The sequence below is a fragment of the Nonomuraea sp. JJY05 genome, assembly GCF_043496855.1.
In the GTDB taxonomy this organism is placed as follows: domain Bacteria; phylum Actinomycetota; class Actinomycetes; order Streptosporangiales; family Streptosporangiaceae; genus Nonomuraea.
Genome location: NZ_JBIEIS010000053.1, coordinates 1 through 56,065, shown reverse-complemented (window position 1 = coordinate 56,065; position 56,065 = coordinate 1). Strand labels below are relative to the sequence as shown.

Annotated in this window: 55 protein-coding genes and 1 pseudogene (2 of these 56 running past the window's edge); 34 read left to right on the top strand and 22 right to left on the bottom strand. The window is 70.1% G+C overall.

Translation table 11 applies throughout. From position 1 onward, the window contains the following. A protein-coding gene (locus tag ACFKCF_RS51750; RefSeq protein ID WP_394503504.1) for an MFS transporter crosses the window boundary here: on the top strand, positions 1-38 show its end. It extends 1,270 nt beyond the left edge of the window; only the last 38 of its 1,308 coding nucleotides appear in the window; its start codon lies off the left edge, out of view; it ends in the stop codon at positions 36-38. Here ACFKCF_RS51750 and ACFKCF_RS51745 read toward each other — a convergent pair. After that, positions 1-831 carry the 5' portion of a glutathione S-transferase family protein gene (locus ACFKCF_RS51745; protein WP_394503502.1) on the bottom strand. Its footprint begins 15 nt before the window's first position, so only the first 831 of its 846 coding nucleotides appear in the window; the start codon lies at positions 829-831; its stop codon lies beyond the left edge, outside the window. The two genes, ACFKCF_RS51750 and ACFKCF_RS51745, sit on opposite strands and share 53 nt — an antisense overlap. Positions 832-875: 44 nt before the next feature. On the opposite strand from ACFKCF_RS51745, the gene ACFKCF_RS51740 reads away from it, so the two are divergent. From ACFKCF_RS51740 to ACFKCF_RS51705, 8 genes are all read left to right on the top strand, one after another. Beyond that, positions 876-1,934 carry an MBL fold metallo-hydrolase gene (locus tag ACFKCF_RS51740; protein WP_394503500.1) on the top strand — a complete coding sequence of 353 codons (1,059 nt, stop codon included), beginning with the start codon at positions 876-878 and terminating at the stop codon, positions 1,932-1,934. 53 nt (positions 1,935-1,987) lie between these two features. After that, the gene (locus ACFKCF_RS51735; protein WP_394503498.1) at positions 1,988-2,860 is read left to right on the top strand and encodes an SDR family oxidoreductase; all 873 of its coding nucleotides are present in this window, start codon (positions 1,988-1,990) and stop codon (positions 2,858-2,860) included. Between the two features lie 237 nt (positions 2,861-3,097). Then, positions 3,098-4,255, top strand: coding sequence for an ROK family transcriptional regulator (locus ACFKCF_RS51730; RefSeq protein ID WP_394503496.1), 1,158 nt, complete (start codon positions 3,098-3,100; stop codon positions 4,253-4,255). A 13-nt stretch (positions 4,256-4,268) separates the two neighbouring features. Beyond that, positions 4,269-5,753, top strand: coding sequence for a sugar ABC transporter ATP-binding protein (locus ACFKCF_RS51725; protein ID WP_394503494.1), 1,485 nt, complete (start codon positions 4,269-4,271; stop codon positions 5,751-5,753). 83 nt (positions 5,754-5,836) lie between these two features. After that, on the top strand, positions 5,837-6,766 hold the full coding sequence (locus ACFKCF_RS51720) for an ABC transporter permease (RefSeq protein WP_394503492.1): 930 nt from the start codon (positions 5,837-5,839) through the stop codon (positions 6,764-6,766). Then, positions 6,763-7,809 carry an ABC transporter substrate-binding protein gene (locus tag ACFKCF_RS51715; RefSeq protein ID WP_394503490.1) on the top strand — a complete coding sequence of 349 codons (1,047 nt, stop codon included), beginning with the start codon at positions 6,763-6,765 and terminating at the stop codon, positions 7,807-7,809. Before ACFKCF_RS51720 ends, ACFKCF_RS51715 begins: the two co-directional genes overlap by 4 nt. A gap of 11 nt (positions 7,810-7,820) precedes the next feature. After that, the gene (locus ACFKCF_RS51710; RefSeq protein ID WP_394503488.1) at positions 7,821-8,978 is read left to right on the top strand and encodes a Gfo/Idh/MocA family protein; all 1,158 of its coding nucleotides are present in this window, start codon (positions 7,821-7,823) and stop codon (positions 8,976-8,978) included. A 3-nt stretch (positions 8,979-8,981) separates the two neighbouring features. Continuing rightward, complete coding sequence (locus ACFKCF_RS51705; RefSeq protein ID WP_394503486.1) at positions 8,982-9,983, top strand: sugar phosphate isomerase/epimerase family protein; 1,002 nt, start codon at positions 8,982-8,984, stop codon at positions 9,981-9,983. Between the two features lie 174 nt (positions 9,984-10,157). Here ACFKCF_RS51705 and ACFKCF_RS51700 read toward each other — a convergent pair whose 3' ends face one another. Then, complete coding sequence (locus tag ACFKCF_RS51700; protein WP_394503484.1) at positions 10,158-10,454, bottom strand: hypothetical protein; 297 nt, start codon at positions 10,452-10,454, stop codon at positions 10,158-10,160. Between the two features lie 149 nt (positions 10,455-10,603). On the opposite strand from ACFKCF_RS51700, the gene ACFKCF_RS51695 reads away from it, so the two are divergent. Together ACFKCF_RS51695 and ACFKCF_RS51690 are read left to right on the top strand one after the other, a co-directional pair. Further along, positions 10,604-11,863: a cytochrome P450 gene (locus ACFKCF_RS51695; protein WP_394503482.1), complete on the top strand. Its 1,260-nt coding sequence runs from the start codon at positions 10,604-10,606 to the stop codon at positions 11,861-11,863. A 50-nt stretch (positions 11,864-11,913) separates the two neighbouring features. Then, entirely contained in the window at positions 11,914-12,510 is a 597-nt protein-coding gene (locus tag ACFKCF_RS51690; RefSeq protein WP_394503481.1) for a TetR/AcrR family transcriptional regulator, read from the top strand. Positions 12,511-12,546: 36 nt separating this feature from the next. On the opposite strand, the gene ACFKCF_RS51685 is transcribed toward ACFKCF_RS51690, so the two are convergent. Genes ACFKCF_RS51685 through ACFKCF_RS51675 form a run of 3 tightly spaced genes read right to left on the bottom strand, consistent with a single transcriptional unit; the run spans position 12,547 to position 14,308 of the window. After that, entirely contained in the window at positions 12,547-13,635 is a 1,089-nt protein-coding gene (locus ACFKCF_RS51685) for a Zn-dependent alcohol dehydrogenase (protein ID WP_394503479.1), read from the bottom strand. 32 nt (positions 13,636-13,667) lie between these two features. After that, on the bottom strand, positions 13,668-13,859 hold the full coding sequence (locus tag ACFKCF_RS51680; protein WP_394503477.1) for a ferredoxin: 192 nt from the start codon (positions 13,857-13,859) through the stop codon (positions 13,668-13,670). Continuing rightward, entirely contained in the window at positions 13,856-14,308 is a 453-nt protein-coding gene (locus ACFKCF_RS51675) for a pyridoxamine 5'-phosphate oxidase family protein (RefSeq protein ID WP_394503475.1), read from the bottom strand. Before ACFKCF_RS51675 ends, ACFKCF_RS51680 begins: the two co-directional genes overlap by 4 nt. A gap of 85 nt (positions 14,309-14,393) precedes the next feature. Between ACFKCF_RS51675 and ACFKCF_RS51670 the strand changes: the two genes are divergently transcribed. Beyond that, the gene (locus ACFKCF_RS51670; RefSeq protein WP_394503544.1) at positions 14,394-15,023 is read left to right on the top strand and encodes a class I SAM-dependent methyltransferase; all 630 of its coding nucleotides are present in this window, start codon (positions 14,394-14,396) and stop codon (positions 15,021-15,023) included. Here the strand turns inward: ACFKCF_RS51670 and ACFKCF_RS51665 are convergent, their stop codons facing one another. The 4 genes from ACFKCF_RS51665 to ACFKCF_RS51650 form a co-directional block, all read right to left on the bottom strand. Beyond that, a complete protein-coding gene (locus ACFKCF_RS51665) occupies positions 15,024-16,019 on the bottom strand; it encodes a DUF1702 family protein (RefSeq protein WP_394503474.1) in 996 nt (331 codons plus the stop codon). A gap of 124 nt (positions 16,020-16,143) precedes the next feature. After that, complete coding sequence (locus ACFKCF_RS51660) at positions 16,144-17,199, bottom strand: prenyltransferase (protein ID WP_394503472.1); 1,056 nt, start codon at positions 17,197-17,199, stop codon at positions 16,144-16,146. After that, the gene (locus ACFKCF_RS51655) at positions 17,196-17,906 is read right to left on the bottom strand and encodes a methyltransferase domain-containing protein (RefSeq protein WP_350729374.1); all 711 of its coding nucleotides are present in this window, start codon (positions 17,904-17,906) and stop codon (positions 17,196-17,198) included. Before ACFKCF_RS51655 ends, ACFKCF_RS51660 begins: the two co-directional genes overlap by 4 nt. A 3-nt stretch (positions 17,907-17,909) precedes the next feature. Further along, complete coding sequence (locus ACFKCF_RS51650; RefSeq protein WP_394503471.1) at positions 17,910-19,169, bottom strand: glycosyltransferase family 4 protein; 1,260 nt, start codon at positions 19,167-19,169, stop codon at positions 17,910-17,912. Positions 19,170-19,424: 255 nt separating this feature from the next. Here ACFKCF_RS51650 and ACFKCF_RS51645 point away from each other — a divergent pair, with 255 nt between their 5' ends. Next, positions 19,425-20,447 (top strand): GDP-mannose 4,6-dehydratase, encoded by a 1,023-nt coding sequence (locus ACFKCF_RS51645; RefSeq protein ID WP_394503469.1) that lies wholly within the window; start codon positions 19,425-19,427, stop codon positions 20,445-20,447. A gap of 10 nt (positions 20,448-20,457) precedes the next feature. Here the strand turns inward: ACFKCF_RS51645 and ACFKCF_RS51640 are convergent, their stop codons facing one another. Beyond that, on the bottom strand, positions 20,458-21,291 hold the full coding sequence (locus ACFKCF_RS51640) for an AraC family transcriptional regulator (RefSeq protein WP_394503467.1): 834 nt from the start codon (positions 21,289-21,291) through the stop codon (positions 20,458-20,460). 61 nt (positions 21,292-21,352) lie between these two features. Between ACFKCF_RS51640 and ACFKCF_RS51635 the strand changes: the two genes are divergently transcribed. The 4 genes from ACFKCF_RS51635 (at position 21,353) to ACFKCF_RS51620 (ending at position 24,808) form a co-directional block, all read left to right on the top strand. After that, positions 21,353-21,991: a helix-turn-helix domain-containing protein gene (locus ACFKCF_RS51635; RefSeq protein ID WP_394503465.1), complete on the top strand. Its 639-nt coding sequence runs from the start codon at positions 21,353-21,355 to the stop codon at positions 21,989-21,991. 71 nt (positions 21,992-22,062) lie between these two features. After that, entirely contained in the window at positions 22,063-22,896 is an 834-nt protein-coding gene (locus tag ACFKCF_RS51630; RefSeq protein ID WP_394503464.1) for an SRPBCC domain-containing protein, read from the top strand. Positions 22,897-22,952: 56 nt separating this feature from the next. Continuing rightward, entirely contained in the window at positions 22,953-23,363 is a 411-nt protein-coding gene (locus tag ACFKCF_RS51625; protein WP_394503462.1) for a DUF2000 family protein, read from the top strand. A 617-nt stretch (positions 23,364-23,980) separates the two neighbouring features. Then, positions 23,981-24,808 carry a DUF559 domain-containing protein gene (locus tag ACFKCF_RS51620; RefSeq protein WP_394503460.1) on the top strand — a complete coding sequence of 276 codons (828 nt, stop codon included), beginning with the start codon at positions 23,981-23,983 and terminating at the stop codon, positions 24,806-24,808. A gap of 523 nt (positions 24,809-25,331) precedes the next feature. On the opposite strand, the gene ACFKCF_RS51615 is transcribed toward ACFKCF_RS51620, so the two are convergent. After that, positions 25,332-26,516, bottom strand: coding sequence for a cytochrome P450 (locus ACFKCF_RS51615; protein WP_394503458.1), 1,185 nt, complete (start codon positions 26,514-26,516; stop codon positions 25,332-25,334). A 1,353-nt stretch (positions 26,517-27,869) separates the two neighbouring features. Here ACFKCF_RS51615 and ACFKCF_RS51610 point away from each other — a divergent pair. The 7 genes from ACFKCF_RS51610 to ACFKCF_RS51580 all read left to right on the top strand — a co-directional run bounded on the left by ACFKCF_RS51610 (position 27,870) and on the right by ACFKCF_RS51580 (position 35,444). Continuing rightward, positions 27,870-28,715 carry a fumarylacetoacetate hydrolase family protein gene (locus ACFKCF_RS51610; protein WP_394503456.1) on the top strand — a complete coding sequence of 282 codons (846 nt, stop codon included), beginning with the start codon at positions 27,870-27,872 and terminating at the stop codon, positions 28,713-28,715. Then, complete coding sequence (locus tag ACFKCF_RS51605) at positions 28,712-30,010, top strand: L-fuconate dehydratase (protein ID WP_394503454.1); 1,299 nt, start codon at positions 28,712-28,714, stop codon at positions 30,008-30,010. Before ACFKCF_RS51610 ends, ACFKCF_RS51605 begins: the two co-directional genes overlap by 4 nt. Next, positions 30,007-30,741, top strand: a complete 735-nt coding sequence (locus tag ACFKCF_RS51600) for an SDR family NAD(P)-dependent oxidoreductase (RefSeq protein ID WP_394503452.1) — start codon at positions 30,007-30,009, stop codon at positions 30,739-30,741. The genes ACFKCF_RS51605 and ACFKCF_RS51600 overlap by 4 nt, the downstream gene beginning before the upstream one ends. A gap of 14 nt (positions 30,742-30,755) precedes the next feature. After that, complete coding sequence (locus tag ACFKCF_RS51595) at positions 30,756-31,781, top strand: sugar ABC transporter substrate-binding protein (RefSeq protein ID WP_394503451.1); 1,026 nt, start codon at positions 30,756-30,758, stop codon at positions 31,779-31,781. Then, entirely contained in the window at positions 31,781-33,262 is a 1,482-nt protein-coding gene (locus ACFKCF_RS51590) for a sugar ABC transporter ATP-binding protein (RefSeq protein ID WP_394503449.1), read from the top strand. The genes ACFKCF_RS51595 and ACFKCF_RS51590 overlap by 1 nt, the downstream gene beginning before the upstream one ends. Positions 33,263-33,267: 5 nt before the next feature. Next, a complete protein-coding gene (locus tag ACFKCF_RS51585; RefSeq protein WP_394503447.1) occupies positions 33,268-34,248 on the top strand; it encodes an ABC transporter permease in 981 nt (326 codons plus the stop codon). A gap of 245 nt (positions 34,249-34,493) precedes the next feature. Next, entirely contained in the window at positions 34,494-35,444 is a 951-nt protein-coding gene (locus tag ACFKCF_RS51580; RefSeq protein WP_394503445.1) for an aldo/keto reductase, read from the top strand. 103 nt (positions 35,445-35,547) lie between these two features. On the opposite strand, the gene ACFKCF_RS51575 is transcribed toward ACFKCF_RS51580, so the two are convergent. From ACFKCF_RS51575 to ACFKCF_RS51545, 7 genes are all read right to left on the bottom strand, one after another. Next, complete coding sequence (locus ACFKCF_RS51575) at positions 35,548-36,495, bottom strand: DNA polymerase ligase N-terminal domain-containing protein (protein ID WP_394503443.1); 948 nt, start codon at positions 36,493-36,495, stop codon at positions 35,548-35,550. Between the two features lie 466 nt (positions 36,496-36,961). Beyond that, on the bottom strand, positions 36,962-37,816 hold the full coding sequence (locus ACFKCF_RS51570; RefSeq protein ID WP_394503441.1) for a helix-turn-helix transcriptional regulator: 855 nt from the start codon (positions 37,814-37,816) through the stop codon (positions 36,962-36,964). Positions 37,817-37,979: 163 nt separating this feature from the next. Continuing rightward, positions 37,980-38,660, bottom strand: a complete 681-nt coding sequence (locus ACFKCF_RS51565; RefSeq protein WP_394503439.1) for a FadR/GntR family transcriptional regulator — start codon at positions 38,658-38,660, stop codon at positions 37,980-37,982. Between the two features lie 25 nt (positions 38,661-38,685). Further along, entirely contained in the window at positions 38,686-39,705 is a 1,020-nt protein-coding gene (locus ACFKCF_RS51560; protein WP_394503437.1) for an MBL fold metallo-hydrolase, read from the bottom strand. 25 nt (positions 39,706-39,730) lie between these two features. Next, positions 39,731-40,849: a steroid 3-ketoacyl-CoA thiolase gene (locus tag ACFKCF_RS51555; RefSeq protein WP_394503435.1), complete on the bottom strand. Its 1,119-nt coding sequence runs from the start codon at positions 40,847-40,849 to the stop codon at positions 39,731-39,733. Between the two features lie 42 nt (positions 40,850-40,891). Next, on the bottom strand, positions 40,892-41,881 hold the full coding sequence (locus ACFKCF_RS51550) for a sigma-70 family RNA polymerase sigma factor (RefSeq protein ID WP_394503433.1): 990 nt from the start codon (positions 41,879-41,881) through the stop codon (positions 40,892-40,894). Positions 41,882-41,972: 91 nt separating this feature from the next. Further along, positions 41,973-42,914, bottom strand: a complete 942-nt coding sequence (locus ACFKCF_RS51545) for an NADP-dependent oxidoreductase (protein ID WP_394503543.1) — start codon at positions 42,912-42,914, stop codon at positions 41,973-41,975. A gap of 78 nt (positions 42,915-42,992) precedes the next feature. Here ACFKCF_RS51545 and ACFKCF_RS51540 point away from each other — a divergent pair, with 78 nt between their 5' ends. Continuing rightward, positions 42,993-43,952 (top strand): GlxA family transcriptional regulator, encoded by a 960-nt coding sequence (locus tag ACFKCF_RS51540; RefSeq protein WP_394503431.1) that lies wholly within the window; start codon positions 42,993-42,995, stop codon positions 43,950-43,952. Between the two features lie 169 nt (positions 43,953-44,121). Here the strand turns inward: ACFKCF_RS51540 and ACFKCF_RS51535 are convergent, their stop codons facing one another. Beyond that, on the bottom strand, positions 44,122-44,718 hold the full coding sequence (locus ACFKCF_RS51535; protein ID WP_394503541.1) for a TetR family transcriptional regulator: 597 nt from the start codon (positions 44,716-44,718) through the stop codon (positions 44,122-44,124). A 234-nt stretch (positions 44,719-44,952) separates the two neighbouring features. On the opposite strand from ACFKCF_RS51535, the gene ACFKCF_RS51530 reads away from it, so the two are divergent. From ACFKCF_RS51530 to ACFKCF_RS51505, 6 genes are read left to right on the top strand one after another with little or no spacing between them, the layout of a single operon-like run. After that, positions 44,953-46,569, top strand: a complete 1,617-nt coding sequence (locus ACFKCF_RS51530) for an AMP-binding protein (RefSeq protein ID WP_394503429.1) — start codon at positions 44,953-44,955, stop codon at positions 46,567-46,569. Continuing rightward, on the top strand, positions 46,570-47,541 hold the full coding sequence (locus ACFKCF_RS51525) for an acyl-CoA dehydrogenase family protein (protein WP_394503427.1): 972 nt from the start codon (positions 46,570-46,572) through the stop codon (positions 47,539-47,541). It abuts the gene before it with no gap. Beyond that, the gene (locus ACFKCF_RS51520; RefSeq protein WP_394503425.1) at positions 47,541-48,695 is read left to right on the top strand and encodes an acyl-CoA dehydrogenase family protein; all 1,155 of its coding nucleotides are present in this window, start codon (positions 47,541-47,543) and stop codon (positions 48,693-48,695) included. Before ACFKCF_RS51525 ends, ACFKCF_RS51520 begins: the two co-directional genes overlap by 1 nt. Continuing rightward, on the top strand, positions 48,692-49,615 hold the full coding sequence (locus ACFKCF_RS51515) for a bifunctional MaoC family dehydratase N-terminal/OB-fold nucleic acid binding domain-containing protein (protein WP_394503423.1): 924 nt from the start codon (positions 48,692-48,694) through the stop codon (positions 49,613-49,615). Before ACFKCF_RS51520 ends, ACFKCF_RS51515 begins: the two co-directional genes overlap by 4 nt. Further along, complete coding sequence (locus ACFKCF_RS51510; RefSeq protein WP_394503421.1) at positions 49,615-50,019, top strand: MaoC family dehydratase; 405 nt, start codon at positions 49,615-49,617, stop codon at positions 50,017-50,019. Before ACFKCF_RS51515 ends, ACFKCF_RS51510 begins: the two co-directional genes overlap by 1 nt. Continuing rightward, the gene (locus tag ACFKCF_RS51505; protein WP_394503420.1) at positions 50,016-51,182 is read left to right on the top strand and encodes a lipid-transfer protein; all 1,167 of its coding nucleotides are present in this window, start codon (positions 50,016-50,018) and stop codon (positions 51,180-51,182) included. Before ACFKCF_RS51510 ends, ACFKCF_RS51505 begins: the two co-directional genes overlap by 4 nt. Before the next feature lie 390 nt (positions 51,183-51,572). On the opposite strand, the gene ACFKCF_RS51500 is transcribed toward ACFKCF_RS51505, so the two are convergent. After that, positions 51,573-52,583, bottom strand: a complete 1,011-nt coding sequence (locus ACFKCF_RS51500) for a tyrosine-type recombinase/integrase (protein ID WP_394503418.1) — start codon at positions 52,581-52,583, stop codon at positions 51,573-51,575. Between the two features lie 154 nt (positions 52,584-52,737). On the opposite strand from ACFKCF_RS51500, the gene ACFKCF_RS51495 reads away from it, so the two are divergent. From ACFKCF_RS51495 to ACFKCF_RS51485, 3 genes and pseudogenes are all read left to right on the top strand, one after another. Then, on the top strand, positions 52,738-53,334 hold the full coding sequence (locus ACFKCF_RS51495) for a DUF5994 family protein (protein WP_394503416.1): 597 nt from the start codon (positions 52,738-52,740) through the stop codon (positions 53,332-53,334). Positions 53,335-53,450: 116 nt separating this feature from the next. Continuing rightward, the gene (locus ACFKCF_RS51490) at positions 53,451-53,774 is read left to right on the top strand and encodes an STAS domain-containing protein (RefSeq protein WP_394503414.1); all 324 of its coding nucleotides are present in this window, start codon (positions 53,451-53,453) and stop codon (positions 53,772-53,774) included. Then, positions 53,771-54,112 (top strand): annotated as a pseudogene (locus tag ACFKCF_RS51485) (NmrA family NAD(P)-binding protein); the annotation flags it as partial. The gene ACFKCF_RS51490 and the pseudogene ACFKCF_RS51485, both read left to right, overlap by 4 nt. A gap of 105 nt (positions 54,113-54,217) precedes the next feature. Here ACFKCF_RS51485 and ACFKCF_RS51480 read toward each other — a convergent pair. Beyond that, positions 54,218-54,421, bottom strand: coding sequence for a hypothetical protein (locus ACFKCF_RS51480; protein ID WP_394503548.1), 204 nt, complete (start codon positions 54,419-54,421; stop codon positions 54,218-54,220). 293 nt (positions 54,422-54,714) lie between these two features. Continuing rightward, positions 54,715-56,065: LamG domain-containing protein (locus ACFKCF_RS51475; protein WP_394503412.1), on the bottom strand; the 1,351-nt coding region annotated here is incomplete at its 5' end.

Here is a 56,065-nt window from a genome sequence, read left to right as displayed (position 1 = left end):
GATCTGCGGCCCCACGGGCACGATCCCACTCGGGTTGATGTTGGTCTGGGTGATGTAGTAGTGACGCTTGATCTGGTCGAAGTCGGTGGTCTCGCGGAAGGCCGGGATCGCGTGCAGGCGCCGTGCGTACGCCCACAGCGCCGGATAGTCGATCAGCCGCCGGACCGAGCACTTGAAGTGCGCGTAATAGACGGCGTCGAACCTGGCGAGGGTCGTGTACAGGCGCACGTCGCTGTCGGTGAGCACGTCGAAGAGGTGTTCCGACTCGGCCAGGCGCACCTCCAGGAAGTCGAGCGTGCTGAAGACCCGGGCCACGGCCTCCTCGTACACCTGCTGGTCACGGGAGAAGCCCGCCTCGTAGACCGCGTTGTTGAGGCCGTGGTAGAGGCGGTCGTTCATGATGTCGATGTCGGGGCGAAGGCGTTCCGGATAGAGGTCGGGGGAGGTTCCCCATGACATTTCCAGATCGAGGGTGATCTGCGGGAAGTCGTTGGTGACGATCCGCTTGTCCTTGGCGTCCCAGATGCATGGCACGGTGTAGCGGCCCGTGTAGTCCGGGTCGGTGGCGTGGTAGAGCTCCGACAGATACTCGGGATCGCCGTCCGGGACGCGCCAGCCCTTCTCGTCGCGGATGGGGTCGACGATCGTGACGTCCAGCACGTCCTCCAGGCCGAGCAGCGCCCGGACGATCAGCACGCGCTGCGCCCATGGGCAGGCGTAGGAGGCGTAGAGGCGGTAGCGGCCCGGCTCGGGAGGGCCGAGGCGGTCGGTGAAGCGATTCGGCTGCCGGACGAAGCGGCCATCTTCGGAGAGCTCGCGGCGCAGCTTCATGACCCCAGTAGAGCATGATTCGGACACAGAACTATATTCGGCATGTGTCGAAATTTGTGGTGACTCCCGCGAGCCTGGCGCAGCGGGAGGCGTGGGTGGGCGGGGCGATCCCCGAGGTCGAGCGGGTGCGTCCGGGGCTGTGGTCGGTCCCGGTGCCGATTCCCGTCAACCCCCTGCGGTACGTGCTGGTCTATGTCCTCGAACTGCCCGACGGCGTGGTGATCGTCGATGCCGGGTGGAACACCGACGAGGCGTACGACGCGCTCGTCGCGGGTCTCGGCGTGGCCGGGTACGCGATCACCGACGTCAAGGGCGTGCTCGTCACCCACATCCACCCCGACCACTACGGCCTGGCCGGGCGCATCCGCGAGATGTCGGGCGCCTGGATCGCCCTGCACCCGGCCGACGCACGCCTGATCCGCGAACGCTACGACGACGAGGTCATCGACTCCCTCGTCGAGCGGGAACGCGCGCTGCTGGCCCGCTGCGGCGTGCCGCCGCTGACGCTGGACGAGCTGGCCGGCGCGTCCATGATGATCAGGCACGTGGTCTCGATGGCCAAGCCCGATCGGCTGGTCGAGGACGGCGACGAGCTCGGCCTGCCCGGCTGGGACCTGCGGGCGATCTGGACCCCCGGCCACTCGCCCGGCCACCTGTGCTTCGTCTCGCCCTCGCGCCGGCTGCTGTTCTCCGGCGACCACGTGCTGGCGAAGATCACGCCCATCGTGGCCGTCCATCCCCAGTCGAGCCCGAACCCGCTGGCCGACTACCTCGACGCGCTGGCCGCCGTGCGCAAGCTGGACGTGGAGGAGGTGCTGCCGGCCCACGAGTACCGGTTCCTGGAACTGGCCGAGCGGGTGGACTACGTGATGGCCCACCACGACGCGCGGCTGGCGGAGATCGAACAGGTCGTCGGTTCCCTGGACGGCGTCACCTGCTGGGACGTGGCCACCCGCCTGACGTGGTCGCGGCCGTGGGAGACGATCCCGCCGTTCATGCGGCGCTCGGCCAACAACGAGACGCTGGCCCACCTGGCGTGGCTGGCGGCCAAGGGGAGGGTGCGCAGGGAAGCCGGCGAACCCGACCTGTGGCGCCTGCCCTGACGCGGTCTATCGTAGCTCGTAACAGAATGTTGTTCTCCTGCGTGGGAGGTTCGATGCTTCGGTTCGATGACAGGGTCGCGATCATCACGGGCGCCGGGCACGGTCTGGGCAGGTCGCACGCCCTCCTGCTGGCCGAGCGGGGCGCCAAGGTCGTCGTCAACGACCTCGGGGGCGCGCTCGACGGCACGGGCGCCTCCACGGGGCCCGCGGCCGACGTGGTCGAGCTCATCACGAAGAACGGTGGCCAGGCCGTCGCCAACGCCGACAACGTCGCCACGCCGGAAGGCGCCAGGGCCATCGTGCAGGCCGCCGTGGACGCGTTCGGCAAGGTGGACATCGTCGTCAACAACGCGGGCATCCTGCGCGACAAGTCGTTCGGGAAGATGACGGTCGAGGACTTCGACGGGGTGCTGGCCGTGCACGTACGCGGCTCGTACCTGGTCAGCCAGGCCGCGTACCCGCTGATGAAGGCGGCCGGCTACGGCCGCATCGTCAACACCTCCAGCCCGGCCGGCCTGTTCGGCAACTTCGGCCAGGCCAACTACTCCACGGCCAAGATGGGCCTGGTCGGGCTGACCAAGACGCTCGGCATCGAGGGGGCCCGCAACGGCATCAAGGCCAACGCCATCGCGCCCATCGCCTGGACCCGGATGACGGAGGCGCTGCTGCCGGCCGAGTTCGAGGCCAAGTTCACGCCGGAGCGGGTGAGCGCGCTGGTGGCGTACCTCGTGCACGAGACGTGCGAGGCGAGCGGCGAGGTGTTCAGCGTGGGCGGCGGCCGGGTGGCGCGGGTCTTCGTGGCCGAGGGGCCGGGCTGGAAGACCGACGACCTCACGCCGGAGGCCGTCGCCGACAACTGGGAGGCCGTCATGGCCGAGCAGCCCTACGTGCTCACGGCCGCCGACTCGATGAAGGCGATGCTCTGACGTTTGCGGATCCCCGCCGCCGCGCGCTCCACGCCGGCGGCGGGGATCGTCGTTCCAGAACGGTACTTCCGCCAGGGGCGCCGCTGCTCACCGAGGGGCCTCGGCCGAAGTACGAAGTCACGATAGGTGGCTAAAAAGCCGGGAAAACCGAGCTTTGTTCGATCTTCGGCGGAAGTCGCCGGAGTTTTGTCGATACTCACTCTTGATTTGCCGCATCGGTGATCTTATTGTCGCGGCATGACCCCCCAGCCGGGCTCTGCCGGAGATGTGCTGACGTTGATCAGCGCAGGCTCGGCCACGACCCGTTCTGATCTAGCGAGGCTCACCGGCCTGGCCAGGTCCACGATCTCCCAGCGCGTGGACGCGCTGATCGAGCGCGGGCTGGTCGAGGAGACCGAGAGCGGTGAGTCCACCGGTGGCCGGCCGCCGCGCCAGCTGCGTCTGCACACCGAGGACCACGCCTTCGCGGGGGTCGACCTGGGCGCCACCCATTGCCGGGTCGTGTTGATGGACATCTCGGGCAACCTGCTGGCCGAGTGCGAGGACTCGCTGCTGATCGGCGAGGGGCCGGAGAAAGTGCTCGCCCACGTGGACCAGCGCCTCGACCGGCTGCTCGGCGAGGCGGGGCGGCCGCGGTCGGCGCTGCGCGCCATCGGGATCGGGGTGCCGGGGCCGGTGGAGTTCGCCACGGGGCGGCCGAACAACCCGCCGATCATGCCGGGCTGGAACGACTACCCCATCCCCGAGTACTTCGAGGGCGTCTCGGTGCTGGTCGACAACGACGTCAACGTGATGGCGCTGGGCGAGCACCGTCACTCGTTCCCCGGCGCCGGCCACCTGCTGTTCGTCAAGGTCGGCACGGGCATCGGCTGCGGCATCATGGCCGAGGGCAAACTCCACAGGGGCGCCCAGGGCTCGGCCGGCGACATCGGGCACATCCGGGTCAGCGGCCACGAGGACGCGGGCTGCCGGTGCGGCAACAGCGCCTGCCTGGAGGCCGTGGCCGGCGGCGCCGCCATCGCGCGGCGGCTTTGCGAGCTGGGCCTGCCGGCCGAGTCGGGAGCCGACGTCGTGGCGCTCGTACAGGCCGGTAACACCCAGGCGCTGCGGCTGGTCAGGGAGGCCGGCCGGCTCGTCGGCGAGGTGCTGGCCGGCCTGGTCAACTTCTTCAACCCCGAGGTCATCGTCATCGGCGGCGCGCTGTCACGGGTGCACGAGCACCTGCTGGCCGGGATCAGGGAGACGGTCTACCGCAGGTCGCTCCCGCTGGCCACGCACCACCTGTCGATCACGCCGAGCCGTACGGGCATCAACGCGGCCGCGCTCGGGGCGGGGATCCTCGCCATCGAGCACTATCTGTCGCCGGACAACATCAACCGGATCGTCAACGCCTGAAAGGGACCTCCCGATGCTGGTCATGAAGGGCATCGTCAAGCAGTTCCCCGGGGTGCGCGCGCTGGACGGGGTCGACCTGGACGTACGGGCGGGCGAGGTGCACTGCCTGCTCGGCCAGAACGGCGCCGGCAAGTCCACACTGATCAAGGTCCTGGCCGGCGCGCACCAGCCGGACGAGGGCACGATCCTGTTCAACGACCAGGAAGTGCGCCCGAGCAGCCCCATCGACGCCATCAGGCTCGGTTTCGCCACGATCTACCAGGAACTCGACCTGGTGGACGGGCTCAGCGTGGCCGAGAACATCTTCCTCGGCCACGAGCACGCCCGCTTCGGCTTCGTCAACCGGGCGGCCGCCAGGCGCGCCGCCCGCGAGGTGCTCGAACGGCTCGGTCACGGGGAGATCCGCGTGTCGGCCGAAGTGGGGCGGCTGTCGCCGGCGGCCAAGCAGGTCGTGTCCATGGCCAGGGCGCTCTCCCACGACGCCCGCCTGATCATCATGGACGAGCCGTCGGCCGCCCTCGCCCACGACGAGGTCGCGAACCTCTTCCGCATCATCCGCGAGCTCACCGCCCAGGGCGTGGCCGTCGTCTACATCTCGCACCGCCTGGAGGAGATCCGCGAGATCGGCGACCGTGTCACCGTGCTGAAGGACGGCCGCACGGTCGCCGTCGGCCTGTCCGCGCGTGACACCCCGACCGGGGAGATCGTCTCGCTCATGACCGGCAGGAACGTCGAGTACGTCTTCCCGCCCCGGGCCGCCCGCGAGCCGGGCGAGGAGGTGCTCAAGGTCGAGAACCTGTCCTCGCCGGGCGTCTTCTCGGGCGTGTCGTTCTCCGTGCGGGCGGGCGAGATCGTCGGGCTGGCCGGGCTCGTCGGCTCGGGCCGCTCGGAGATCCTGGAGGCCGTGTACGGCGCCCGCCCCGCCTCCGGTCGCGTCCTGCTCGCCGGATCCCCCGTGCGCCGCAGCGTCGTCGGCACCGTCAGGCGCGGCATGGGCCTGGCCCCGGAGGAACGCAAGGCCCAGGCACTCCTCCTCGACCAGAGCGTCACCGCCAACATCACGCTGGGCAGCCTGCCGGGGTTCGCCAGGTTCGGCTGGATCGACCGCAAGCGGGAGCGGGCCGAGGCCAAGCGCCTGTCGGAAATGCTGGACATCAGGCCATCCGACCCCGAACGGCCGATCAGGACCCTGTCCGGCGGCAACCAGCAGAAGGCCGTGCTCGCCCGCTGGCTCCTCGGCGGCCGCAAGCTGCTCCTGCTCGACGAGCCGACCAGAGGTGTGGACGTGGGCGCCAGGGCGGAGCTGTACGCGGTGATCCGCAACCTGGCCGAGCAGGGGATCGGCGTGCTGCTGGTCTCCAGCGAGGTGCCCGAGGTGCTCGGCCTGGCCGACCGGGTGCTCGTGTTACGCGAGGGCACGGTCATCCACGAGGGCGACGCCGAGGGCCTGGACGAGCACCGCGTACTCGACATGATCATGAATGGGAGGGCGGCGTGATGAGCGAGCCCACAACGGACCGGCCGCCCGCGGGAGTGGGGGCGCCCCCGCCGCCGGGCGGCTTGCGCTCCAGTTTCGGAGAAATGCGACATCTCGGGCTGCTGGCGGCCCTGGCGCTGCTGATCGTCGTCGGCCTGGTCACCAGGCCCGAGAACTTCGCCACCACCTCCAACCTCGTCAGCATCCTCTCCCTGGCCGCCACGATCGGCGTGATCACGGTCGGGGCCACCTTCGTGATCATCGGCGGCGGCATCGACCTGTCGGTCGGCGCGGTCATGGCGCTGGCCTCGGTCTGGGCCACGACGCTGGCCACGCAGGCGTACGGGCCGGTGGTGATGGCGATCTGCGCCATCCTGGTCGGCACCGGGGCGGGGCTGGTCAACGGGTTACTCATCGCCTACGGGCGACTGGTGCCGTTCATCGCGACGCTGGCCATGCTCGTCGCCGCCCGAGGGCTGGCGCAGCGCATGTCCGACCGCAAGACGCAGCTCATCCAGTCCGACAACTCCGCCCTCGTGGACCTGTCGACCACGCGGCTGCTCGGCATCCCGCTGCTGGTCTACGTCTTCGCGCTGGTCGTGGTGCTCGGGTGGATCGTGCTCAACCGCACGACGTTCGGGCGGCGGACGTACGCGGTCGGGGGCAACCCCGAGGCGGCCAGGCTCGCCGGGATCGACGTGCGCCGGCACACGATGCTGCTCTACGCCCTGTCGGGGCTCTGCTGCGGCATCGCCGCGATCCTCATCATGGCGCGTACGACGACGGGCTCGTCCACCCACGGCGACCTGTACGAGCTCGACGCCATCGCTGCCGTGATCATCGGTGGCACGCTGCTCACCGGGGGCCGGGGCACGATCGTGGGCTCGATCCTGGGCCTGCTGATCTTCACCCTCATCACCAACCTTTTCATTCTCAACGGGCTCAACACCAGCGACCAGCTGATCGCCAAGGGCCTGATCATCGTCGTCGCCGTCCTTCTCCAGCGGCGGAACTTGAAGGAGAGAGCACCATGAGTGAGAACGTCGCCCGCAGGGGATTCCTCGTCGGCGGAGCCGTACTCTTAGCGTCGGGCTGCACCAGCAACGAGCCCGCGGCCGCGCCCAGCAGCGCGGCCCCCGCGCCCGCCCCGGCGGCCAGCGGCAACGACCAGCCGGGTGACAAGGTCACGATCGGGTTCTCGGCGCCGGCCGCCGACCACGGCTGGATCGCGGCCATCGCCAAGAACGCCGAGAGCGCCGCGAAGCAGTACTCCGACGTCGACTTCAAGCCCGTCGAGCCGACGAACGACATCAACCAGCAGATCTCCGCGGTCGAGTCGCTCATCGCGGCCAAGGTGAGCGCGCTGGTCATCCTGCCCAACGACGGCCAGCAGCTGAACCAGGTCGCGCTGCAGGCGACCCAGGCGGGGATCCCGGTCGTCAACCTCGACCGCGTCTTCCCCGACAAGCTGGCCTACCGCACGTGGATCGGCGGCGACAACTACGGCATGGGCGTCGCGGCCGGGCACTACATCGGCAAGCAGCTCAAGGACAAGGGCGTCGCCAACCCCGTCATCGTCGAGATCCAGGGCATCGCCACGCTGCCGCTGACGCAGGACCGCAGCAAGGGCTTCGCCGACGCGCTGAAGACGTACGGGTTCAGCGTCACGGCCAAGCAGGACGCCAAGTTCACGGTCGAGACCGGCAACCAGGTGGCCACGTCGCTGCTCCAAGCGCACAAGAAGATCGACGGGCTCTGGAACCACGACGACGACCAGGGCATCGGCGTGCTGGCCGCGATCAAGGAGGCCAACCGGAACGAGTTCATCATGGTCGGCGGCGCCGGGTCGCTGAACGCGATGAAGGAGATCCAGTCGGGTACGTCGGTACTGAAGGCCACCGTCACCTACAGCCCGACGATGGCCTCCTCGGCGATCAAACTCGCACGTCTGATCGCGCAGGGGAAGGGCATGACTGACCTGGTGGAGAACCAGGTTCCACAGTCAATCACGCTCGCATCCGAGACCATTACCAAGGACAACGTCGAGAAGTACCTGGCGCTCGGCTTCGAATCCTGATCGGGGGTTGCATGTCAGACAAGACCACCATCGGCGTGGGCATGATCGGCTACGCCTTTATGGGGCGCGTCCACTCCCAGGCCTGGCGCAGCGTCTCGGCCTTCTTCGACCTGCCCTTGGTGCCCCGCATGGCGGTGCTCGGCGGCAGGTCGAAGGAGAGCACCGAGGCGGCCGCCGCACAGCTCGGCTGGGCCGACGTCGAGACGGACTGGAGAGAGCTGATCCAGCGCGACGACGTGCAGATCGTCGACATCTGCACGCCCGGCGACTCGCACGCCGAGATCGCCATCGCCGCGCTGCAGGCGGGCAAGCACGTGATCTGCGAGAAACCGCTGGCCAACACCGTCGAAGAGGCCGAGGCCATGGTCCGGGCCGCGCAGGCGGCGCCGTCCTCGGTCAAGAGCATGGTGGCCTTCAACTACCGGCGGGTGCCCGCGATCGCGCTGGCCCGCCGGTACGTCGAGGAGGGCCGGATCGGCGAGGTCAGGCACGTACGGGCCGCGTACCTGCAGGACTGGATCGTCGATCCGGAGTTCCCGCTGGTCTGGCGGCTGCAGAAGGACAAGGCGGGCGCGGGCGCGCTGGGCGACATCGGCTCGCACATCGTGGACGCGGCCCAGTTCATCACCGGGCAGCAGTTGGTGGGCGTCTCCGCGCTGACGGAGACGTTCATCAAGGAACGCCCCGTCGCCGCGGCGTCCGCGGGCCTGGCGGCCACCGGCACCGGCGCCATGGGTGAGGTGACCGTGGACGACGCCGCCCTGTTCATCGGCCGGCTCTCGGGCGGCGGGCTGGCCTCCTTCGAGGCCACCCGCTTCGCCTTCGGCCGCAAGAACGCGATGCGCATCGAGATCAACGGCTCGCTCGGCAGCCTGGCGTTCGACTTCGAGGCCATGAACGAGCTGTGGTTCAGCTCCGGAGGGGGCGGCTTCGAGCGGATCCTGGTCACCGAACCCGACCACCCCTACGTGGGTGCCTGGTGGCCGCCCGGGCACGGGCTCGGCTACGAGCACACCTTCACCCACGAGATCAACGACTTCCTTGAGGCGATCGCCGCCGGAGCCGACCCCTCGCCGTCGTTCGCCGACGGGCTGCGGGTGCAGCGGGTGCTGGAGGCGGTCGAGCGCAGCGCGGCTGAGGGCAGCCGCTACATGAACGTGGAGGACTGACACATGCGACCTGTCACCCTGTTCACGGGGCAGTGGGCCGACCTGCCGTTCGAGGAGGTGTGCAGGCTGGCGGCCGAATGGGGCTACGACGGCCTGGAGATCGCCTGCTCGGGCGACCACTTCGACGTGGCCCAGGCCGTGGCGGACCCGTCGTACGTGGAGCAGAAGCACGCCCAGCTCGACAAGCACGGCCTCAAGGTCTGGACCATCTCCAACCACCTCGTCGGCCAGGCGGTGTGCGACCTCATCGACGAGCGCCACAAGTCCATCCTCCCCGCCCGCATCTGGGGCTCCGGCGACCCCGAGTCGGTACGCCAGGCGGCGGCGGAGGACATGAAGAACACGGCCCGCGCGGCCGCCCTGCTGGGCGTGAACACGGTGGTCGGCTTCACCGGGTCGTCGATCTGGCACACGGTCGCCATGTTCCCGCCGGTGCCGGCGTCGATGGTGGAGGCCGGATACCAGGACTTCGCCGACCGCTGGAACCCGATCCTCGACGTCTTTGACGAGGTCGGGGTGCGCTTCGCGCACGAGGTTCACCCGAGTGAGATCGCGTACGACTACTACACCACCGTGCGCACCCTGGAGGCGATCGGCCACCGCCCCGCCTTCGGCCTGAACTGGGACCCGTCCCACATGGTCTGGCAGGATCTGGACCCCGTCGGGTTCATCCTGGACTTCAAGGACCGCATCTACCACGTCGACTGCAAGGACACGCGCATGCGCGTGGGCGACGGCCGCAAGGGCCGCCTGTCCTCGCACCTGCCGTGGGCGGACATGCGCCGCGGCTGGGACTTCGTCTCGACGGGGCGCGGCGACGTGCCCTGGGAGGACTGCTTCCGGGCGCTGAACTCGATCGGGTACGACGGGCCCATTTCGATCGAGTGGGAGGACGCGGGGATGGACCGGCTGGATGGGGCCAGGGAGGCGCTCGCCTACATCCGCAGGCTCAACTCCATCACGCCCCCGACGACCGCCTTCGACGCCGCCTTCTCCACGACGTAAGGCCTTTCACGAGGGGGGCGCTGCGCGCCTCGGGAGTTGCGGCCAGCGCCTCCCAAGGAGAGCTCCGCCCCCCTTTCGAACCCCCGCTCGCCGGTGTCCACCCGTTTGCCCGGTCGCCGGCCACCACGACCGCCGGGCGTGGGTCGCGTGAGCCCACCGTCGTCCTGAGGGCGGTCAGCGCAGCGCCGGTTCGGCCGCGCGCACCGTGGACATGACGCGCTGGGCGACCTCCTGCTTCTCGCCCACGGGCGCCGCATACTCGATCACGTCCCAGGCCGTGGCCTCGCCGGCCGTGTGGAGCAGTGTCCATGCCGCCAGGTAGACGGATGCCAGGCAGCCGCCCGCGGTCGCGATCGAGCCCTCCGCGTGGAACGGCGCGTCCGGCACCGTGATTCCGCGCTCCTCGACCCAGGGCCGCGTGACGGTGATGAAGTCCAGCGGCCGCTGACCGGTGACGACCGCGACCTGCAAGACCACTCCCTACGTAGCTCCGCATCGGCATCTCGCATGGTAGAAGTCGCACCTTTTCGAGCCCAGGCTGCCGACCGCCCCCGGTCTCGTCGTTGACATATTGACCTCGGGTCATTATTAATGACCTAAGGTCAATAAAAGGAGCGCAGATGCGCAACGCAACGGACAGCGCGACGTCCGGTCTCCACCTGGTCAGCAGGCTGCTCGACCCCGCGTCGAGGCCAGACCCGTACCCGATCTACGCCGACTTCCGCGCCCGCGGCCCGTTATGGATCGAGGAGATGTCCTCGCTGGTGGTGACGGGCTACGGCGACTGCGAGACGCTGCTGCGCGACCCGCGGCTCAGCGCCGAGCGGTGGCGGTTCTTCCAGCCCGACGGGGCAGCAGACCCGTACCCTCCGGACGCTCCTTCCTCGGTCCGGCGGCCATGGTTCCTCTCTCTGGATCCTCCGGACCACACCCGGCTGCGGCGCCTGGTCAGCAGCGCGTTCACCGCCCGTACCGTGGCCCGGATGGAGGACTCCGTCACCCGGCTGGTCGACGAGTTCCTCGACCGCGCGGCCGAGCGGGAGACGTTCGACGTGGTGTCCGGCCTCGCCTACTCGCTGCCGGTGACGGTCATCTGCCGGATGCTCGGCGTCCCGCAGGCCGACGAGCGGCTGTTCCACGGGTGGTCCGCCCGGCTCACCCGGCTGCTCGACGGGTTCTCCAATCCCGACGACGGGAACGAGGAGAACCCGGAGTGGGTGCGTGGCATGGTCGACCTGCACCGGTACGTCAACGAGCTCGTCGCCGAACGGCGCCGGAGCCCGCGCCGGGACGACCTGATCTCCGAGCTGATCGCCGCGGAGGACGGCGGCGACGCCCTCAGCCATGACGAGCTGGTCTCCACGATCGTGCTGCTGCTGGTGGCGGGGCACGAGACGACGGTCAACCTGATCGCCAACGGCGTGCTCGCCCTGCTGCGGCACCCCGCCCACCTCGCCGCCCTGCGTGAGGATCCCGGCACGGCGTCCGCGGTCGTCGAGGAGATCCTGCGCTACGACTCGCCCGTCCAGCTCACCGCCCGGGTCGCCCGCGAGGACCTGCTCGTCGGGACGGCGAAGGCGCCCGCGGGCAGCCTGGTCATCCTGCTGCTGGCCGCGGCTCACCGGGACCCGGAGGCGAACCCGGACCCGGACCGGTTCGACCCGGCCCGCGAGCAGGTGCGGCATCTGGGGTTCGGCTTCGGCCCGCACTTCTGCCTCGGCGCGCCGCTGGCCAGGCTCGAAGGCCGGGTGGCGCTGGCCGCGTTCGCCCGGCGCGTCCGGGAGCCGGAGCTGGTCGCGGACCCGCCGCCGTACCGGGAGCACGTCAATCTCCGTGGCGTCAGCGAGCTCCTCATCTCCCATGCGGGGGTGCGGAGGTGACGGGCTCGTACGACCTCTGACGCCACCCCGCAGTCGGCTAACCTGATGCGATGGTGACCTCCAGGAGCCGGCGCCGCCTTTCCCCCGAGGCCAGGCGCAGCGAACTCATCGACGCCGCCATCCGGCTCCTGGATTCCGGGCACGACGTGACCAACTGGGTTCAAGCCGTCACCGCCGAAGCCGACGCCGCCAAGGGCACCTTCTACGTCTACTTCTCCTCCTGGGAGGAGATGATCGCCGCGGTCCGGGACCGCGTGCTCCAGGGCTACGTGGACCGGTTCAACCGGCTCGCCGAATCCACCGAGCCGATCGACTGGTGGGCCACCCTCGACGCCGAATGCGCGGCGGCCGTCGACGTCATCGCCCGGCCCGGCGGGCTCCACACCGCCGTCTTCCACTCCCACCCCGCGCCCGCGTCCGCGAACGAAGGGCGGCGGGACACCATCGTCGCCATCGCCAGGGCGCTGCAGCGGGGCATGGACGACGGCGCGTTCCGCCAGGTGGACCCGCACATGGCGGCCACGCTGCTGTTCACCGTCCTGCACGGCGCCGCGGACGCGATCGCCGCCGGGGAGCCGCTGCAGCCCTGGCTGGCGGCCGTGCGGGACCTCACCCGCCACTGGCTCGCACCACCGCCGAAGGAGTGAGGGGCCGACGCGGCGGCCCTCACTCTCGCAACGGGGTCAGTCCATGACGACGATCTGGCGGAGGACCTCGCCGCCCCGCAACGCCGCCACCGCGTCATTCAGGTCCGACAGGCGGATGCGGGCGCTGATCATCGACTCCAGGTCCAGCTTGCCGGCCTTGTGGAGCTTGGCGAAGTAGGGGAAGGCGTGGCGCACGTCGGCCTCCCCGTACAGGCTGGAGAGCAGGTTCTTGCCCTCGAACAGCAGGCTGAACGCCGAGATCGACACCATGTCGTCCACCGCGCCCGCCCCGACCACGATGACGTCGCCGCCCTGCCGGGTGACCTGCCAGGCGCTCTGGATGGTGGCCGCCTTGCCGACCACCTCGAAGCCGTAGTCGAAGCCGGCGCCGGCGGTGAGCTCGTTCAGGGCGTCGGGGACCTGCTCCGGGGTGACGGCGTGCGTGGCGCCGACCTTCTTGGCCAGCTCGTGCTTGGACTCCAGCGGGTCGATCGCGAGGATCGTGCGGGCGCCGGAGAGGCGGGCGCCCTGGATGACCGACAGGCCGACGCCGCCGCAGCCGATCACCGCGACCGTGGAGCCGGGACGGACCTTCGCGGTGTTGATCGCGGCGCCCACGCCGGTCGTGATGCCGCAGCCGATCAGGGCCGCCGCCTCCCACGACACGTCCTCGTCGATCTTGATCGCGCCCTGCCACGGCACGACGATCTCCTCGGCCCAGGTGCCGCACCCGGCCATCCCGTACGCCGTGGCCCCGTCGCCGCCGAACCGGAAGTTGCCCTTGCTGAACGCCTCGACCACGTACTTGATGCACAGGTACGGCTGGCCGCCCAGGCACAGGTCGCACTCCTGGCAACCGGGACGCCAGTTGATGACCACGTGGTCGCCCGGCTTGAGCGAGGTGACATGCTCGCCCACCTCGACCACCTCGCCCGCGCCCTCGTGCCCGAGCACCAGCGGCACGGGCTGCGGCAGTACGCCGGTCATGGCCGACAGGTCCGAGTGGCAGACGCCCGTCGCCTTGATCCGTACGCGTACGTCCGCCGGCCCGACGGGGGCCAGAGTGACGTCGTCGCGGATGTCCAGCTTGTCGTTGCCTACGGCGTGCAGGATCGCGGCGCGCATGGGGTTCCTCCTCCGGCTGGTGCCTAGCGGGGCTATTCCTCTAGGGAAAGGGCGGCTTTGGGGCAGGACCTGACGGCGTGGCGGACGCGGTCCCGCATCTCGGGCGGTGGTTCTGGCAGCAGGACGTGGAGCTGGTCGTCGTCGTCCACCTCGAACACCTCCGGCGCGAGCCCCATGCACACGGCGTTGGCCTCGCAGACCAGCTCGTCCACCTTGACTCTCATGCGAGCCTCCTGTGATCCCATGAGACCACTTTGGTGTACTCCACGATGTACGCAACTCGCTTGCGCCCGGTCTGCTCCACGTACGGGCGCAGTAGTTCGTCCGGTACGCCCGGAGTCATCCGCCGGGCGACCATCATCCCGATGTCCAGGACGCGGTCGCGGTCGTCCACCCGTTCGGCGTTCCCGTACACCAGGACGCCCTGGAGCTCGGCGTAGTCGTCGCCCGTCTCGATCAGGCAGCTCACCCTGGAGTCGCGGGCAAGATTGTGGGCTTTCTGGGCTTTGGCGTAGGTCCAGAAGGTGATGCGACCCTTGTCGAGCCCATAGAACATCGTCACCAGATGGGGTGTGCCGTCCGCGTTGATGGTGGCCAGCTGCAGCTTGCGTGAGCTCTCCAGGAAGGCGGTGACGTCCTCGTCCGACATGGCGATGCGAGCGCGCTGATTCACGTTGTAAGTAGAACAGGTTTCAGAACGGGCCTGCAAGGGTCCCCTGGAATGTTATTCGGTTCGGCTAGGCTGCATCCCCATGACGATGCCGTCAGAGCTGCTCTACGCAGCTAAGCACGCCAAGGGATTCATGCCGCACAACGAGGGCCTGGCCCTGTACGAGGCCGCCTGCCGGTACGGGAAGCTGGGCCCCGTCTGCGAGATCGGCACGTACTGCGGGAAGTCGGCCGTCTATCTCGGCGCGGCGGCCAGGCAGGCCGGGTCTGTGGTCGTCACCGTGGACCACCACCGGGGCTCCGAGGAGATCCAGCCGGGGTGGGCCCATCACGACCCGACGCTGGTGGACCCCCGGTTCGGGAAGATGGACTCGCTGCCGACGTTCAGGGCCACGATCGCGGCCGCGGGGCTCGAGGACGAGGTGATCGCGATCGTCGGCCGGTCGGAGCAGGTCGCCGCGCTCTGGAGGACGCCTCTGGGGATGCTGTTCATCGACGGCGGGCACTCCGAGGAGCCGGTGACCCGCGACTACGAGGGCTGGGCGCCGCACGTCATGGAGGGCGGGGCGCTGGTCTTCCACGACATCTACCCCGATCCGGCCGAGGGCGGGCAGGCGCCGTACCGGACCTACCAGCGGGCGGTGCGGTCGGGCGCCTTCACCGAGGTGTCGGTGGAGGGCTCGCTCCGCGTGCTGGAGCGCGTCGGCCCAGGAATCTAGTCAGCCGCGGTGGCGCTGGCTCCAGGACCGGCGGGTCTGGGACTGCCAGCGCCGGAAGTCCTCGTGCGTGTGCGCCTCGTGCCCGAGCGCGAGGAGCGCCTGATCCGTCCACGAGGCCGCCTCCTCGGGCTCGGCCCCGGACAGGACCGGCACGGCCTGCGCCGTGTGGTCCGGCAGCGTACCCGACCGCAGCCGGGCGGCGACGGCGAACGCGCACCCCTGGGCCAGCTGGGCGCGGAACCCGTCGGCCCCGGCGTGCTCGGCCAGCCACCACAGCTCGTCGGCCTCGGCCCCGCCCGTGTACGTCGCCGCGAACCCGATCCCGCTCCACAGGTCGCCCCGCCGCCCCGCCGGATATCCACCGATCCTGGAGGCGACGTCGTCGGGTGAGGCGCTGTCGTGGTACCAGAGCAGCCGCCCCAGCCCCTGGTCGAACACCGCGCAGTGCGCCCTGGTCAGCAGGTCGGGCATCGTGCGCTCGCCCACCATGCGGTCGGCCCTGTCCAGGCTCCACTGGAACCCGAACCCGTCCACGGCCAGCCAGCGCAGCAGCGGATGGGCGCGCCGCGCCCCCCACAGAGGCCGCAGCCGCAGCAGGGCATAGCCGCGACCGGCGCCGACGTAGGCGGCGTGGCGATGATGCTGGGCGGGGCCGGTGAGTAGCTCGTGAAGGCGCCGGCCCCGCGTCAGCGTGAGTAGGTCGAGCACGGTGCAGGCGGCGGCCGCCCCTTCGTAGCCGAAGGGCCGCTGCTCCGCCGATATTTCCTCGACCTTCTCGATCTCCCGGGCCATCACCGCGTTGAAGCCGAAAACGTATGAACTTTCGGCATCGGTGAAGACCGCTCGGGAAGCTCCTCGTCTGAGCCGGAATCGTCGCCGGCCCAGATCGGACTCCAGAGGATCCTTGACCAGGAACCTCCGCAGCCCCCTCGCCCGGGACAGTGTCGGCTCGGTCCTGACCTGATCCAAGAACGAAGTTGTGCCCGTGTCGCCCACGCTTCCCCCGAAGACGCCTCGTACGAGTCACTCAGAAGCTAGTAAGCCCATTGCGCCGATCATCGGCGGCGCACCGGATTTCGGGGGCAAAGAACCCGCAAAAGCGCTTGTGCGGGGGACCGGGTCAGAGATCGTCGCGGCGTACCAGGCCCGTGCCGGCGGCGCAGCCGCAGGTCTCCGGGTCGGACACCGACGTCCCCACGATGTCCCGGAACAGCCCGGACCCCGGCGTCAGCTCCAGCAGCGCGTCGGCGGCGAGCACGACGGCGGCGGCCGTGTACCCGGATCGTTCGTGGGGGAAGTGCTTGCGGTTCGCGAACTGCCAGCCCGTCCAGTACGAGCCGTCCTCGTGCCGCAGATGCTGCACGTCCGTGAACAGCGTGACCGCCCGCCCCCGATCTCCCAGCGCGTCGAGCGCCAGCACCAGCTCGCACGTCTCCGCCCCCGTCACCCACGGCTGGTCGGACACGCACCTGATCCCGAGTTCCGGCACCACGAACGTGGCCCACTCGCGCTCCAGCAGCTCGAACGCCTGCCGGCCGCGTACCGCGCCGCCGAGCACCGGGTAGTACCAGTCCATGGAGAAGCGGCTCTTGTCCGCGAACGCCTCGGGATGCGCCGCCAGCACGTGCGCCAGCCGGTCGGCGGCCAGCTCCCAGTGCGGCTGCGGGTCGCCCAGGTGGTCCGCGAGCAGCACGCCGCAGCGCAGCCCCTGGTGGATGGAGGAGCACCCGGTGAGCAGCGCGAGCGTCGAGGCGACGCCGTGCGCGTCGCGCTCCCAGACGATCTCGCCCCGCTCGGTCTGCAGCCCCGCCACGTAGTCGAGCGCGGTCTTGACCATGGGCCAGTGTTCCTCGGTGAACGCCTGGTCGCCGGTCACGAGGTGGTGGTGCCAGAGCCCGGCGGCGACGTAGGCGGCGTGGTTGCTCTCGCCGCCCTGCTCCGTCGGCACGCCGTCGACCAGCTTCATCGGCCAGGAGCCGTCGGGGCGCTGGTGGCGGGCCAGCCACGCGTAGCCGTGCCGTACCGGCTCGCCGAGCCCGGCGACGGACATGGCCATCAGGCACTCGACGTGGTTCCACGCGTCGACGTGGCCTTCCGGCCACGGCACGCCGCCGTCGTCCTGCTGGATCGCCGCGATGCTCTCGGCCGTTCGCACGACCTCCGCGTGGGAGATCATGGCTTCCTGACGTAGAGGACCACGCTCTTGCCGATGATCGGGTTGAGCACCGCTTCGGCGATCCTGGTGGCGGCCGGGCGCTTCATGATGTCCCAGACCAGCAGCTCGTGGTACGCCTTGGCGAGCGGGTGGTCGTCGTTGCCGACCCCGACGGCGCACTTGATCCACCAGTACGGCGCGTGCAGGCCGTGGGCGTGGTGGTGGGGGCCGATCTCGAACCCGATGGACTTCAGCTTGGCCGACAGCTCAGCCAACGTATAAATCCGAACATGTCCGCCGGGGGCCGTGTGGTAGGCCTCGTCCAGCGCCCAGCAGATCCGCTCGGGCAGGAAGCTCGGCACGGTCACGGCCGCCGTGCCGCCCGGCTTGAGCACGCGGAAGAGCTCGCGCATGGCCGCCATGTCGTCCGGGATGTGCTCCAGCACCTCGGCCGCGATGACCCGGTCGAAGCTGCCGTCCTCGAACGGCATGTCCAGCGCCGTACCCTGGACGATCTGCCCGCTCGCCCCCGGCGGCACCTCGCCCGCCTTGTCCATCGCCGCGAACATGGCCGCCACGCCGTCCAGCTCCGCCTGGTCCATGTCGAACGCGATCACGTCCGCCCCCCGGCGCAGCGCCTCGAAGGCGTGCCTGCCGCCGCCGCAGCCCAGGTCGAGCAGGCGCACGCCGGGGCCGACGGGAAGCCGGGCGAAGTCGACGGTCAGCACTGGTCAGCCTCTCCTTTTGTGGTTCTCGATGGCCTCGAGGTACGCCTCGACGGTCCTCTTGGCCACGACGTGCCAGGTGTAGCGCTCCATGACGCGGTCGTATCCGGCCTTGCCCACGCGTTCGCGCTCCTCGGGGGAGTCGTGCAGGCGGCGCAGCACCGCGGCCAGCTCCTCGGGGTCGCCCGGGGCCACCTGGATGGCGGCGTCGCCGACGACCTCGGGCAGCGCCCCCGTACGGCTGGCCACCAGGGGCGTGCCGCAGGCCATGTGCTCGACGGCGGGCAGCGAGAAGCCCTCATAGAGGGAGGGGACGACTGAGATCTCCGAGGTGGCGATCAGCTCGCCCAGCTCGTCGTCGGAGATGCCGTGGACGAAACGCACCCGGTCCTCCAGCGACAGCTCCTGGACGAGCTGCTCGGTCGGGCCGCCGGGGGTGGGGCGGCTGACGACGGTGAGGTGCACGTCGCGCTCGGTCGCCAGCTTCGCGACCGCCCGCAGCAGCGTCGCGACGCCCTTCATGGGGGAGTCCGCGCTGGCCACCGCCACGATCGAGCCCTTGCGCCGGGGCTTGTCCGGGCGCGGGTGGAAATAGCGGGTGTCGACGCCGAGGGGGATCAGGCGCATGTTCGCCTGTGGGACGTTGAAGTCGCGGTGGATGTCGGCCAGCGACGACTCGCTGACGGTCAGGATCGGGCTCAGCCGGGGCGCGACGCGCGACTGCATCTTCACGAACCCGTACCAGCGGCGCAGGCTCAGCCGCTTCCCGCCGGTGGCGGCCTCGAGCTCGATGCGGCGGTCGACGCTGATCGGGTGGTGGATGGTGCCGACCACGGGGAACATCCGCTGGATTCCCAGCAGGCCGTATCCGAGGGTCTGGTTGTCCTGCACGACGTCGAAGTCACCGATGCGCTTCTTCAGCTCGCGGTAGGCCCGCAGCGTGAACGTCAACGGCTCGGGGAACCCCGCCGTCCACATCGTCCCGACCTCGAGCCAGTCGATCCAGTCGCGGTATTCGTGCAGCTTGGGCGTCCTGAACGGGTCCTCGTCGCGGTAGAGGTCGAGGCTGGGCACCTCGCGCAGGATGACGCCCTCGTCCAGTTCGGGATAGGGCTGGCCGGAGAACACCTCGACGTGGTGCCCCAGGGCGACCAGCTCGCGGCTGAGGTGGCGAAGATAGACGCCCTGGCCGCCACAGGTGGGCTTGCTGCGGTAGGACAACAACGCGACTCGCAGCGCTCGTTCCTGCCGGGCTGGCTCTTCCACGACACCCCTTTCTCCGCCGGTAGGGCCCTTGAGATGGGCGTGTACCGTGAAGATGACCTTAGTCCGAGAAGGCTACCATTCGGTAGGTCGGGTGGAATTGTTCACAATTACGGTTAAACGTCGTGCGAACTGCGACGTTGCTGTGACCGAGCGTGGTTCGGTGGAACGGGTTCTAGGTGGCTTGGTGCCCTATCTGGGTGCTTAGCTGTACATTCCGTCCCAAACAGATTGCTATACGCGATAGCTGGAGGACCCTTGGCCAGGCGAGCTCTGATCACCGGCATCACCGGCCAGGACGGTTCTTACTTGGCGGAGCACCTGCTCGAGCAGGGGTACGAGGTGTGGGGGCTGGCCCGCGGCCAGGCGAACCCGCGGGTGTCCAGGATGCGCAAGCTGCTCTCGGACGTGCAGGTGGTGCGGGGGGATCTGCTGGACCAGGGGTCCCTGATCTCGGCGGTGGAACGCGTTCAGCCTGACGAGGTGTACAACCTCGGGGCGATCTCGTTCGTGCCGATGTCGTGGGAGCAGGCGGAGCTCACGGCCGAGGTGACCGGGATGGGCGTGCTGCGCATGCTGGAGGCGATCCGGGTGTGCTCGGGGGCGTCACGGGGCTCGGGTGCCTCCCGACAGATCCGCTTTTATCAGGCTTCATCCTCTGAGATGTTCGGGCAGGTCAGCGAGACCCCGCAGAACGAGCGGACCGCCTTCCACCCACGCTCGCCGTACGGGGTGGCCAAGGCGTACGGGCACTTCCTCACGCAGAACTACCGCGAGTCGTACGGGATGTTCGCCGTGTCCGGGATCCTGTTCAACCATGAGTCCCCGCGCCGGGGGGCCGAGTTCGTCACCAGGAAGGTGTCCCTGGGGGTGGCCCGGATCAAGCTGGGGCTGGCCACCGAGCTGCGGCTGGGCAACCTGGAGGCGCGGCGGGACTGGGGGTTCGCCGGCGACTACGTCAAGGCGATGCACCTGATGCTGCAGGCCGCCAATCCCGAGGACTACGTCATCGGGACGGGGCGGATGAAGTCGGTCCGAGAGCTGGTGGAGGCGGCGTTCACGGCCGCGGGGCTGGACTGGGAGCGGTACGTGGTGACGGACCAGACGCTGCACCGGCCGGCCGAGGTGGACCTGCTGTGCGCGGACCCGAAGAAGGCGCGGGCGCAGCTGGGGTGGGAGCCGAGCGTGTCGTTCGACGAGCTGGTGGCGATGATGGTCGAGTCGGATCTGCGCCTGCTCTCGGACGGCGGCGACCCCGACCAGGACAGCTCCTGGCCGTGACGTCCATCTTTTACGGCGGGCCTGTGATGGCCTGGCGGTAGGTGCCCGGGGTCAGCCCGAAGTAGCGGGTGAACCAGCGGGTCAGGTGGCTCTGGTCGGCGAAGCCCGTCGCGGTGGCCGCCTCGCTGATCGCGGTGCCGCCGGCGATCAGCGTGCGGGCCGCTCTGAGCCGTAGCTGGCGCTGGTAGTCGCTGGGGGACAGCCCGTACTCCGCATGGAAGGCCCGGTAGACCGCGTAGCGGCTGGTGCCCGTGGCCCTCGCCAGGTCGTCGCTCGTGAGGTCGTCTCTGAGGCGGTCGTGGAGGAGCTGTCTGGCCTGCCGCGCGACCCTCGCCGACCTCCCGGCCCTGCCCTCCGGGGCGATCGGGGTCGTGGCGGCCCGCCGTACGATCGCCGCGACCGTGGCCGTGAGCAGCTCGTCGCGCCGCAGGGCCGTCGCGTCGGCGCTCAGGAGCGCCGTGTGCAGGGAGCGCAGCGCGCCTGCCAGGACGGGATCCTCGACCACGGGGGCGGTGAACAGCGGCAGGCCCAGGCGGCGGCCCGTCGCGTCCGTCAGGGCGTTCGACACGAGCTCCGGGCCGATGTGGAGGATCCGGTACGTGAAGCCGTGCGCGTTCGTGGCGTGGCCGTCATGGGGGTCCTCCGGGTTGAACGCCATGACCATGCCCGCCGAGCTCGTGTGGGCCGAGCCGCGGCAGGTGAACGACTGCGCGCCGGTCTCGGTGACCCCGAACGAGTAGGTCTCGTGGCTGTGCCGGTGGTACACGTGCCGCTCGAAGTGGGCATGCATGGCCTCCACCGGCCGGTCGGGGGACCGCCAGTATCGGGACCAGTCATGCGCCATCCATCCATTGTCTCCATGCCCATTGACAAACTAAATTTTTACGTAAAGGATTGTTTTTGCGATGAGAGACGTCCTGTACCTGGAAGAGATCGAGCAGGCCGAGGCCCTGCTCAAGCCGCAGCGCGTGGAGGTGCTGCGGCAGCTGGCCGAGCCGCGTACGTGCTCGGAGGTCGCCGAACGCCTCGGCCAGACCCCGCAGCGGGTCTACTACCACGTCAAACGGCTGGTCGAGGCGGGTCTCGTGGACCTCGTGTCCGAGCGCAAGGTGCGCGGGATCCACGAGGGCATCTACCAGGCCGGCGCGCGCTCGTACTGGCTGTCACCCCGGCTGGTGGGCCGCATCGGGCTGCGCAAGGCGCGTGACGAGCTGAGCCTGGGTTACCTGCTGGATCTCATGGAGGAGGTCCAGTCGGACATCGCGGCGCTCGACCGGAGCGCGCCCGAGCTGCCGTCGATCGGGTTGTCGGGGGAGATCCGCGTGCGTCCCGAACAGCGTCAGGAGTTCCTGAACGATCTGCAGACGATGCTGCAGGGGCTGTTCACGCGGTATGGCGGGGCGGAAGGGGACGCGTTCAAGCTCGCCGTCGCCTGCTATCCGAACGTCACCTCCGAAACCCCCGCAGACAACCCTGAGCCCGTCGTCAGCGACGGGACGGACCGGCCTCCAGCCGACACCCGACCGACGACCGACCAACCCTGAAACGGGCCGGCCTCCAGCCGACGCCCGACGACAACCGACCAACCCTGAACTCGCCAAAGGAGAAGATGACGATGACCGAGCCCATGACGCTTCGTGCCCGCATCCACGCGCCCGTCAAGGACGTGCGCCACGCCCTCACCGACCCGGCCGCGCTGCGGATCTGGCTGGCCGAGCAGGCCGAGGTGGAGCTGCCCGACCGGTTCGGGTTCTGGGGGCGTACCACGCCTGAGGGGGACGCGCCGCACCAGCGGCTGCTGCACGCCGACGAGCGCACGCTGCGCTTCGCGTGGGTGCTGGACGGCGAGGAGACGACCACCGAGTTAGGGCTGGAGGAGGATGGGGACGCGACGATCCTGACGCTGTCGCAGACGCACTTCGACTTCCAGGACGTCATCACGGGCAAGAGCATCCGGGGCGTGCTGCAGACGTACTGGTGCCTGGCCATCGCCAACCTGGCCGAGCACCTCGAAGGGCGCGAGCTCACACCCAAGGTCGACTTCACCTCCGCGGACCTGCGCGCGCAGGTCACCGTCGACGCCTCGCCGGAGAAGGTGTTCGCGTCGCTGATCGACTCGGAGGCGGTGACGCGGTGGTTCGGGTTCCCGATCGAGATCGAGCCGTACGTGGGCGGGCGCTTCGCGATGGGCGGCCTGGCCAACGACCCCAGCCCGGCCAAGGTGCTGGAGCTCGAGCCCGACCGCAGGTTCTCCCTGGACTGGGGCGGCTCGGGAGTCGCCACGTGGGAGCTGGAGGGCTCCGGCGGGCAGACGCGGCTGACGCTGGTGCAGAGCGGGTTCGACACGGCGCGCCCGCCGTACGCGGCGTGGGGCGGGATCCTGGCGGGCGTCTCGGAGCTGCGGCGCTACCACGAGATGCCGGACTGGCAGCCGGTCTTCACGAGCTGACGCTTCCGCACCAGCGTTCAAGACACGGCGGGGGCGGGACGTGGAGACTCGTGGCCATGCGTTTCGACACCAAGATCGGCATCGTGGTCCGCGCGGATCTGGCCGCATGGCAGAAGCTCAACGTCACCGCCTTCCTGTCCAGCGCGGTGGCCGGCGGGGTGCCGGGGCTCATGGGGGAGCCGTACGAGGACGGGTCCGGCAATTCGTACCTGCCGATGCTGCGCCAGCCCGTGCTCGTCTACACGGCCGACTTGGAGGGGCTCCGGGGCGTCCGGGAGAAGGCGGTGGGCCGGGAGATGGACGTGGCCGTCTACATCGAGGAGATGTTCAAGACGGGACACGACGCGGACAACCGAGCGGCCGTGCGGGGGGTGGAGGCCGATGAACTGGCGCTGGTGGGGGTGGCGGTCCATGGGGCGAAGAACGGTGTGGACAAGGTCCTGAAGGGCCTCTCCCTGCACCCCTGACCTTCTACCTCCACCACAACCGCCACTCCCGCTCTGACATTGCCTGACGTGACCAGGGCACTCCTTGACCCCGCCCCTCTGACCGGGCGCCCCCGCCCCGGCGACACCTGCCGTACGGCGAGAGTCCTGCCGTACCGCGAGGGCGCCTGCCGTAGCGCCGGGGATGGTGGCACCGCGAGGATGGCGGCACCGCGAGGATGGCGGCACCGCGAGGATGGCGGCACCGCGAGGATGGCGGCACCGCAGGGCTAGCGGCACCGGCAGCCATCCCACGGCGCTGATGGCCGTCCCAGACTCTGTGGATAACCCGACCCCATCCACAGAATCCCATTCGGCCGCCCACCACCGAGCCCCGCCGTAGCACCCTGGGCGCCATGCACCGCCGACACCACCCCACCCCGCTCCCCACGCCCAGCGGCCCTCCAGCACCCGCGACACCCCCTCCCGAAGCTGCAGCCTCCAAAAGAGAAGCACCGCCACCCGGAGCAGCACCCCCGAAAGAGCCACCTCCCACCCAGGAGAAGACCGATCCCGCGCTTCCCAAGACGCGGACGCCACCCACCCTGCCATCACTCGCCGACCGGACCGCCCGAATCACCCGAGCGATCCCGCAGGCCGTGGTCTGCCGCCAGACGGCCGCCCACATCTGGGGCCTGAACGTCCTGTACACCCCAGAAGCCGACTGGCCCATAGAGCTGACCGCCCCCGGCCACCTGGCCCTCCCCGGCTGCGTCACCTACCTGGCACCGCTCCCGCCCGAAGACATCACCATGCACAGGGGCGTCCGCCTCACCACCATGGAACGCACAGCCCTCGACTGCGCCCGCTGGCTGCCCCGGATGGTGGCGGTGGCGATCCTCGACCAGTTCGCCCGCCGAGGTGTCGATCTGGAAGCTCTGTGGCACCGCCCCCTCAACTCTTGGCGCTTACGCGACACCCTCGGCCTCGCCGACCGTGGCGCCGCCTCACCCAGGGAGAGCTGGCTGCGGGTCATCCTCGTGGAAGGCGGCTTCCCCAGACCCGCCACCCAGATCCGGGTCGAACTGGACGACGGCCGATTCGCGTACCTCGACCTGGGCTGGGAGGAGTTCCAAGTCGCAGTCGAGTACGACGGCCAGGAGCATCACACCTCACTCGCCGACCAGCAACGCGACACGGACCGCCGCGAGGAGCTTCGCCGACGCGGCTGGCGCGTGATCGCCGTCCGCCGAGACGTCATCCCCGGCCAGATCGCCGACCTCCTCCATCACGTGGCCAACGCCCTGATCGAATGCGGCTGGCAGCCCGGCCCAGAGCGCACCAACCACATCCTCCGCCGCATCCGAGCCGCCCGCCGCCGCTCCCGCTTCCGATTAACCAGCCACCCGCCACTCCAATCCACCACGCCGGGCGCGCCGGTTGCACCTCCATGTCCAAACGTGGGCCAGGCGCCCGCACCGAGGTGATAGCTGGGCGCTGTTCCTAACCATCGGCCAGGCGTCACCCCGGAGTGTCGGCCGGGCATCTCTCCGGGGTGCCGGTCGTGTGCCGCACCGAAGAGCTGGCCGGGCATCACTCCGGAGTGCCAGCCGCGTGCCGCACCGGAGTGTCGGCCGGGCGTCTCTCCGGGGTGTCAGCCGCGTGCCGCACCGGAGTGTCGGCTGGGCGTCTCTCCGGGGTGCCGGTCGTGTGCCGCACCGAAGAGCTGGCCGGGCATCACTCCGGAGTGTCAGCTGGGTGTCACTCCAGGGTGCCGGGTCGTGTGGCACGCCGAAGCGCTGGTCGGCATCACTCCGGAGTGACGGCGGTGCGCCACGCCGGAGTGTCAGCCGAGCATCACGTTGTGGCGTCGGTCGTACGTCACGCCGCAGCCCTGGTCGGGCGTTCATGGCGGGACGTCGGCTGAGCCGAGGTGGCCGGCAACAAGCCGTTGTAGTAGGCGGCAATAAGGGGGAGTTGATTGGCTGCGGTTGGTTGCTGCCGCCAGGGTCAGCCGACCGCGACAGGAAGCTCCTTGATGCCGTTGATGAAGTTCGAGCGAAGCCGGCGCGCAGGACCCGTCTGGCGGAGTTTGGGGCGTCGGCGGGCCAGCTGTTCGAACAGGACCCGGAGTTCGAGCTTGGCCAGGTGGTTGCCCAGGCAGAAGTGGGCGCCGCCGCCGCCGAAGCCGATGTGCGGGTTCGGGTCGCGGGTGATGTCGAAGACCTCGGGGTCGGAGAAGACCGAGGGGTCGCGGTTGGCGGCGGCGTAGAAGACCACGACCTTGTCGTCGGCCTTGATCTCCTGCCCGCCCAGCACCTGGTCGGTGGTGGAGGTGCGGCGGAAGAGGTTGACCGGGGAGACCCAGCGGACGATTTCGTCGGCGGCGGTCTTGGCGAGGGTGGGGTCGGCGACCAGGCGGGCCCACTGGTCCGGGTGTTCGAAGAGGGTGAGCATGCCGCCGGAGGCCGCGTTGCGGGTCGTCTCGTTGCCGGCGACCGCCAAGAGGAGGATGAACAGGTTGAACTCGTCCTGGTCGAGTGTCTCGCCGTGCTCGTTGGGCTGGAGGAGCTTGGTGACGATGTCGTTCTTGGGGGTGTCCTTACGCCGCGTCGCGAGTTCGTTGGCGTAGGCGTAGACCTCCATAGCGGCGGCCGAGCCCACCTCGGGAGTTTCCGAGTAGTCAGGGTCCTGGCTGCCGATCATGCGGTTGGACCAGGTGAAGAGCTTGTCGCGGTCGGCTACGGGAGCGCCGAGCAATTCGCAGATCACGTACAGGGGGAGCGGTGCGGCGACTTCGGTGACGAAGTCGATGTCGCCGGTGCACTTGTCGAGGAGGTCGTCGCAGATGTCGCGGATGTGCTCTTCGAGGGCGCCGATCGTGCGCGGCGTGAAGCCGCGGTTGACCAGAGAACGCCGTCTCGTGTGCTCGGGCGGGTCCTGGTTGAGCATCATGTGGCGCTGGAGATCGATCTGGTCCTGGGTCAGCTCTTCGAATAGGGCGAGCTTCTTGTATGAGGAGAACCGGTCGGAGTGCCGCGATACATGGACGACGTCCTCGTATCGGGTGACGGCCCAGAATCCGGGCTCGCCCTCGTGCCAGTGGACGGGGGAGTTCGCGCGGAGCCAGGCGAGCTGCTCGTGTGGTGGTCCGGTGGTTGCGTAAATGTCCCTGTCGACGAGGTCGATGTGCACCAGAGTCACCCTCTTGATCAAGCGCTTGGTTAAATGCTATCTGAAACGTGTTCTATTACGTCCCTGTACGACCGTCAAGGGGCAATGTAGTGGCGAAACAGCTCCACAAGAGGTCCGCCCACGTCGGGCATTCATCGGGGATGCGGCTTGTACCAGGTCCCTGCGGTCGCCGACGACGGCGGCCTGACTCGGCGGCGGGGAGCGGTGCGAGTCATCGCCCGTCTGTGCGCGAGCCATCGGCCGTCTGCGTGTGAGCCGCTGGTCGGCGCGCTGCCCTGCACCGCGCCGTCCCATATGCACGAGCCTCGGCCGGTCTTGATGCGAGACACGGTCGGCCCCGTCTGCCCGATAAGTCGGCCTGCGCGGCGAATCCGGTCAGCTGCAGCCGGTGCGCGTGCCCGATGCCGTCGGTGTGTGCGCGAGACGGTCGGCTCGTGCCCGATGGGCCAGCGTGCGCACCCGGTGTGGGTGGCCTACGTCTCGGGTGTGGTCACGTCGCTCGGTCCCGCACTGCTGGCCTGGCCTCGCCTCGCGTTGGGTCGCCTGGCGGGGGGTCGCCTGGCGTTGGGTTGCCTGGCGTTGCCTCGGGTCGCGTTGCCTCGCTTCGCGTCGCGTCGGGTCGCGTTGCCTCGCTTCGCGTCGCGTTGCCTCGCGTCGGGTCGCGTTGCCTCGCGTCGGGTCGCGTTGCCTCGCGTCGGGTCGCGTCGCTTCGGGTCGCGTCGCGTCGCCTCGCGTTGCCTCGCGTCGCCTCGGGTCGCGTCGCGTCGCGCTGGCTCGGCTGGGCCTCGCCTGGCGTTGCCCTGTAAGGGGCTTGCTTCACTGTGCCGCCTGGGTCTTGCTCCACTGCCCGTGCTGGGACGCCGGCCTGAGGCTGGCTGTGGGCTCAGTCCGTTGGGGGACGTTGGCTGGGGGATTGGTCCCTCGGAGACGTTGGCTGGGGGATTGGTCCCTCGAAGACGTTGACTGTGGGCTTGGTCCCTCGAAGACGTTGACTGTGGGCTTGGTGCCTCGGGGGGCGTTGGCAATGGGCTCTGGCCCTCGGGGGCGTTGGCTGTGGGTCGGGTCCCTTGTTGGGTGCCGGTCGTGGGCTGGGTTGCCGAGCACGGTCGCTTGGCGGGTTGGAGGGGTGGGCTTGAAGTTGGGTTTACCTCCGATGTATTTGGAGGCGCTAATTCGTGTATGTGAATGCAGCCATCGGAGCGGTAAAGTCGCTTCACAGGCGTCAGCCATCCTCAGGAGGTGTCTTTCGAGGTCACGGATCGGATGTATCCGTCTTGTCACCCTTGACACGCTCTGCCCGATCGCACGAGCATCATGAATCGAGACATCCGATGTATATGAGAAGGATGCGGTGTGAAGCTGCTGCGAGTTGGACCTGTCGGCCAGGAACGTCCGGTGGTCATGGATGACGCCGGCGACCTGCGCGACATCGGAGAGCCCGAGATCGACGGGGCTTTCCTCGCTTCCGGGGGAGTAGCGCGCGTCCGGGACGCGCTCGAGCGTGGTGCCCTGCCCGTCGTCGACGCCGAAGGGCTGCGGATCGGCGCGCCGATCGCTCGTCCAGGAAAGATCGTTTGCATCGGCCTGAACTACAGCGACCACGCCGCCGAGTCCGGACAGGATGTGCCGGCCGAGCCGGTCGTGTTCATGAAGGCCGCGAACACCATGGTCGGGCCGTACGACGAGGTGCTCGTGCCCAGGGGCAGTGTGAAGACCGACTGGGAGGTGGAGTTGGCCGTCGTGATCGGCCGGGAGGCCCGCTACCTGGGCAGCCGGGAGGAGGCGCTCGGCGTGATCGCCGGGTACGCGATCTCCAACGACGTCTCCGAACGCGAGTTCCAGCTCGAACGCGGTGGGCAGTGGGACAAGGGCAAGTCGTGCGAGACGTTCAACCCGCTCGGCCCGTGGCTGGTGACGGCGGACGAGGTGGGCGACCCGCAGAGCCTGCCGCTGCGCCTCTGGGTGAACGGTGAGCTGCGCCAGGACGGCGACACCAAGAACATGATCTTCGATGTGGCCGAGATCGTGCGCTACCTGAGTCAGTTCATGGTCCTGGAGCCAGGTGACGTGATCAATACGGGTACGCCGGCCGGCGTGGCGATGGGCATGCCGGGGCAGCCGTACCTGCGTGAAGGTGACGTGATGGAGCTGGAGATCGAAGGGCTCGGGCGGCAGCGCCAGATGGTGGGGCAGGCATGACGACTCCTGGCGCGTACCGGATCGTCGGGATGGAGACGCACGACGTGCGGTTCCCGACCTCGCGCGAGCTCGACGGCTCGGATGCGATGAATCCGGATCCCGACTACTCCGCGGCTTATGTCGTGCTCACGACCGATGACGGGTTCGAGGGGCACGGGTTCGCCTTCACGATCGGGCGCGGCAACGACATCCAGACCACGGCCATCAGCGCGCTCGAGCCGTACGTGATCGGCAAGGACGTCGAGGACCTCGGCGCGCTCTACAAGGACATGGTCAACGACTCGCAGCTGCGCTGGCTGGGGCCGGAGAAGGGCGTCATGCACATGGCGATCTCCGCCGTGGTCAACGCCCTGTGGGACCTCAAGGCCAAGCGGGCGGGCAAGCCGTTGTGGCGGCTGCTGTCCGAGATGTCCCCCGAGCAGATCGTCGACCTCATCGACTTCCGCTACCTGAGCGACGCCCTGACGCCGCAAGAGGCTCTCGAGATCCTGCGGAGCCAGGAGGCAGGCAAGGAGGAGCGGATCAGCCGGCTCGTCGAGGTCGGCTACCCCGCGTACACCACCTCCCCCGGGTGGCTCGGGTACGACGACGACAAGCTGCGCAGGCTCTGCAAGGAGGCCCTGGAGCAGGGCTTCAAGCAGATCAAGCTCAAGGTGGGCGCCGACCTCGAGGACGACCGGCGCAGGTTCAGGGTGGCCCGCGAGGTCTGCGGCCCCGACTTCCCGATCGCGATCGACGCCAACCAGCGCTGGGACGTCGGATCGGGCATCGAGTGGATCAACGCGCTGGGCGAGTTCCACCCCCACTGGGTCGAGGAGCCGACCAGCCCCGACGACGTGCTCGGCCACGCCGCCATCGCCAGGGGCATCGACCCCATCCCCGTGGCCACCGGCGAGCACGTCCAGAACCGCATCGTGTTCAAGCAGCTCCTGCAGGCCAACGCCATCTCCTACCTGCAGATCGACTCGGCCAGAGTCGGCGGTGTCAACGAGAACCTGGCGATCCTGCTGCTCGCGGCCAAGTTCGGCGTGCCGGTGTGTCCCCATGCGGGCGGCGTCGGGCTGTGCGAGCTGGTGCAGCATCTGTCGATGTTCGACTACGTCGCGATCACCGGCTCCATGGACAACCGCGTGATCGAGTACGTCGACCACCTCCACGAGCACTTCGTCGACCCCGTGGTCATCCGCAACGGTCGTTACGTCGCGCCGTCCGTGCCCGGCTTCAGCGCGGAGATGCATGCAGTGTCGATCGCCGCCCATACATTCCCCGGTGGCGAGGTCTGGAGGGACGCGTGAGCCTGAAAGCGATCGTGACCGGCGGCGGCTCCGGCATCGGGCTGGCCGCGGCCACCCTGCTCGCCGAGCGCGGCATGAAGGTCGCCTGCTTCGACATCAACCCGCCCGGCGAGCCGTTCATCGGGATCAAGGTCGATGTCACGAACGACGCGGAGGTACGGGCGGCGGTGGCGGAGGCCGCCGACCGGCTCGGTGGCATCGACGTGCTCGTCAACAACGCGGGCATCGGTGCTCTGGGCACCATCGAGGACAACCCGGACAGCGAGTGGCAGAGAGTGTTCGACGTCAACGTGCTCGGCATGGTCCGGGTCGCGCGGGCGGCGCTGCCGTACCTCAGGCAGTCCGAGCACGCCTCCATCGTCAACACGTGCTCGATCGCGGCCACCGCGGGCCTGCCGCAGCGCGCCCTCTACAGCGCGACCAAGGGGGCGGTGCTCTCGCTGACCCTCGCGATGGCCGCGGACCACATCCGCGAGGGCATCCGCGTCAACTGCGTCAACCCAGGCACCGCGGACACCCCGTGGGTCGCGAGGCTGCTCGACCGGGCCGACGACCCCGAGGGGGAACGCGCCGCACTGAACGCCAGGCAGCCGATGGGCCGCCTGGTCAGCGCGGAGGAGGTCGCCGCGGCGATCGCCTATCTCGCCAGTCCCGAAGCCGGTGCCACCACCGGGACCGCGCTCGCGGTCGACGGGGGCATGCAAGGGCTCCGCCTCAGGGCGTCCAACTAAGGAAGGTACCCCCCATGAAGTTCGGATCGGCGGTCGCGACGGCGGCCCTATTGGCGGTCGTCACCGCGTGTGGCTCGGGCACGACAACAGCCGGAGGAGAGGGCGGCGGCGGGAAGGTCGGCATCGACCACCCACGGGCCGACTCCAACTTCTGGAACTCCTACATCAAGTACGTCCCGCAGATGGCCAGCGAGTACAAGGTGGACCTCATGCCGCCCACCAACTCGCAGAACGACGTCTCCAAGCTGGTCAACAACGTGCAGGCGCTGGTCGGACAGGGCGCCAAGGCGATCATCATGGCCCCCCAGGACACCGGTGCCATCGCCAACACGCTGCAGCAGCTGGAGAACAAGAAGATCCCCGTCGTGAGCGTCGACACCCGTCCGGACAAGGGAAAGGTCTACATGGTCGTACGCGCCGACAACCGCGCGTACGGGACCAAAGCCTGCGAGTTCCTCGGTGAGAAGCTGGGGGGCAAGGGCAAGGTCGTGCAGCTCCAGGGCGCGCTCAGCTCCGTCAACGGCCGTGACAGGTCGGAGGCGTTCCTGGAGTGCATGAAGTCCAAGTTCCCCGGCATCACCGTGTTCAGCGAGCCCACGGAGTGGGAGGGCACCAAGGCCGCGTCGATGCTGCAGACCCGCCTGGAGCAGAACCCTGACATCAAGGGCATCTACATGCACGCCGGCGGCGTGCACCTGGCGCCGACGCTGCAGGTGCTGAAGCAGAAGAGCCTGCTCGTCCCGCCGGGCGACGCCAAGCACGTCTTCGTGGTGTCGAACGACGGCATCCCGGAGGAGCTCGAGGCGATCCGCAAGGGCGACATCGACGCCACGGTGTCGCAGCCGGCCGACCTTTATGCCAGGTACGCGGTCTTCTACGCCAAGGCCGCCCTGGAGGGCAAGACGTTCAAGCCCGGACCGACCGACCACGACAGCAACATCATCCAGCTGCCGAACGGCCTGGAGGACCAGCTCCCCGCGCCGCTCGTGACGAAGGACAACGTGGACGACAAGGGCCTTTGGGGTAATCAGGTCAAGTGATGAAAAATCACGTTGAAGCCCGAAACGTCGTCAAGCGCTTCGGACCCACTGTCGCGCTGAACGGCGCGGGGATCGCGATCGCCGGGGGCGAGACCCATGCGCTCGTCGGCAGGAACGGCGCGGGGAAGTCCACCCTCGTGTCGATCCTCACCGGGCTCCAGCCGGCCGATGAGGGCGAGGTGCTGTTCTCGGGAGAGGCGGCGCCCCCCCTCGCCGACCGCGACGCCTGGCGGCAGCGCGTCGCCTGCGTCTATCAGAAGTCCACGATCATCCCCGCGCTGACGGTCGCCGAGAACCTCTTCCTCAACCGCCAGTCGGCTAGGGGCGCCAGGATCAACTGGCGCGCGCTGCGGGCCAGGGCGCGCGAGCTGCTGGACACGTACGAGGTGGACGTCGACGCGCAGGCGCTGGCCGGTGATCTGACCGTCGAGCAGCGCCAGCTCGTCGAGATCGCTCGGGCGCTGTCGTTCGGGGCGAGGTTCATCATCCTCGACGAGCCGACCGCCCGGCTCGACGGCCCGGCCATCGAGCGGCTGTTCGCGCGCATGCGCTCACTGCGCGAGCAGGGCGTCACGATGATGTACATCTCCCACCACCTCGACGAGGTCTACGAGATCTGCCAGAGCGTCACGGTCTTCCGCGACGCGCGGCACATCGTGACCAGGCCGGTCGCCGACCTCCCCCACGACGAGCTGGTCGCCGCGATGACGGGGGAGGCCACGACGGCGTACGAGTCCCGCTCCCGCACACCCGGCGACAGGGTCGTGCTGTCGGGGGAGGGCCTCTCGCTCGGCGGCCGCTACGCAGATGTCGATATTTCCGTTAAATCGGGCGAGGTCGTCGGCCTGGCCGGCTCCGCGAGCAGCGGCAAGGTCGGCCTGGCCGAGACCCTCGTCGGGCTCCGCAGGGCCGACTCCGGCACGGTCACGGTCAACGGCACCCGGGTCAGACCGGGCGACGTGCCCGCCGCCATGGAGGCGGGCCTCGGGTTCGTGCCGGAGGACCGCCACCACGAGGGCTTCGTCCCGCTGCTCTCGGTGGGGGAGAACGCCACGTTCCCGATCGCCCGCAAGCTGGGCCGGTACGGCATCGTGTCGCCGGCCCGCGTGCGGACCAGGGCCAACGAGATGATCAACAATCTCGACATCAAGACGGAAGGTCCTGACCAGCCGGTCGGTGACCTGTCCGGGGGGAACGCGCAGAAGGTCGTGTTCGCGCGGGCCCTCGTGGACGACCCGACGGTGCTGGTCGTGATCAACCCGACGGCCGGCGTCGACGTCAAGGCCAAGCAGGCCCTGCTCGGCGCCGTCGAGGACGCGGTCGAGCGAGGCGCGGGCGCCGTCGTGGTCTCCGACGAGCTCGACGACCTGCGGATCTGCGACAGGGTGCTGGTGATGTTCCACGGCAGGGTCGTCAAGGACATGCCGCGTGGCTGGACGGACCACGAGCTCGTGGCCGTGATGGAGGGCATAGAAGATTGACCACTATGACTGCGCCGGTCCCACGGGTGCGCCTGGCCAGGTTCCGTGACCTGACCCTGGTGCCGGTGATCGTGATCCTGCTCGTCGTGGGCGCGTTCCTCGACCCGACTTTCCTGACCGCGGGCAACCTCACGAACGTGCTCCAGCAGCAGGCGGCGATCTCGCTCGTCGTGCTGGCGGAGGCGATGATCCTCATCGCCGGCAAGTTTGACCTGTCGCTGGAGTCGACGGTCGGCACCGCGCCGGCCATCGCGGTGATGCTGGTGATCCCGGCGGCCGCCGGCGGGTTCGGCCTCGGGCTGCCCGGCGCGCTGGTGATCCCGCTGGCCCTGCTGATCGGCGCGGCCATCGGGGCGTTCAACGGTTTCCTGATCATCAGGTTCCAGCTGTCGGCGTTCATCGTGACGCTGGCCATGCTGATCATCGTGCACGGCCTCCTGCAGGGGCCGACCGAGGGCAAGACGTTGTTCCAGCTTCCCGACTCGATCCTCTACCTGGGCAGCGCCATGTGGCTCGGCCTGCCGGCGGCCATCTGGATCGCCGGCGTGCTGTTCGCGGCGGGCATCTTCGGCCTGGGCTACCTGCGGCTCGGCCGCGCGCTCTACGCGATCGGCGGCAACACCGACGCCGCCCGCGCCGCCGGCATCCGGGTGGATCGGGTGCTGTACGGGGTGTTCATCCTGGGCGGGACGCTCGCGGCGCTCGCCGGGATCCTGGAGACCGGCCGCCTCGGGGGGATCGGCAACAACCAGGGCGTCGGGTGGATCTTCATGGTGTTCGCGGCGGCGGTCATCGGCGGCGTGAGCATGGACGGCGGCAAGGGCACGATCCTGGGCGCGCTCACCGGCGTGCTCGTGATCGGCCTGGTGCAGAACATCCTGACGCTCATCGGCGTCTCAGGCTTCTGGCAGCCGGTGATCTATGGCGGGATCATCCTCATCGCGTTGATGATCAGCCGGATCGCGGGCGGAAAGGCACAGGATTGAACGGGCTCGACGAACCTCCGGCCGGACCGGACAGCGACCCGCCGGACAGATCTCCGAGCGGTCGTGACGGTGGTGCGCCGGGTGGGCGTGACGGTGGTGCTATGGACGGGCGTGACGGTGGTGCGCCGGGTGGGCGTGACGGTGGTGCGATGAACGGGCGTGACGGTGATGTGCCGGGTGGGCGTGACGGTGGTGCGATGAACGGGCGTGACGGTGATGTGCCGGGTGGGCGTGACGGTGGTGCGATGAACGGGCGTGACGGCGGCGGGGTCGAGGTGTCGCGGCACGGCTTCGGCGGGGCACCGATCGGCAACCTGTTCCACGAGGTGACGGAGGAGCAGGCGCGTGCCACGGTCGACGCGGCGTGGGACGCCGGGGTGCGCCTGTTCGACACCGCGCCCCATTACGGGCTCGGCCTGTCGGAGCGTCGCCTCGGTGCCGCGCTCAAGGACCGCTCGGGCTACGTCCTGTCTACCAAGGTCGGCCGCCTGCTGGTGCCCGCCTCGTCATCGGACGGCCGCGACGAGCAGGGCTTCGACGTCTCCGCCGATCTCCAGCGGGTGTGGGACTTCTCCGGTGACGGCGTACGCAGATCCCTGGAGGAGTCCCTGGGACGGTTGGGCCTCCCAGCCGTCGACATCGCGCTCATTCACGACCCGGACAACCACATGGACCAGGCGCTGGCGGAGGCGTACCCGGCGCTGGCAGAGCTGAGGGCGCAGGGCGTGGTGAAGGCCATCGGTGTCGGGATGAACCAGTGGCAGGCACCGCTGCGCTTCGTCCAGGAGACCTCCGTCGACGTCGTGATGCTCGCGGGCCGCTACACCCTGCTCGACCAGTCGGGACTGCCGCTCCTGGAGGAGTGCGCGCGCCGCGGGGTCAGGGTGCTGGCGGCGGGCGTCTTCAACAGCGGCATCCTGGCGACTCCGCGGCCGACCGGCACGTACAACTACGAGCCCGCCCCGGCGCCGGTGATGGAGAGGGCGACGAGGATCGCGGAGATCTGCGAACGCCACGGCGCCACGCTGCCCCAGGCGGCCATGGCCTTTCCCCTCCGCCACCCGGCCGTCGCCTCGGTCGTCCTGGGGGCCCGCTCACCCGAGGAGGTCACCGCGAACGCCACCCTGCTGTCCCGCCCGGTCCCGGAAGCGGTGTGGGACGAGCTGATGGCAGAGGGGTTGCTGCCCAAGGAGTGACGGCGAGGCGGTGAGCCCGGCGGTGCTCAGCGTCCGTCCGCTGATCGGAGGGAGGACTCAGCAGGGGGCTCAGCGTCCGTCCCCTGACCAGGGCGGGGAGGGCTCAGGAGGGGATGTACAGCCAGGACTTCGAGGGCCCGGGCTCGTACGCCGAGTCGAGGCGTTTGGCCATGATCCCGGGCAGGCCCTGTTCGCGGGCGGCCTGACGGACCGGGCCCGCCTCGCCCGGCCACGAGGGAGCGGTCTGCCAATGGGCACCCGCCAGCTCCAGCGCGTCCAACGCCGCTCGCCGGGCCGTGTAGGGCTCGTCGACCAGGGAGCGGCCGTCGTCGTACAGCAGGTCGTAGAAGACCAGGATCTCCGCGCCTCCGAGCGTGGCCACCTCTCCGTCCAGCATCGCCGTACGACTGCCGAACGACTCCGCGAGCCCTCGCAACCACGGGTGCTCCCGCGCGGCCGTCGTGCGTCCGCCCTCGATGGGGACGAGCAGGCGGCGGCCACCCCACGCGAACTCGAAGGCGTAGGCCGAGACGTCCTTCGGGGGCTTGGCGCGTTCGGTCGGGAGCATGGGTTCGGGTGGTGGGAACGGTTCGCGGGCCCGGGCGTCCATGCGGTGGATCATCCAGTTCTGGCCTCGGGTCCGGAACAGGACGAACCGCCCCGAGGCGCGCTCTCCGTGCAGGACGAACTTGACCTCGCGGTCCGACCACTTCTCCGTCTCGTACGTGCCGGTGTCCCAGATGGTCATCGTGCCGCCGCCGTACTCGCCCTTGGGGATCTCGCCGTGGAACGTGAGGTACTCCATCGGGTGGTCCTCGGTGTGCACGGCCAGGTGGTTGGTGTCGGGGTCGGCGGGCAGGCCCTTGGGGACGGCCCAGGACACCAGGACACCGTCGCGCTCGAGCCGCAGGTCCCAGTGGAGGGATCGGGCGTGGTGCTCCTGGATGACGAACGCGTTGCCGTCCTCGGAGGGGGGCGGGGATGGGGGGATGGGCTCGGGGGTGCGGCTGGCGTCGCGTTTGCTCCGGTATCGCTCCAGTTTGTCGGCCACGACAGGGCTACTACCCGCCCGTACTCTCCCAGACCACCAGCGGGTACGGCACCCGGATCCCGCCGACCAAGCGCAACCCTGAGCGCGCCTTCGAACGCGCCCAGCGCCGCCGTGCGAGTCGCCGTCGGGCCGGGGTGCGCCGTGCCGAGCCCCCGCTGCGCGGGCCGTCGTGCTGGGCAGCGCTGTGGGGCGGGCCGTTGTGCTGGGCTCCGCGGAGTTGAGGTTGGGTGCTGGGCCGGCCGGCCGGCTGCGCTTGGCTGTGCCGCGCTGCCCTGCGCCGTATCGGGCGGCGACGTGCCGGGCCGTATCGAGCCGCACCAGGCTGGGTCGCGCCGCGCCCGGCCGTCTTGGCTGCGTGCTGCCGCGTCGGGAGGGGCTTTGCTGGACGTGTCGGGCTGCTCTGTGTCGCGCCGGGTGTGTTCGGCGCCTGGAGGCTGCGCTGGGCGTTGGGCTGGGATGGGTGGGTTCAGGGTGAGTGCGAGAGGTTCTGGGTGCCGATGACCTTGAGGAGTCGCAGCGCCTCGTACGACGGCGACCCCGGCGCCGCGGTGTAGAGGACGATCCACTGGTCGCCCTCGGGCACGTGCAGCGTCTCGCAGTCCAGCTCCAGCCACCCCACGGCCGGATGGTTGATCCGCTTGCGCGCGGACCTGCGGACGGTGACGTCGTGCCCGGTCCACAGCTCCGCGAACTCGGCGCTGCCGGCCAGCAGCCGGTCGACGAGCCGGCGGATGCCGGGGTCGTCCGGGTAGCGGGCGGCGGCGGCCCGCAGGTCGGCCACCGACTCCCTGGCGAACCGCCACGCGCCCTCGGGGTCGTGGCGGTCCCGGGCCCGAGGGTCGGTGAAGTAGCGCCACATGAGGTTGCGTTCGCCGGGCGGCAGCACGGAGAAGTCCGTGAGCAGAGCGGCGGCGAGGGGGTTCCAGGCCAGCACGTCGTATTTGGCATCCGACACGAGCACCGGGGTGTCGTCCAGCCGGTCGAGCAGGTGGAGCACGCCCGGCCTGACATCCTGTGGCGGGCCGGAGGGCGGTCCGGGCGGCTCCCCGGCCAGGTAGTACAGGTGGGAACGCTCGTCGTTGTTCAGTCGCAGCGCCCTGGCGATCGCGCCGAGCATCTGGCGCGACGGCCGCGGTCCGCGGGCCTGCTCCAGGCGGGCGTAGTAGTCGACGGACATGCCGGCCAGCCGGGCGACCTCCTCCCGCCGCAGCCCGGGCGTGCGGCGGCGCTTGCCGCCTTCCAGGCCCACGTCGGACGGCCGCACCAGTTCGCGGCGGCTGCGCAGGAATCCCGCCAGGTCGGCCCTGTTGATCCGGTCCATGACTTCAGGATGCCTGGCCCGCGCCACCGTAACCAGGGACCGTCAATCCAGGGCTCAGCGCTGCTCTTCCGTTCGTTTGCGGCCCGGCTCAGCGACCAGGGACCGTCGATCCGACCGGCGTCTTCCTCAGCGAGCAGGGCGGCACCTACCCCTGGTAGCGGGGTCAGTCGAGATCGAGCGCCTTGCGCAGCCACGACTCCACACCCGCCACGTGCACGGTCGCCCAGGACCGGGCCACGTCGGCCTGGCGGGCGGCGATGGCCTCGTAGATCGCGGTGTGCTGCTCCCGCGTCTTCTCCATCGCCCCCTCCTGGGTGAGCCCGCGCCAGATCCTGGCCCGAGTGGTCGGACCTGACAGGCTCTCGATGAACGAGCAGAGCACGCTGTTTCCCGAGCCCCGCGCGATCCGCTGGTGGAACTCGAGGTCGTTGGCCACCAGCTCCTCGACCGTCGGCTCGCCGGGCAGGGACTCCAGGATCACGCGCAGCTCTTCGACCTCGGCATCGGTCATCAGCTCGGTCGCCATCGCCGTCGCGGCCGGCTCCAGGATGCGCCTGACCTCGAAGAACTGGATCACTGTGTCGTCGCGGTGCAGGTCGAGCACGAACGACATGGTGTCCAGCAGCAGCCGCGGCTCCAGGCTGGTCACGTACGTGCCGTCGCCCTGACGTACGTCGAGCACGTTGATCAGGGACAGGGCGCGCACGGCCTCGCGCAACGAGTTGCGTGACAGGCCGAGCCGCTCGGCGAGGTCGGCCTCCTTGGGCAACCGGTCGCCGGGGACCAGCTCGCCCGAGAGGATCATCTGTTTGATCTTGTCGATGGCCGCGTCGGTGACCGCCACGCTTCTCCCCCTAGACATCGGATGTCTAGGAGTCTAGAGCCTGGAACCGGACCGGATTGACACCGGGGACCCGGCGAACTTCGCCCCGGGCCTCCAGGGCGCGCAGATGCGCCGCGGCCTCCCCGGCCGCCATGCCTCTCAGCGCTGGGGACAGGTCGTCCCAGGGCCTGTTCCACGTCATCATCGCGGCGACCTCCCAGATGGTCAGCGGTTCCGGCCGCTGGGCCATCAGGGCGCGCAGCCGTACGAGCTTCTCATCGTGATGGTGGCGGATCTCGACAGCTCGCGCGGCCACATCAGGAAATATCCATTCGTGTGCGGGCAATGCGTCGAGGGGCCCCAGCTCGGCGACCCGGTCCAAGGAGTCCAGGAAATCACCCAAGGGATCGACATCGTCCCGGTCATACGGATAAATCCCGACATGGGGGGTGATGTCGGGGAGGACGTGGTCGCCGGTGAACAGCCGGTCGGCGTCCTCCAGATGCAGGCAGATGTGCCCGGGAGTGTGGCCGGGCGTGTGGACGGCCCGGAGCTTGCGGCCGGGCAGATCCACCAGGTCCCCGTCACGTAACCGGCGGTCGGGCAGCGCCGGCGGGGTAGGCCGGCTCACCGCCTGCCGCACCTCGCCAGGATCGGCCCCGGCCCGCCTGAGCATGTCGGACTGGAAGCTCTCGTGCTCCTCGGCCGCGTAGTCGTGCATGAGCCTGACCAGCGCCGCGTCGTCCTCGTGCATCGCGATCCACGCGCCGGAGGCGTCCTTGACCTGCCCCGCGAGCCCGGCGTGGTCGGGATGGAAATGGGTGACGACCACCCCGCTCACCGTGCTCACGTCGATCCCGAGCGCGGCGAGGCCGCCGCTGAGCGCGTCCCAGGCCTCCGGATGGTTCCACCCGGCGTCGACCAGCACCGGCCCCTTGGGGGATTCGAGGGCGTAGACGAGCGTGTAGCCAAGCGGGTTGCCCGGGATCGGCACCGGCACGCTCCACACCCCGCCGCCGAGATCCTGCGGCCGCTGCTCCGCGTACGGCCTGCGTCTGCTCTTCATGCGCCCCCCGATCGGGTGATAAGTGTCACCGGCCGGCCCGCTCGAGAATGGTGGCCGTGGCCAGCGCCCCGCCGGCGCACATCGTGACCAGCGCGGTCGCCGAGTCCGACCGCTCCAGCTCGTGCAGCGCCGTGGTGATCAGCCGCGCGCCCGTGGCGCCGACCGGATGGCCGAGCGCGATCGCGCCGCCGTTGACGTTGACGCGGTCGAAGTCGGGCTCGTGCGCGCCCGCCCACGACAGCACCACCGATGCGAACGCCTCATTCACCTCGAACCTGTCGATGTCGCCGATCGTCATCCCGGCCGCCGCCAGCACCTTGGCCGTCGCCTCCACGGGCCCGTCCAGGTGATAGTACGGCTCCGCGCCGACGAGCGCCTGCGCCAGGATCCGCGCCCTGGGCCGCAGCCCGTGCCTGGCGGCCGCCTCTTCGCTCATCACCAGCACCGCCGCGGCGCCGTCGGAGATCTGCGACGAGGTGCCCGCGGTGTGGAGGGCGCCCTCGGCGACGGGCTTGAGGTTGGCCAGGGTCTCGACCGTGGTCTCGCGTAAGCCCTGGTCCCTGCGTACGTCCCCGACGGGCACGATCTCGCGCTCGAACCGCCCGTCGGCCCACGCCTTGGCCGCCAGCCGCTGGGAACGCGCCCCGAGCCAGTCGAGCCGCTCCCGCGTCAGCCCGCGCCGCCGCGCGATCCGCTCGGCCGCGGTGAACTGGTCGGGCAGGTCGATGCTCCAGTCGTCCGGCTTGGCCGTGGCGGGCCGCACGTTGCTGCCGAGGGGCGCCCGGCTCATCACCTCGACGCCGCACCCGATGCCGGCCTCGATCACGCCCGCGCGCACCATCGCCGCCGCGAGGTGCACCGCCTGCTGCGACGACCCGCACTGCGCGTCCACCGTCGTCACCCCGGTCCGGTACGGCAGCCCGGCATAGAGCCACGAGTAGCGCCCGACATGCCCGCCCTGCTCGCCCGCCTGCGTCACGCACCCGGCGAACACCTGCTCGACGGCCGCCGGATCGAGCCCCGACCGCTCGACGAGCCCGTTCAGCGCGGTTGCCAGAACCTGTTGCGGTTTGAGCCCGGCCAGCCAGCCTGCTCGCTTGCCGATGGGAGTGCGTACGGCCTCGACGATCACAGGTGTGCCCACAGTCGCCTCCAGAACGATGCTCTGGCGAAACTGTAACGCGTTCTACTTTGCCGTGGAACCCTCCAGCGTCGACGGCAGCCCGAACGTCTCGAACAGGCTCTCCTCGAAGAACATGCCGACGTGCCTGATCTGCTCCCCGGCGAACGTCAGCACCATGATCGCGAACTGCCCGTAGACGCCGTTCTGGCGGTGGTACACCGCGAACGCCGGCTGCCCGTTGGCGGCGATCGGGATCAGCTTGAGGTCGCCGGGGCGCTCGGCCGGGCACTGCGTCCTGGTGAGCTCCATGATCGCCTCGGGCCCCTGGTACCAGCCGACGTACGGCGGCATCTCCCAGACCGCGTCCTTGGTGAACAGGTGGGCCAGGCTGTCGACGTCGTAGTTCTCGAACGCCGCGACATAGCGGTCGAGCTGGGCCTGCTGCTCGGCCGACAGCGGCTCGACCGGGTCGTCGATGTTCGGCTGCACCTCGTTGAGCTGTGCGCGGGCCCGCTGGAGGATGCTGTTGACGGCCGCGGTGGACGTCTCCAGCGCCTCGGCCACCTCGGCGGCCTTCCACCTGAGCACGTCACGCAGCACCAGCACCGCCCGCTGCCGCGGCGGCAGGTGCTGCAGCGCGGCGATCAGGGCGAGCCTGATGCTCTCGCGGGCGGTCACGATCGTGGCGGGGTCGTCGCCGCCGACGCCCGCGAGAGCGTCGGGCACGGGCTCCAGCCACGGCACCTCGTGGTCCGAGACCAGGGGAGCGGTCGGCTCGGTGCTGGGGGCACCGAGACCGGTGGGCAGCGGCCGCCTGTTCCGGCTGTCGAGCGCGGTCAGGCAGGCACTGGTGGCGATGCGATAGAGCCACGTGCGCAACGAGGAACGTCCCTCGAAGCCCTCATAGGCCCGCCACGCGCGCAGATACGTCTCCTGGACGAGGTCCTCGGCGTCGTGCACCGAGCCCATCATCCGGTAGCAGTGCGCCAGCAGCTCGCGCCGCATCGGGTCAGCCTGTCGGAGGAACTCCTCGTTCGTCGGCTTGTCGGTCATACCTCCTTGTATAGACGGCGGCACCGACAGACTGGCGACTTTGACCGCGATTAAGGCCAACCATTTAAGGACCCAAAGAAATGACCATGAATCAGTGGGGAACGGTCAGAACGATCTTGCCGCTGACCCGGTTCGTCTCGCCGAGTTCGTGGGCCTTGGCGGCCTCCTCCAGCGGCAGGACGGCGGCGATCTCCGCCCGCAGCCGCCCCGCCTCGACCAGGGCCGCGAGCGCGCGCATCGCGGCGTGGTCGGGCTCCACCAGCATGGCCTCCGAGCGGATGCCCAGCTCGGCCGCCTGCCGGTCCAGGGCCGGGTCGAGATTGCTGAGCACCAGCGAGACGATCGTGCCGCCCTTGCGCAGGGTGCGCAGCGAACGCGGCCCGTAGTCGCCGCCGATGGTCTCGAGTACCACGTCCACGTCCCGCACGACCTCGGCGAAGTCCTCGTTGCGGTAGTCGACCAGCTCGTCGGCGCCCAGATCGCGCAGGAACTCGTGCTTGGCCGCGCTGGCCGTCCCGATCACGTACGCGCCGCGCGCCTTGGCGATCTGCACCGCCAGGTGCCCCACCCCGCCCGCGGCGGCGTGGACCAGGACGCGCTGGCCGCCCTTCAGCCCGGCGACGTCCACGAGCGCCTGGTACGCGGTCAGCCCCGCGAGCGGGATCCCGGCCGCCTGGACGTGGTCGACGGTGGCGGGCTTGCGCACGAAGTGGCGGGACGGCGCGGTGACGTACTCGGCGAAGGCGCCGTGCGCGTCCGGGTACTTGAGCATGCCGAACACCTCGTCGCCCGGCTGGTAGAGCGCCTGCCCGACGCCCGACTCCTCGACCACGCCGGAGACGTCGTAACCGAGCACGAACGGCAGCTCGTCGCGCAGCAAGCCGCCGCTCGCGCGGGTCTTCCAGTCGGTCGGGTTCAGCCCGGCCGCCTCCACCCGCACCAGCACCTCGGTCGGGCCGGGAACGGGCCGGTCGAGCTCCACCGTCTTCAGAACCTCAGGGCCGCCCAGGACGTCCTGGATGATCGCTTTCATCTTCATGGGACCCAGCCTGCTGGGTCCGGGGCCGAGCCCGCGAGTGGCCCAAAGGTCATGCTGTGTAAAAATCGGGCCATGCATCGCGTCGCCGTCCTCGCCGTCGACGGGGTCATCCCGTTCGAGCTGAGCGTGCCGTCCAGGATCTTCCTCGTCGCGCAGGGGGCCGGCGGCGAGCCGCTCTACGACGTGGTCACCTGCACGGTCGACGGCCGTCCCGTCGCCACGGCCGCCGACTACTCCATCGCCGTCGAGCACGACGCGAGCGTGCTGGCCGACGCCGACACGGTGGTGGTGCCCGCCGCCGAGTGGTACGCCGGGCTCACGGGCGCCGACTCGCTGCCCGCCGGGCTGGCCGCGGCGCTGGCCCGGATCCGGCCCGGCACCCGGATCGTCTCCATCTGCATCGGCACGTACGTGCTGGCGGCGGCCGGGCTGCTCGACGGCCGTCCGGCGACCACGCACTGGCGGCACGCCGAGCGGTTCGCCGCCGCGTTCCCGAAGGTGCGGCTGGACGCGGACGTGCTGTTCGTGGACGACGGCGACGTGCTCACCTCGGCCGGCGCCTCGGCCGGGGTGGACCTCTGCCTCCACCTCGTCCGCCGCGACCACGGCAGCCGGGTCGCCAACCAGGTGGCCAGGGCGTGCGTGGTGCCGCCGTGGCGGGACGGCGGCCAGGCGCAGTACGTCGAGCACCCGGTGCCCGAGCCGTCCAGCGTCGGCACCGCCCCCACCCGGGCCTGGGCCTTGGGACGGCTGGGCACGCCGCTCCGGCTGGACGACCTGGCCGATCACGCGGGGATGAGCAGGCGCACGTTCACCAGGCACTTCCGGCAGGAGGTGGGGCTGAGCCCGGGTCAGTGGCTGACGCAGCAGCGGATCGCGCTGGCCAGGCACCTGCTGGAGAGCACCGACCTGCCGGTGGACCGCATCGCGGACCGCGCCGGCTTCGGGACGGCGGCCTCGTTCCGGCAGCACCTGCAGACGGCGGTGGGGGTCTCGCCGCATGCATATCGGCGCACGTTCCACATGAGGTGACGGGCCGACCGGACACCACTGAGGCGGCCCACTGTGCGCGCCGTAACGGCGGCGCGCCACTGAAGGGTCAGCAGCCGTTTCCTGGAGGGTCCTCAGGAAGTACGGCGGGTGGCCTGCCCGTGCGCAGCCGTAACGTATGGGTTTGCTCTTCTGCCGAAGTGCGGCGGGGTCAGATGTCGGCGAGAAGTCTTGCGGCGGCGGTTTCGATGCGGCGCTGGATCTGGTCGTAGGTGCGGCGGCCGCGGAGCATCTCGAGGAGCTCCTGCACCCACACGCTGGCCAGCGACCCCGCGAGGTCGGCCTGCTCCTCGGTGGCGTCCTCGAGGGTCAGGCCGTCGGCCGAGACCCGCAGCAGCAGCCCCGTGATGCGCTCCCCGAACGGCGTCTGCACCTCCGCCATGATCAGCGAGCGGATGAGCGCGTCGGCCAGCTCCGGCTCGCGCATCAGCCCGCGGGTCGCCCGCATGAGCACGTCCACCGCGCGGCTCGACGGCGTGGTGGCCCCGGGCGGACGCCGCTCGATGCTGCTCTCGAGGAGGTCGATCTCCTCGCCCACCACCGCCACCACCAGGTCCATCTTGGACGGGAAGTAGCGATAGAGCGTGCCAAGCGCCACGCCCGCGCGCTCGGCCACCGTGCGCATCTGCATGGCTTCGACGCCGCCGCGCGAGGCCAGCGCGGCGGCGGCCTGGACGATGCGCTTGCGGCGTTGATGCTGGCTACGCGTACGGACGCTGTGCCCGCCCGGCGTGGGGTGGCTCTCCATGGTCCCCTCGGTGTCGCTGGAGGGCGCGGCGTGCGTGGTACGCATAAGAACACGTTATCTGATTTCTCGATGACGTGGCTTGTTACTCGCGGGTCACAAAGAAGCCCTATAGGCCCATGTCTATGGCGTTACAGCGGTATGTCGCGACTTATCAGGATAGGCGGGCACTGGACAGATATTAGAATCTGTTCTAGTTTGCGATTCGGCTGACCGAGCGCTTGGTGGAGGCCCCGGATGGCGGCGAACACGCTGGCGGCCCTGCTCCGTGCACGGGCCGACGACGATCGACCTGGGCTGATGTTCGAGGACACGACGTGGTCGTGGCGCGAGCACGTGACGGCGTGCCGCGCCGCCGGGGCCTGGCTGTCCGGGCGCGGAGCGGGGTTGCACGTGGGGGTGCTCAGCGAGAACGTTCCAGAGCTGGTGTTCCTCGTGGGCGGGGCGGCGCTGTCCGGGCACGTGGTCGTCGCGCTGAACCCGACGCGGTCGGTCGACGAGCTGATCCGCGACGCCCGCGCCACGGACGTGGACCTGCTCCTGGTGGACGCGCCCTACGCCGGGGCGGCCGGGCCGCTGTCCGAGGCGCTGGGGGTGGAGGCGCTGGGGGTGGAGGCGCTGCCCCTCCCGGACGCCGCCGCCGTGGCGGACAGTTCGCCCGCCGCGGAGGCCGCGCCCGAGGACCTCGTGATGCTGATCTTCACCTCGGGCACCTCCGGCCGGCCCCGCGCCGTGCGGATCACGCAGCGCAAGATGGCCCTTCCCGGGCTGAGCCTGGCGGCGCTGCTCACCCCGTCGGACGTCGTGTACTGCTCGATGCCGCTGTTCCACTCCGGCGCGCTGATGGCCGCCTACGCCCCGGCCGTGGCGTCGGGGGCGGCGCTGGCGCTGCGGCGGCGGTTCTCGGCGTCGGGGCTGCTGCCCGACCTCAGACGGTACGGCGGCACGTACCTGCACTACGTGGGCAAGGCGCTCTCCTACGTCCTGGCCACCCCCGAACGCCCCGACGACGCCGACAACCCGCTCAGGATCGCGTTCGGGAACGAGGGCAGCGCCGTGGCTACGAGGAGGTTCGGGGAGCGGTTCGGGTGCCGGGTGATCGACGCCTTCGGCTCCACGGAGACGGCCATCTCGCTCACCCCCGATCCGTCCGGGCCGCCCGGATGCCTGGGGCGGCTGCCCGAGGGCGTGCAGATCCTCGACCCCTTCACCGGCCGTCCCTGCCCGCCGGGCCGCATCGAGGACGGCCGCCTGCTCAACCCGGACGAGGCCGTCGGCGAACTGGTCAACGTGCGGGGGCTGGGGCTGTTCGACGGCTACTACAACGACCCCGAGGCGGACGCCGAGCGGATCAGGGACGGCGCGTTCTGGTCGGGCGACCTGGCGTACGCGGACGGGGACGGCTACGTGTTCTTCGCGGGGCGCGGCACCGAACGGCTGCGCGTGGATGGCGAGAACCTGGCGGTCGCGCCCATCGAGGCGGCGCTGCGGGAGTTCGCGGGGGTGGTCGAGGCGGCCGTCTACCCGGTGCCCGACCCGGCTGCGGGCGACCAGGTCATGGCGGCGCTGGTGCTGGAAGGGGGCTTCGACCCGGTTGCGTTCACGGCGTTCCTGGCGGCTCGCCGCGATCTGGGCGCCAAGTCCTTACCCCGATATATCCGCCTTTCTGATCACTTGCCCCAGACGCCTTCCCACAAGGTCATCAAGCGGGTCCTCGCCCGCGAGGGCTGGCGCACCGCCGACCCGGTCTGGTGGCGGTCGGACTCCGGGCTCCGGCCGCTGAGCGAGTCGGACGTCAAGGGGATCGAGGAGGAGTTCGTACGGCACGGCAGGCAACACCTCTTGGAGACGTGAATGGACTTCAACCTGGACGAAACCCAGCAGGACCTGCGGAAGCTGGCGGCCGAGGTACTGGCCAGGGAAGGGGACGAGGAGCGGCTGCGGCAGGCCGGGCTCATGAGCGTGTGCGTGCCGGAGGAGGCTGGGGGAGCCGGGCTCGGGCCGGTGGAGCTGGCCGTGGTGCTGCGGGAGGTGGGGGCGCGGGCGGCACCGGTGGCCGCACTGCCCACGCTGGTGAGCACGCTGACCTTGGCCCGCTATGGCACCCTTGACCAGCAACGCCGCGAGGGCGGGATGACCCTCGCGCTCCGCGAGCCCGGCAGAGCGCCGGCCGACCCGCCTTCGACGACCGCCCGGGACGTGGCCGGCGGCTGGGCGCTGACCGGGCGCAAGGTCTCCGTGCCGCACCCCGCCGGCACGGTGCTCGTCACCGCCGACGAGGGCCTGTTCCTGGTGGAATCGCCGGCCACCACCCCCGAGTACACCTCCACCGGCGAGCCCGCCGCCACGATCGTGCTCGACGCGACCCCGGCCGAGCGGGTCGCGGGGGCCGACGCGGTCACCGGGGCCCGGCGGCTGTTCATGGCGGGCGTGGCGGCCCAGGCGAGCGGCGTGCTGGCGGGCGCGCTGGAGCTGACCACCGACTACATCAGGACGAGGAAGCAGTTCGGCCGGGCGCTGGCCGAGTTCCAGGCCGTGACGATGCAGATCGCCGACGTCTACATCGCCGCGCGGGCCCTGGACGTGGCCATGTGGTCGGCGGCCTGGCGCCTGGCCGAGGACCTGCCGGCCGACGAGGACCTGGCGCTGGCCGCGTACCACGTCAGCGAGGCGTGCAGGGCCCTCTACACCTGCCAGCACCTGCACGGCGGCCTCGGGCTGGACGTCACGTACCCGCTGCACCGCTATTTCGCGCAGGCCAAGCACCTGTCCCACCTGCTCGGCGGCGCCGACGCCCAGCTCGACCTGATCGGAGCGCTCCTCTGATGCTGATCGACCTGACCCCAGCCCAGCGCGCCCTGCGCGACGAGCTGCGCGAGTACTTCCAGGGCTGCCTCACCGACGAGGACCGCAGGAAGATCGCCGAAGATCCGTTCGGCGGGGCGTACATGGAGCACTGCCGCCGGCTCGGCCGCGACGGCAAGCTCGGCCTCGGCTGGCCCAAGGAGTACGGGGGAGGCGGCTACGGCCCCCTGGAGCAGCAGATCTTCGCCAACGAGATCGCCCGGGCGGGCGTCCCGTATCCGATCATCACGGTGCAGACCGTGGGGCCCACGCTCATGCAGTACGGCACCCAGGAGCAGAAGGACCTCTTCCTGCCCCGCATCCTCGCCGGCGAGTGCCACTTCGCCATCGGCTACAGCGAGCCCGAGGCCGGCACCGACCTGGCCTCCCTGCGCACCACGGCGGTGCTCGACGGCGACCACTACGTCGTCAACGGCCAGAAGGTCTTCACCAGCGGCGCGCACTACGCCCAGTACATCTGGCTGGCCGCCCGCACGAACCCCGAGGCCAAGAAGCACAAAGGCATCACCATGATGATCGCCTCCACGGACGACCCCGGCTTCTCGTGGACGCCGATCGTCACCATGGACGGCCGCCACCACACGAACGCGACCTACTACAGCGACGTACGCGTGCCCGTGGACATGGTGGTCGGCGAGGTGGACCGGGGCTGGGACCTGATCGTCAACCAGCTCAACCACGAACGCGTCACCCTCGGCCCGGCCGGCAACCTCGGTCAGACCTACGACCGCTTCCTCGCCTGGGCCCGCCGCACCGGGGTGGCGGACCATCCGGACGTACGGCGGGCGCTGGCCAGGGTGTGGGGCTTCTTCCGCACCAACGAGCTCCTGAACTGGCAGGTCGCCGCGAACATGGACCTCGGCTGGCTCGGCGCCCCCGACGCGTCGGCCACCAAGATCTACGGCTCCGAGCGCATGCAGGAGGTCGGCAGGATCGTCGGCGACATCCTGGCCAGGTACGGGGACCCGTCGGATCCGGAGACGGCCGAGCTGCTCGAACGCACCGATCACGGGGTGAAGGGGGCGGTGGTGCTGACGTTCGGCGGCGGGGTGAACGAGGTGCAGCGGGAGCTGATCGCCATGCTCGGCCTGAACCTGCCGAGGCCGCCGCGATGACCCCCCAGCTGAACGACGAGGAGCTGCACGAGCTCGCGGGCAAGCAGGCGGCACTGGGGGAGGTACGCGGGACCCCGGCGCAGGATCCGGTGAACGGCCCCATGATCCGGCACTGGCTGGACGCCATGGGCGACGAGAACCCGGCGTACCTGGAGAAGGGGGTCGCCCCGCCCGCGATGGCCCAGGTGTGGACGATGCCGGGCGTGCGCCGGTCGGCGAAGGACCGTTCGCCGGTGGACGACATGATCGCCGCGCTCGACGCGAGCGGCTACACGGGCGTGGTGGCGACGAACTGCGAGCAGACCTACCACCGGTACGCGCGGGTCGGTGAGCGGCTCACGCCGGCTACCCGGTTCTCGGACCTGGCCGGGCCCAAGCGGACGGCGCTGGGGGTGGGCTTCTTCGCCACCTGGAAGGTCACCTGGTACGCCGAGGACGACGAGCCGGTCGCGGAAATGCTCTTCCGAGTCCTGAAATTTCGCCCACGCACCAAGGCGGCCCCCGCCGCCGACCGGCCGGCGTACCCGCTCCAACCGGCGATCAACCAGGACACCGCGTTCTTCTGGGAAGGCGTACGGCAGGGGGAGCTGCGCGTCCAGACCTGCGCCGACTGCGGCCATCACCGCCACCCGCCCGGCCCCCTGTGCCCGCAGTGCCGCTCGGCCAACAGCTCCCACCTGGTCGCGAGCGGCCTCGGAACCCTCTACAGCTACGTCGTGCACCACCACCCGCCGGTGCCGGGCCGGGAGACGCCGTTCGTGGTCGGCGTGGTGGAGCTGCCCGAGGGGGTGCGGATCGTCGGCAACGTCGTGGACTGCCCGATCGAGGAGGTGGCCGTCGGCATGCCGTTGCGCGTGACGTACCGGCCGATGGACGACCAGCTCATCCTCCCGATGTGGGCGCCGAGGGAGGAGGCGTGATGGGCACCGCGATCGGGTCCGCGCTGCCGGAGCTGGCCATCGAGCTCACCCCCACCTTCGTCGTCTCCACGGCCCTGGCCACCATGGACTTCACGCCGGTGCACCATGACGTGGACAAGGCCCGCGCCCAGGGTTCCAAGGACATCTTCCTCAACATCCTGACCACCATGGGCCTGGTCGAGCGCTACGTCACCGACTGGGCCGGACCTGAGGCCGTCATCGAGCGAGTCGCCGTCAAGCTGGGCGTCCCGGCGTACGCGGGGGACCGGCTGTGCTTCAACGGGACGGTCGTGTCGCGCGAGGACGGCCGGTTCACGGTCGAGGTACGCGGCAAGGTGAGCCTGGGCGACCACGCCACAGGGACCGTCACCTTCGCCCTGGCCGAGGAGGGGAAGCCGTGTTGAGCGGGCGTACAGCCGTCGCGGGCATCGGTGCCACCGAATTCAGCAAGAAGTCGGGGCGTTCGGAGCTGCGGCTGGCCGCGGAGGCCGTACTGGCGGCCCTGGACGACGCCGGGATCTCACCCGGCGACGTGGACGGCATGGTGACCTACACCCAGGACTCCAACCAGGAGATCGCCGTCGCCAGGGAGGCGGGGATCGGGGACCTGACGTTCTTCTCGCGGGTCGAGTACGGCGGCGGCGCGGCCTGCGGGACGGTGGCGCACGCGGCCATGGCCGTGGCCACGGGGATGGCGCGGACGGTCGTCTGCTACCGCGCGTTCAACGAACGTTCGGGCCGCCGCTTCGGCCAGCCGAACAGCCGCCTGACCGGCGAGCCCACCTCCCAGGGGCTGGAGATGAGCTGGCACGTGCCGTACGGGCTGATGACGCCGGCGGCATGGGTGGCGATGTTCGCCCGCCGGTACATGCATACGTACGGCGCGACCTCGGAGGACTTCGGCCGGGTGGCGGTGGCCATGCGCCGCCACGCCGCCACCAACCCCGCCGCCTGGTTCTACCGGCGCCCCATCACGCTGGAGGAGCACCAGGCGTCCAGATGGATCGTCGAGCCGCTGCACCTGCTCGACTGCTGCCAGGAGAGTGACGGCGGCGTGGCCCTGGTGGTCACCTCGGCCGAACGTGCCCGAGACCTCCGCCGATCACCCGCCCTGATCACGGCCGCGGCCCAGGGCGCGGGTTCGGGCCAGATGATGATGACCAGCTACTACCGCGACGACATGACCGGCCTCCCCGAGATCGCCGTGGTCGCCCGCCAGCTCTGGGACATGTCCGGTTTAACGCCCAAAGACATCCAGACTGCCATCCTGTACGACCACTTCACCCCGTTCGTCCTGGCCCAACTGGAAGAACTCGGCTTCTGCGCCCGCGGCGAGGCCCCGGACTTCCTCCGCGACGGCACCATCGAGCTGGACGGCCGCCTGCCCGTGAACCCCCATGGAGGCCAGCTGGGGGAGGCCTACATCCACGGCATGAACGGCATCGCGGAAGCCGTCCGCCAGATCCGCGGCACCGCCGCCAACCAACTTCCAGCCGTCCGGAACGTCCTGGTAACCGCAGGAACCGGCGTACCCACCAGCGGCCTGATCCTCTCCTCCGACGCGTAGGCGTGTAGGTGGGCCGGGGCTCACCCACCCGTTGACCGGCGAAGCGGTGGGCCGACTGACGCCCACCCCGGACCGGCTTGCCGCGGGGCTGCCGCTGCCCGACGGGACAACGCCGAACCCACGCCCGATCGCCGGGACCGGCAGGCGCCGACCAGTTCCAGACAGGCCGCAGTCGGCGGTTGGGTGCGGACCTCGTTCGGGCGGCCTGGCAACGCTGGGAAGCAACAGCCATTGGCCCAGAGAATGATCTTCGTGGGATGGTCGCGCCTGCGACGGGCGAGGGCATCGTGACGGCCGTATCGTCGTGCCCCGAGCAGGATCGGTGATGACGAGTCGTGGGACGATCTCGTGCGGATGGAGCACCAGGGCGAGCGTCGCTGAGCTGGTTGTTCAGTGGTCGGTGATCAGGGCGTCCAAGGCGGCGGCTTTGTCGGTTTCGGTGGGCAGGGCGTAGCGGCGGGTGGTGTCCAACGAGCCGTGGCCGAGCAGTTCGGCGACCAGGACGGGGTCTGTGCCGTCGCGGATGAGCTGGGTGGCGAAGGTGTGGCGCAGGACGTGCGGGCTGAAGGGCTCGGCGGGGTCGTCATTGAGGCCGACGGCGTCACCGAAGCCGGTGATGATGTCGCGGGCGGCGCGGTCGCTGAGGCGGCCGCCGCGATGGTTGAGGAACAGCGCGGCGTGGGTGTCGGCCCCCTTCCAATCGGCGCGAGTTGTCAGCCAGTCGCTCACGGCCTGGCGCAGGTCGGCGTGGACGGGCAGCAGGCGGATCTTGCCGCCATCGCGGCCTTTGCCGCGGATGCGGAGTTCGCCCTTGCGGGCTGAGAGGCGTACGTCGGCGAGGTCCAGGCCGACGACTTCGGAGATGCGCAGGCCGGCGTAGTAGGGCAGCAGGGCGATGGCCTTGTCGCGCGGGGAGGCGGTGAGCTGGACGTGGCGGATGTAGCGGCGGGTGCGCTGGGTATCCAGGGAACGGGGGGCGGTGCGGCGGGTGTCGCGTTCGCGGCGGGTCTGGGGTATGCCGAGGCCGCGGCGGGCGTAGAAGTCGTCGATGGCCGACAGGTAGGTGTCGATGGTGTTGGGGGCGCGGCGGCCGTTTTTGAGGTGGCGCCGGAAGTCGCGTACCGCGCCGGTGGCCGCGATGGGGTCGCTGAGCGGGTCGCCGTCCAGGGCGCCGGCGCCGGCGTCGGCCTGGACGGCCAGCCAGGCCAGGTAGCCGCGCAGCCGGGAGGCGTACTTGGTCCTGGTGGAGTCGGCCAGCGGGGCGCGCTCGAGTGCGCCGGTGTAGTCGGCCAGGACGGCGGCGTGGGGGACGGGGAGCGGTACGGCCCGCGACCGGCTTACGTTTCCGGAAGCCGCTCCGGCCGGCTGCGGGATCTCTGAGGATGTGTTTCCGGAAGCCACCCGCTCAGTCTACTTCCGGAATTACCGAATTCCGGAAGTCCTGAGGTAGGATGGAGACACCGAGGACTTTTCGAGCGTTGGCAGCCAGGTCGGCGTCGCCCCCGGCGAACCACCACCGGCCCCTTTCGGAGGGGCCCGGACAGGTCAGGCGACCATGACGCCGGCATTTCCTTCGCAAATCACGCCGCTCAGCCCTGTCTCGTCGGCGATCCCTCGGGTCGATTCCGGGCTACGGCTCAGTCTCCACCCGGTGCTGGATCGGCGAGCCGTGGTGGACGGGGCCTGGTGGCCTTACTCTAGCGACGCGGCCACCGAGCTGCCCGGTCTCATCGCCGCCGTCGACCAGCGGCTGGGGCGGACCACGCTGATGGTCGGCGTGTCCCGGGACGCGTGGCAGCGCATCCCGAGTCGGATCCCGGCACGCGGGCGGCAGGTCCGCATCGGCTGGTTCCGCCACGCCGACCCTCACGTGGTCGTTCTCTTCTTCGCCGCCGCGGAGCCGGTCGCCCTGCTGGTCATCCCGCCGGATACGGCCGCCGGCCCCGCCGGAGCCACGCTCAAGCTCACCGCCCACGACACTGCCGACTTGACTACCGATGACATCCTCATCCACGCGCGCCTGCCGCCCGAGCCCGTCGCGCCTGTGTGCGTGATTGCCGCCGACAGCTTGGCCCGCTGGGAGAACGAGGGCGGGTCGGTCGCCGGCCAGGAGGCACCCTCCTCCAGTCCACGGCCGTCAGGGCCGGCGTGACCCGGCCCTGCCGACCGGATCGAGCGGTTCAAGCATCGCCCGTTCTGACGGCAGACCGGCTTTCCGGCCGGCAGGCATCTCATCCCGTTTCAGCTTCTCCAGTGAGGAGACATTCCATGACCGTCATCGACACCGCCCCGCTCGGCGTGGCTGACCGATCGAGGCCCACCACCGTCCACCTGTCCGGCGACATCGACATCTTCACCAGTGCAGCGCTTCGCCGGCAGCTCATGGCCACGCTGCGCTACAGCACGAGCCTGCTCATCCTCGACCTGTCCGAGGTCACGTTCTGCGACGCCGGTGGTCTGGGCGTCCTGGTCGGCATTCAGCGCCGCGCCCGGCAGATGGGCATCACCGTGGCCCTGACCGCGCCCCGCCCGTTCATGTCCCGGCTGCTGCACATCACCGGTCTGGAGCGCGGCCTGCCCATGGTGGCGTGATCGTATGCCCACCCAGGGTTCTCAGGCTCCGGCCCCGGCACACGACGGGCGATCTCGTACCCGTACGCCCAGCAGCGCCTCTGCGCCCATGCCGGGCAGGTGGCACTGACGGCCGCGATCGTCATCGCGGCGTTCATCGCGCCGCCGTCGACGCTGAAGGCGAGCGGCTCCTGGCGTTGCCGGTCAAGCCGGACAAGCCGATGCAGTTCATCGCCACCGACGACATCGGGGTCTTCGCCGCCGACGCGTTCGACGACGCCGGTACGTTCATCGGCCGGCAGATCGAACTCGCCGGAGACGAGCTCCCCTTTCCCGAGGTCGCCGAGATCTACGAGCGCGTCACCGGCATCCCGGCCCTCCGCCGACAGCATCCGGAACTGCTGACGTCCGAGCAGTTCCTCGCCCGGCGTCTACGTACGGACTGGCCCCTTCGGCGCCCTGACTCAGTCGATGACGGCAGTGGCCTCGACTTCGACCAGCAGGTCGGGTTCCCCCAGCGCGGCAACGCCCAGCAGCGTGATCGGCTTGACCGGGTCGACCCCCAGCTTCGCCGCCGCCCGAGCGACCCCCTCGCCCAGCAGCGGCATCCTGTCGGGTGTCCAGTCGACGACGTAGACCGTCAGCACCGGCCGGCCGGCCCTCGGCATCGCGGGCCACCTGGCCCGCCAGGAACCCAAGACTTCCGGCGGGCGTGAGAGACCGGTCGGCGAGCTCCAGCTGCGCAGGGTCGCCGAGATCGCCGGCATGCAAGGTCTTCGCCTGTCGGCAAGTCGGCGGCTTCGGAGCCAGCTCGAGAGATGCAGCTCCGTCATGCCGTGTTGGAGGCGGAACGTCATGCCGCGTTGGAGGCGGAACCAGGTCTCGTCGTAGAAGTACATCCATGTCGGCTCGTCGCCGGCCGCCCTGTTCACGGCGGCCGGCGGATGGGTGTTGAGCGGACTTACTGGGCGGCCAGCTGAGCGATCTGTTCGGCGCTCAGCACGCCGTCGTACGTGCGGACGTCGTCCACGATCCCCGGCCAGTAGCCGGTGAAGGCGCCGGCCGCCTTGGTCCGTCCGAGCTGGAGCGGGCCGGTGGCGTTCCATGCGCTGACGTGGTCGGTGATGGTCGTGGCCTGCAGCTGGCCGTTGACGTAGATGCGCAGCTCACCGGCGAGCGGGTCGTACACGCCGGCCACGTGCGCCCACTCCAGCGGGGTCGGGATGGCGTCCGAGCGGGTGCGGGCGAGCGCGGCGGTGTCGCTGTCGGCGGCGGCCATGCCCAGGGTCCAGCGGCCCTGCTCCTTGTCGAAGCCGAGCTGGAAGCCGGCGGCCCGGTTGCCGGGCTGGGCCACGGCCGCGGTGTCGCGAGTGGGCAGGTAGTCGAGCTGTGTCCAGGCGGCCACGGTGAACCCCGTCCTGGTGTTGACCGCGGGCCCGCCGGCCTGGGCGTAGCCGTTGACTCCGTCGAGCGCGAGCGCGCCGTCCAGCCAGCCGGCCGTCCACGAGGCCCCGCCGGACAGGGTCGCGGGCGTCCCCCTGCCCGACGAGTCGGCGGCCGACAGGCCGGACTCCTCGTCCAACGTCCAGTGGCCGACCAGCCTGGCAGCGCTGTTGACCAGGTCGGCGAGCTCATCGGCGAACATGGCGCGGCCGTAGACGCGGACCTCGTCGAGGTCGCCCGCCCAGTGGTCCGCCGCCGCGCCGTTGACCTTGCCGCGGCCGATGGTGAGGGGTCCGGCCGCGTTCCACGGTGAGGTGGCGGCGACCGTGGATTCGAGCCTGCCGTTGACGTAGAGGGAGACCTGGCGCGCGGCGGAGTCGTAGACGCCGGCCAGGTGGGTCCACTCGTTCAACCGGGGCGCGGCCTCGGACAGGGCGCGCACGGTCGTCGCGTTGTCGGCGTCCGTGCCCGCCAGCACCAGCGCCCACCGGTCGTTGGTCTTGCTGTACTGCAGCGAGACCGCGCCGGTCCTGCCGCCTTCCTGGGTGAGCACGGTGGCGGTGGCGGCGTTGCCGGTCAGGCGGGCCCAGGCGGTGACGGTGAAGTTGCGGCCGGTGTCCGTGACGGGGCCGGAGGTCTGCGCGTAGGCGTTGGCCAGTTTCAGCCCCGCGCCGGTCTTGCCGGTGGTCCACGACGTCCCGTACAGGGTGGCGGGATGCGCGCCGGTGGCGTCGGCGGTCACGCCACCCTGGCCCTCGTTCATGGCCCAGTGGCCGTTCGGGCCCTTGCCGCTGTTGACGTTGAAGACGTAGGTGCGGATCGGGCCGAGCTGGCCCGCGCGGTCCTTGCTGCGTACCGACAGCACGTTG

Coding starts and splice junctions, on each gene's coding strand:
- ACFKCF_RS51735 (WP_394503498.1), top strand. CDS start 1,988: ATGCTTCGGTTCGATGACAGGGTCGCGATCATCACGGGCGCCGGGCAC.
- ACFKCF_RS51730 (WP_394503496.1), top strand. CDS start 3,098: ATGACCCCCCAGCCGGGCTCTGCCGGAGATGTGCTGACGTTGATCAGC.
- ACFKCF_RS51725 (WP_394503494.1), top strand. CDS start 4,269: ATGCTGGTCATGAAGGGCATCGTCAAGCAGTTCCCCGGGGTGCGCGCG.
- ACFKCF_RS51720 (WP_394503492.1), top strand. CDS start 5,837: ATGCGACATCTCGGGCTGCTGGCGGCCCTGGCGCTGCTGATCGTCGTC.
- ACFKCF_RS51715 (WP_394503490.1), top strand. CDS start 6,763: ATGAGTGAGAACGTCGCCCGCAGGGGATTCCTCGTCGGCGGAGCCGTA.
- ACFKCF_RS51710 (WP_394503488.1), top strand. CDS start 7,821: ATGTCAGACAAGACCACCATCGGCGTGGGCATGATCGGCTACGCCTTT.
- ACFKCF_RS51705 (WP_394503486.1), top strand. CDS start 8,982: ATGCGACCTGTCACCCTGTTCACGGGGCAGTGGGCCGACCTGCCGTTC.
- ACFKCF_RS51695 (WP_394503482.1), top strand. CDS start 10,604: ATGCGCAACGCAACGGACAGCGCGACGTCCGGTCTCCACCTGGTCAGC.
- ACFKCF_RS51690 (WP_394503481.1), top strand. CDS start 11,914: ATGGTGACCTCCAGGAGCCGGCGCCGCCTTTCCCCCGAGGCCAGGCGC.
- ACFKCF_RS51685 (WP_394503479.1), bottom strand. CDS start 13,635: ATGCGCGCCGCGATCCTGCACGCCGTAGGCAACGACAAGCTGGACATC.
- ACFKCF_RS51680 (WP_394503477.1), bottom strand. CDS start 13,859: ATGAGAGTCAAGGTGGACGAGCTGGTCTGCGAGGCCAACGCCGTGTGC.
- ACFKCF_RS51670 (WP_394503544.1), top strand. CDS start 14,394: ATGCCGTCAGAGCTGCTCTACGCAGCTAAGCACGCCAAGGGATTCATG.
- ACFKCF_RS51660 (WP_394503472.1), bottom strand. CDS start 17,199: ATGATCTCCCACGCGGAGGTCGTGCGAACGGCCGAGAGCATCGCGGCG.
- ACFKCF_RS51640 (WP_394503467.1), bottom strand. CDS start 21,291: ATGGCGCATGACTGGTCCCGATACTGGCGGTCCCCCGACCGGCCGGTG.
- ACFKCF_RS51635 (WP_394503465.1), top strand. CDS start 21,353: ATGAGAGACGTCCTGTACCTGGAAGAGATCGAGCAGGCCGAGGCCCTG.
- ACFKCF_RS51630 (WP_394503464.1), top strand. CDS start 22,063: ATGACCGAGCCCATGACGCTTCGTGCCCGCATCCACGCGCCCGTCAAG.
- ACFKCF_RS51625 (WP_394503462.1), top strand. CDS start 22,953: ATGCGTTTCGACACCAAGATCGGCATCGTGGTCCGCGCGGATCTGGCC.
- ACFKCF_RS51605 (WP_394503454.1), top strand. CDS start 28,712: ATGACGACTCCTGGCGCGTACCGGATCGTCGGGATGGAGACGCACGAC.
- ACFKCF_RS51595 (WP_394503451.1), top strand. CDS start 30,756: ATGAAGTTCGGATCGGCGGTCGCGACGGCGGCCCTATTGGCGGTCGTC.
- ACFKCF_RS51590 (WP_394503449.1), top strand. CDS start 31,781: ATGAAAAATCACGTTGAAGCCCGAAACGTCGTCAAGCGCTTCGGACCC.
- ACFKCF_RS51585 (WP_394503447.1), top strand. CDS start 33,268: ATGACTGCGCCGGTCCCACGGGTGCGCCTGGCCAGGTTCCGTGACCTG.
- ACFKCF_RS51580 (WP_394503445.1), top strand. CDS start 34,494: ATGAACGGGCGTGACGGCGGCGGGGTCGAGGTGTCGCGGCACGGCTTC.
- ACFKCF_RS51570 (WP_394503441.1), bottom strand. CDS start 37,816: ATGGACCGGATCAACAGGGCCGACCTGGCGGGATTCCTGCGCAGCCGC.
- ACFKCF_RS51560 (WP_394503437.1), bottom strand. CDS start 39,705: ATGAAGAGCAGACGCAGGCCGTACGCGGAGCAGCGGCCGCAGGATCTC.
- ACFKCF_RS51550 (WP_394503433.1), bottom strand. CDS start 41,881: ATGACCGACAAGCCGACGAACGAGGAGTTCCTCCGACAGGCTGACCCG.
- ACFKCF_RS51545 (WP_394503543.1), bottom strand. CDS start 42,914: ATGAAAGCGATCATCCAGGACGTCCTGGGCGGCCCTGAGGTTCTGAAG.
- ACFKCF_RS51540 (WP_394503431.1), top strand. CDS start 42,993: ATGCATCGCGTCGCCGTCCTCGCCGTCGACGGGGTCATCCCGTTCGAG.
- ACFKCF_RS51535 (WP_394503541.1), bottom strand. CDS start 44,718: ATGGAGAGCCACCCCACGCCGGGCGGGCACAGCGTCCGTACGCGTAGC.
- ACFKCF_RS51530 (WP_394503429.1), top strand. CDS start 44,953: ATGGCGGCGAACACGCTGGCGGCCCTGCTCCGTGCACGGGCCGACGAC.
- ACFKCF_RS51525 (WP_394503427.1), top strand. CDS start 46,570: ATGGACTTCAACCTGGACGAAACCCAGCAGGACCTGCGGAAGCTGGCG.
- ACFKCF_RS51520 (WP_394503425.1), top strand. CDS start 47,541: ATGCTGATCGACCTGACCCCAGCCCAGCGCGCCCTGCGCGACGAGCTG.
- ACFKCF_RS51515 (WP_394503423.1), top strand. CDS start 48,692: ATGACCCCCCAGCTGAACGACGAGGAGCTGCACGAGCTCGCGGGCAAG.
- ACFKCF_RS51510 (WP_394503421.1), top strand. CDS start 49,615: ATGGGCACCGCGATCGGGTCCGCGCTGCCGGAGCTGGCCATCGAGCTC.
- ACFKCF_RS51495 (WP_394503416.1), top strand. CDS start 52,738: ATGACGCCGGCATTTCCTTCGCAAATCACGCCGCTCAGCCCTGTCTCG.
- ACFKCF_RS51490 (WP_394503414.1), top strand. CDS start 53,451: ATGACCGTCATCGACACCGCCCCGCTCGGCGTGGCTGACCGATCGAGG.
- ACFKCF_RS51480 (WP_394503548.1), bottom strand. CDS start 54,421: ATGCCGAGGGCCGGCCGGCCGGTGCTGACGGTCTACGTCGTCGACTGG.